This window comes from Paenibacillus sp. EKM206P (genome assembly GCF_011066155.1).
GTDB lineage: Bacteria > Bacillota > Bacilli > Paenibacillales > Paenibacillaceae > Paenibacillus > Paenibacillus polymyxa_D.
In genome coordinates, this window is sequence record NZ_JAAMNQ010000007.1 from 173,015 (window position 1) to 230,465 (window position 57,451).

Below are 57,451 nucleotides of genomic sequence, written 5' to 3' on the forward strand. Positions count from 1 at the left end.
GATACATAATCTGTTGCGCTGCGTTGAGAAAGCTGGCTTGAGGATTAAAGATCTGGTCTTGCTGCCTCTTGGAGCCGGACAATTGTCTCTTTCGAAGGATGAAAAGGTGATGGGTTCAGTTCTGGTGGATATTGGTGCAGGTTCTACGAATGTTGCCATTTTCCAGGAAGGAACGATTGTTGCCACATCAACACTACCGATTGGTGGAGAGTTTGTAACCAATGATATTGCCTACGGACTGAGAACCCTTACCGATCAAGCCGAAAAAGTAAAGCTTAAATACGGCTGCGCATGGTATGATGATGCGGCAGTCGATGTCGTCTTTAAAGTGACACGTATCGGCAGTAATGTGGATAAGGAGTTCAACCAGCAGGATTTGGCTGCTATTATTGAGCCGAGAGTGCAGGAAATTTTTCAACTCATTCAGGCGGAAGTTAAGCGCTTGGGTTACACAGAGCTTCCGGGAGGTTATATACTTACCGGAGGCACCGTCTCCATGCCTGGTGTACTTCAGGTGGCACAAAGCGAACTGGCCGCTTCCGTAAGGATCGCCGTACCTGATTTTATCGGTGTAAGGGATCCGGGCTACACGAGCGGAGTAGGAATCTTGCATAATGCTATTCGTTACTATCGCGGAAGATCGACTAGCGTTAGCAACAGTGGCGGAAGTGCCAAGAAGCCGACTAACCGAACCAAAAGCAGTAGTCCCGTTGCGGAAGGCGAGCAAAAGCAGGGGTTGATTGAACGCTTAAAAAATATGTTCAGTGAATTTATATAACGTTCATTGCTAATTATGCCAATCATGGACGGGCCATCCATGCACATTGAGGGGGAGATGGAATAGTATGTTGGAATTTGATTTTGAAATGGAGAGCTTGGCTCAAATTAAAGTGATCGGCGTCGGAGGCGGCGGCAGCAATGCGGTTAACCGAATGATCGAAAATGGTGTTCAGGGTGTGGAGTTCATTACAGTCAATACAGATGCCCAGGCACTTCATTTAGCGAAGTCTGAGCATAAGCTTCAAATTGGCGATAAGCTGACCCGCGGTCTGGGTGCCGGCGCTAACCCGGATGTGGGTAAAAAAGCGGCTGAAGAGTCGCGTGAGCTCATTATGAATACGCTCAAAGGTGCGGATATGGTATTCGTAACGGCGGGAATGGGTGGCGGTACAGGAACCGGAGCGGCTCCTGTCATTGCTGAAATTGCCAAGGAATGCGGCGCGCTGACTGTAGGCGTGGTAACCCGACCGTTCACGTTTGAAGGGCGTAAGCGCTCCAATCAAGCTGAACTTGGTATTGAGGGATTAAAAGAAAAAGTAGACACTTTGATTGTAATCCCGAATGACCGCTTGCTTGAAATTGTGGACAAGAAAACCCCGATGTTGGAAGCATTCCGTGAAGCGGACAATGTTCTGCGTCAGGCGGTACAAGGTATTTCAGATTTGATCGCTGTACCGGGTCTAATCAATCTTGACTTTGCTGACGTTAAGACGATCATGACGGAGCGTGGCTCCGCTTTGATGGGGATTGGCGAAGCAACTGGTGAAAATCGTGCGGCTGAAGCAGCACGCAAGGCGATCATGAGCCCGTTGTTGGAGACATCCATTGAAGGTGCTCGTGGTGTGATTATGAACATCACTGGCGGCAACAACCTGTCTCTGTATGAGGTTAATGAGGCAGCTGAAATTGTAACATCGGCTTCCGATCCGGAAGTAAACATGATTTTTGGTGCTATCATTGACGAAGAGTTGAAAGAAGAGATCAAGGTTACCGTCATTGCCACTGGCTTTGAAGGCAAGCCAAGTCAACCGGCACCGGGACGTAAACCGGCAGCTAACCCGGCTACTTCCGAATCGGCGGAAAAAGGCTCTCCTAACTTGCGTCCATTTGGTAACACTCAAAGCAGTGATCAATTAGACATTCCTACATTTTTACGTAACCGTTCGCGCAATAATAATAACGATAACTAGTTTCAATTCAGACTGCCCGCATTCTCCCTGGAGATGCGGGCTTCTTTCTGTTTTATGTATCCTGCAGTTCAGGTGCTTCTCCTCTTTCCGACAAAATTAGTCGGTCACCGTCCCCACCGTTAGACAGACTTTGAACAGCATGACTACTATACTTAAGCCTATCCTGCAAACGCTGGGCGGGTGAAGCCTTGGTTGTTTATATCGACTTGATTTTTTTGGCCAATTTGTTCATTGATGCTGTGCTGCTGATGGTCACCGCTTGGATGAGAAAAATCCGTCCGGTGTGGTGGAGGTTGATGGCTTCAGCTGGAATCGGCGCAATGTACGTGGTCATGATGTTTGTGCCGGAACTGTCCTTTTTATTTACGTTCCTGATCAAACTGGCATTATCGGTCATAATGCTGCTGGTGGCTTTTGGATTTTGCAGCATGCAAAAGTATCTTCGTACAATGGGTGCCTTTTACATGATTAATTTTGTAGCTGCAGGTGGCATTTTGGGGATGCATTATTTTCTCCAAAATACAGGGGAACTGTTTAATGGCATCTGGTACACCGCTTCAGGAGGAATGTCTTTTGAACTGAAAATTGCATTCTGGTTTATTTTATGCGCATTTGGCGGAGTGATGCTTTTCTTTCGAATTGTGCAGTCCTCAAAGCAGCGCACAGAAAGGATGAGTGGGTTTCTGGGACAAGTGCAGGTGTGGATTGGGCAGGATCATATTGAGTGTACAGGCTTGTTGGATACAGGTAACCAGCTCCATGATCCTTTGACCCGAACCCCGGTGATGGTCATGGAGGCAGCATTGTGGGAGTCGTATTTGCCCGCTTCCTGGCTCCAAAAATGTTCTGAGGGTAATGCTGACCAACTGGTGATGGAACTGGGAGACGAATCGTTTAGCTGGCAGGATCGTGTTCGTCTCGTCCCCTATCGTGGAATTAACCGCAGTCATTCCTTTATGCTTGCCCTTAAACCAGACCGGGTAGAGGTGGTGATGAATGGGGTTCATTTTGTACATCATCGAGTGTTGATTGGCTTGGACGGGGGAACATTGTCAGCAGAGGGTAAGTATCGCGCCATCATCCACCCGGATGTGACGGCACAAGAAGGGGGCAGTGCTGATACCAACCAGAAACGAGATGCACATTTGAGTGAACATTTTACAGAATCAGGATGATGGAGCATAACACAAAATGATGTTTGAAGGCAATGAGAAACATCCATTGGTGAAATGGACGGAGCACAGATGGAATTGCACATTTTTAAAAGGGGGAGAATGATATGCGGGAACAGATGAAATTGAAGATGAAAATTAGGCTAGCGTTGCAACTGCAATATTATCGTATTTTATTTTTATTTGGGCTGAAAAGTGAAGAAATTTATTATATTGGCGGCAGCGAGGCGCTCCCCCCACCGCTGACGAGAGACGAAGAAGAATATTTGCTGGGAAAACTTTCTTCTGGAGATGCGGCAGTACGGTCGATGCTAATCGAAAGAAATTTGCGGTTAGTCGTATATATTGCCCGCAAATTTGAGAATACGGGCATCAACATTGAAGATCTCGTATCCATCGGTGCTATTGGACTAATCAAAGCGGTTAACACTTTTGATCCGGAAAAGAAAATCAAACTTGCCACCTATGCGTCCCGATGCATTGAGAATGAGATTTTGATGTATTTGCGTCGCAATAGTAAAACAAGAACGGAAGTTTCTTTTGATGAGCCTCTGAATATTGATTGGGACGGTAACGAGTTGTTGCTTTCCGATGTGATGGGGACGGAAAATGATACCATTTACCGTAATATTGAAGAGCAGGTAGACCGTAAATTATTGCATAAAGCACTGGATAAGTTGACGGATCGAGAGCGTTTGATTATGGAGCTGCGCTTCGGCTTACAAGACGGAGAAGAGAAGACACAGAAGGATGTTGCTGACCTGTTGGGTATCTCGCAATCGTATATTTCGCGTCTGGAAAAACGAATAATAAAGCGCTTACGAAAAGAATTTAATAAAATGGTATAATGCATGGGTATATCCGGAAGCGATGGAAACGGCGAATAAAAAAATGCCCTCAGGAGATAATGTACATTAATGTTGCTCCTTGGGAGGTAAGACACGATGACCCGAAACAAAGTGGAAATTTGCGGTGTGGATACCGCCAAACTGCCGGTATTAACCAATGCAGAAATGCGCGAGTTGTTCACATCACTTCAGCAAAATAATGAACGATCAGCCAGAGAAAAATTGGTCAACGGCAATCTCCGACTCGTCCTGAGTGTGATTCAACGATTTAACAATCGGGGAGAGTTTGTGGACGATTTGTTTCAGGTAGGATGTATCGGCCTAATGAAGGCGATTGATAATTTTGACCTTTCGCAAAACGTAAAGTTCTCCACTTATGCGGTGCCGATGATTATCGGAGAGATCCGCCGTTATTTGCGGGATAACAATCCGATCCGTGTATCCCGTTCGTTACGGGATATTGCATATAAGGCGCTTCAGGTGCGGGACAGTCTGACGAATCTGAACTCGCGGGAACCAACGATTTTTGAAATTTCAGAGGCACTGAATGTGCCTAAAGAAGATGTTGTGTTCGCGTTGGATGCAATTCAGGATCCGGTTTCGCTGTTCGAGCCGATATATCACGACGGGGGCGACCCAATCTATGTGATGGATCAGATCAGTGATGACAGAAATAAAGACGTCTCATGGATTGAGGAAATCGCTCTGCGAGAAGCGATGCATCGCCTGGGCCAGCGTGAAAAGATGATATTGTCTATGCGTTTTTATGAAGGAAAGACGCAAATGGAGGTTGCCGACGAAATCGGTATCTCTCAAGCCCAGGTTTCAAGATTAGAGAAGTCGGCTATTCAGCAAATGCAAAAACATGTAAAGTCCTAATGAAATGAATGCTTGAATGATTCAGCGATAAAAACGATCCTATCCGGATCGTTTTTGCGTTTACAGGACATTTTTTGGGCTCTTTCGCTCATATAGTGAATTAAAGGATGTGATGCGTGTGAGTGCACCGGAAACGTCAGTAAGAGCCATGAAAATTTCCGAGTTTCAAACCAAGGATGTCATTAACATTGTAGATGGGCGACGTCTGGGACAAATCAGTGATCTGGAGATTGACGTGCGGCAGGGGAAAATTGAAGCCATTGTGGTTCCAGGCAGTAGCCGTTTTATGGGTTGGTTTGGAGGGGGAAGCGAATTGGTTATTCCGTGGCGCAACATTGTGAAAATTGGTTCGGATGTTGTGCTTGTTCGATTGGAGGGATTGCATGAGCCACCGGATGAAAGGGAGGAAAAGCCGTATATCGAACGTCAGGAGCGGAATGACCGACGGGTCTTTTGAACAAGAGGGACACGTAATTTAGTATGTTGTGAAGACACAGCGGCGGCTTTTTGGTACACTGGGCAGTAGAGGTGAGAATGAATGGAACCATTTGTAGTGAATACCGAGGCTACGGGAGCTATGCCAATGCAAGATGGCGGACGTCCCGTACCGGAGTTGTTATATATTCAATCTTGGGAGCGGCAGGTTCAGGGATTAACAGCGGGTTTTACAGGTCGTCATGGTGGTGTCAGTGAGGTACCCTACGCTAGTCTAAACTGTGCGTTTCATGTAGGGGATGACCCCGAGAAAGTCATTCGTAACCGGCGGCTCATTGCAGAGCAACTTGGTTTTGCTGCTGAAGCATGGACGTGCGGTGAGCAGGTTCATGGTCATCATGTTGCTGTGGTCAAGGCTACTGACCGCGGGCGGGGCTTTATAGATCGTGCATCCGCTTTTCAGGACACAGATGGACTGTTGACGAATGTACCTGGCATTTTGCTGACGTCTTTTTATGCAGACTGTGTACCCTTATATTTTTGTGATCCAGTGCGCCGTGTGATTGGGTTGGCGCATGCAGGCTGGAAGGGAACCGTTGCGGAAATCGCATTGAAAATGGTACAGACCATGCAAAACGAATATGGATCTCAGCCGTCTGATATACTAGCAGCTATTGGTCCTTCCATTGGTTCTGAATCCTATGAGGTGGATGAGCACGTGATGAACCAAATTCGGGTTTTGGAGCATGATTGCCCGGGTAATGATAAATGGGAAGGTTGTGTTTACTTCCCCTTAGCCGACGGTAAAACACTACTTGACTTGAAACAATGCAATCGACACATTATGATGAAAGCAGGAATATTGCCGAGCCATATCGAATGTACTACCTTATGCACGAGTAGCCGTAGCGATTTGTTTTTTTCATATCGCAAAGAAGGCGGCGTCACAGGAAGAATGGCGAGTTGGATTGGTCTGGAAGAGAGGTGAGTCCTCCCGTGTCTTTGGAGGAACGAATTAAAGAGGTGAATGCCCGTGTAGAAGCGGCATGTGCCCGAAGCGGACGTTCGCGTGATGAAGTAAATGTGATCGCTGTCACGAAATATGTTTCGGCGGCGACAATGACATCGGTATTGGATAGCGACTTAGAGCATGTGGGCGAAAATCGCTGGCAGGATGCTGCGGATAAATGGAGTAAGCTGGGTGACCGGGGAACGTGGCATTTTATTGGTCATCTCCAAACGAATAAGGTTAAAGATGTAATTGGAAAATTTAAATTTATACATTCGCTTGACCGCTTATCACTCGCTCAGGAATTGGATAAGAAGGCAGCTGCTCTGGGACTGCGAGTTAAAGCTTTTGTGCAAGTCAATATTTCTGGGGAAATGTCCAAATATGGCTTGTCCTCTGAGGCGGTTGTCCCCTTTTTGGAACAAATTCGCGAGCTGGAACATGTGGACGTGATTGGCTTGATGACAATGGCTCCTCATGAGGAAGACCCGGAAAAAACTCGGCCTGTATTTCGGGGATTGCGTGAATTACGGGATAGGTTAAATGGACAAGCCTTGACCAGAGAACCCATCGTTCACTTGTCTATGGGGATGTCCAATGATTTTGAAGTGGCGGTTGAAGAAGGAGCGACCTGGTTACGGCTTGGTTCCGTACTGGTCGGACGAGAGGAGGATTTCCATTGGGCGTAATGAATAAGTTCATGAACTTTCTGGGGCTTCAGGAAGAAGAGGAAGTTATAGAGCGAGAGGTTATGAATACGCCGGAAGATCAAGAAATTGAAACCCCAAGCTTTGATAAACGTAAGAACCAGAAGGGCACTAATGTTGTCAGCATCCATTCACAGAAAAATGTGAAAGTTGTCCTGTATGAGCCGCGTTCTTATGATGAAGCACAGGAAATTGCCGACCATATCCGTTCCCATCGCACCGTCGTTGTCAATTTGCAACGAATTCGCAAGGATCAGGCGCTACGCATTATTGATTTTTTGAGTGGTACTGTGTATGCATTGGGTGGTGGTATTTCCAAGGTCGGGAATAATATTTTTCTGTGTACACCAGATACGGTTGAGATTCAAGGCTCTATTACGGAAATACTGGCTGACACTGAACAAGAACTTAACAGAATGAGGTGAACTTTTCTTGATCGAGGTAATTTACTGGCTATTTCAGATTTATTCGTACATGATCATTGCATATGTTCTACTGTCATGGCTTCCTAATGCCAGAGAGAGTGTGATTGGTGATTTACTAGCCAAGTTTGTGGAGCCGTATTTGTCTCCTTTTCGCAGGTTTATACCGCCAATCTTCGGGATGATTGATATTTCACCTATCGTTGCGCTGATTGCTCTGCGTTTTGCGTCGTACGGTTTGATTTCTTTAATTGGTAAGCTCGTCTAGGAGGAGTTATGCGAACTGAGATTTATGAGCATTTTCACCCGGATGAACGGGATTATGTGGATCGTGCTTCCGAATGGATCAGTCATGCGGGGGCTTATCATGAGCAGAAGCTGACTGATTTTTTGGACCCGCGCCAACAGTACATATTGGAGACACTTGCTTCGAAGGAAGACAAGGTCACGATTAGGGTAGATGGCGGATACATGGCTTCGGAACGAAAGCGGGCGCTGATTGCGCCCGATTATTCGTATTTGGACGGTGAGGAGATGGGGATTCAGGTCCTTTCCATCACATCTGACGATCTTAAAATAGGTACCCTTGAGCACGGTGATTATCTAGGTGCCCTACTGGGACTTGGAATCAAACGTGGGAAAATTGGAGATATTCATGTACTGGATGATGGGTGTCATGTATTGGTAGCTTCAGAGATCGGTAATTTTATGATGATGCATTTGCAGCAGGTACACCGTGTTCATGTATGGACAGAACTATTGCCTGTAGCTAGTCTGCGAACGAAGGAAGTTGCATTAGAGACGCTAGACCTGACGGTCGCTTCTTTGCGTCTGGACGGTATTGCTAGCGATGTGTACAAGCTAAGCCGCAGTAAAATATTAACACCGATTCGGGCGGGACGGTGCAGGGTAAATTGGAAGGTGGAGGAGAATCCATCCACTCCACTTAAAGCTGGAGACGTTATTTCCATGCAGGGTTTTGGGCGTTTCAAAGTGCTTGAAACAGGCGGGATGACAAAAAAGGGAAGATTCCGTGTCAAAATTGGTAAGTTTGTATAGCTGTAGGCAGGAATCACGAGCTTTCTGTCGAAAGAATTAAGCTATAGCGAAGAACTGGAACGATTTTGCTCTGTACAGTATTCACAAAACGGGGTATGATGACCGATAGATGATAGTGAGCGTCGTGACGCGGAAAATGTATTTTTTGTCAATCTTATAGGAGGTGGACGGCATGCCATTAACGCCATTGGATATACATAACAAGGAATTTGCCCGCCGGCTTCGCGGTTATGATGAGGATCAGGTTAATGAATTTTTGGATCAGGTGATCAAAGATTACGAGGGCGTTATTCGTGAAAATAAAGAACTGAGCACCGAGTTGTTGAACGTACAGGAGAAGCTCGATCATTTCGCGACCATTGAGGATACGCTGAGTAAGACGATTATCGTAGCGCAGGAAGCCGCAGATGAAGTTCGTAACAACGCCAAGAAAGAATCTCAATTGATCGTGAAGGAAGCGGAAAAAAATGCGGACCGTATTGTGAACGAAGCATTGTCCAAATCCCGCAAGATCGCGTTGGAGGTTGAAGAGCTGAAGAAGCAGGCATCGATTTACCGAGCACGGTTTCGTACACTGGTGGAAGCACAGCTTGACTTGTTAAGCCAAGACGGCTGGGAAGCTCTTGAAAACCGGGAACGCGAAGTACTGGAACGCGAGCGTGAGATGAAAGAAATTTACTAATTTCATTTCTGACAAGCTTTTATTAGACGTTGTTAGGGTTGACTTTTCACTTTAAACAGGCTATAACTGTAAATACTATACTGAATTCAATGATTATCCGTCCGTCGGCTGATGGTTGTTATTCAAGGTAACGATGTTGCTGTAATATTCGATGAATTTAACATGTTTAATTCGTTGATGGGAACGAGTACGTCATGATTTGTCCCTCAGAGAGTTGGCCTTCCGGTGCAAGCCAACGTTCAGAACATGACCGAAGATCCTCCCGGAGAAGTGAGCTGAAGCGCTTAAGATGTATGGCGTGTGTAAGCAATCACCGTTTGCCATGCGTTATAATGGCGCCCTGCTGTAGTTGAGTGGGGCTCAGAGAGCCGTGATGAGACTGTATTTTTAGAATGGTCTATTTTTACGGAATCAGGGTGGTAACGCGAGCACAGTCTCGTCCCTTTACAGGGATGGGGCTTTTTTTGTTGCTTTTTTTAGGAAATGCTAGGGAAATGAATGATGAGCAGAGAGGGAGTATGACAGTATGAACAGAGTGGATGTTAAAGAAAAAGCACGGTCCCGTGACCTGCGCATCCTGAGCAAATGGAAGCAGGAGGACACATTCCGTAAATCCATTACAAATCGTGAAGGAAAGCCAAATTTTGTGTTCTATGAGGGCCCACCAACAGCTAACGGTAAACCGCATATCGGTCACGTGCTGGGCCGTGTAATTAAGGATTTTGTGGGCCGCTATCAGACAATGAAGGGATACCGCGTCGTACGTAAGGCAGGCTGGGACACGCATGGCTTGCCGGTAGAATTAGGTGTACAGAAGCAACTGGGGATCTCCCATAAACCTGAAATTGAAGAATACGGCGTTGAAAAGTTTATAAAAAAATGTAAGGCGAGCGTGTTTGAGTACGAGCAACAATGGCGTGATCTAACCGAAGCGATCGGATACTGGACAGACCTCGATAACCCGTACATTACATTGGATAATAACTATATCGAGAGCGTATGGAACATTTTGGCGACCATTCATGAAAAAGATCTGCTGTATCGTGGTCATCGTGTGAGTCCGTATTGTCCGGATTGTCAGACAACGCTAAGTTCTCATGAAGTAGCGCAGGGCTACAAAGATGTAAAGGATCTGAGTGCCACGGCCAAGTTCAAGTTGCATAGTAGTGGTGAATATGTACTGGCTTGGACGACAACACCTTGGACCTTGCCGAGTCACGTGGCGCTCGCCGTCAACCCTGAACTGGAATATGCACGTGTGAAGCAGGAAGACGGTGTATACATCGTTGCTAAAAATCTGGTTGAAGACGTAATTAAAGGCGAGCATGAAGTGATTGGCACGCTATCTGGTTCAGAACTGGTTGGCCAAACCTATACCCCGCCATTTACGTATTTTCAGGTTGAGAAGGGTAATCAGATTCTGGGTGCGAAGTTCGTAACAGATTCCAGCGGTACAGGTATCGTTCATATGGCTCCAGCGCATGGTGAAGATGATTACCGGGTATGTCGTGAAAATGGTGTTGAGTTCATCAACGTGGTGGATCTTCAAGGTAACTATGTAGAGGAAATCACTGATTTTGCAGGTCGTTTTGTGAAAGACTGTGATGTAGATATTGTAAAAATGCTGTCCGAAAAAGGCCTGCTGTACAGCAAGGAAAAATACGAGCATAGCTATCCGTTCTGCTGGCGTTGCGATACTCCATTATTGTACTATGCTATGGACAGTTGGTTTATCAAAACAACTGCGATCAAGGATCAACTGATTGCCAACAACAGCGAAGTCGAATGGTATCCGGGTCATGTACGTGAAGGACGTTTTGGCAAGTTTTTGGAGGAACTGGTGGATTGGAACATCAGTCGTGATCGCTATTGGGGTACACCGCTAAACATCTGGGTTTGTGAGGAAACTGGAGAACAGTTTGCTCCGCATAGTATTGCTGAATTGAGGGAACGTGCGATTGGCGACGTACCAGCGGACATCGAGCTGCACAAACCATATGTAGATGATATTAAGGTTCGTAGCCAATGCGGTAAATACGAAATGACTCGTACACCGGAAGTGATCGACGTATGGTTTGATAGCGGCTCCATGCCGTTTGCACAGCATCATTATCCTTTTGAAAATAATGAAACGTTCGAGCAACAATTTCCGGCAGATATGATCTGTGAAGGGATTGACCAGACTCGTGGCTGGTTCTATAGCTTGCTTGCGGTTTCGACTATGCTGACTGGCAAAGCTCCTTATAAAGCTGTCATGGCGACAGGCCATGTACTGGATGAGCAAGGGCAGAAAATGTCCAAATCAAAGGGTAATGTTATTGATCCGTGGGAAGTGATTGACGAGTATGGTACAGATGCTTTCCGCTGGGCATTGTTGTCCGATAGTGCACCATGGAATAGCAAACGTTTTTCCAAAGGAATCGTAGGTGAGGCTAAATCGAAGCTGGTAGATACGCTTGTGAATACACATGCTTTTCTGACCTTATATGCGGATATCGACGGATTTGATCCGGCACAGCACCCGTTCAAACCATCGGCTCATAAGTTGGATCGCTGGATTTTGTCCCGTCTGAACAGCCTGATTTTGGTAGTGGACAAAGCGCTGGCTGTAAATGACTTCCTGAACTCATCCAAAGCAATTGAGTCGTTTGTGGATGAGCTGAGCAACTGGTATATCCGTCGTTCACGCGACCGATTCTGGGGCAATGGTCTTACAGAAGATAAGCTGGATGCATACCGTACACTGACTGAAGTGCTGTTAACGACTGCCAAACTGCTTGCGCCGTTTACACCACTGCTTGCAGAGGATATTTACCTCAACCTGAGCAACGGGGAAAGTGTTCATCTGGATGATTATCCGACTGCCAATGAATCCTTGATCGATCTGGAATTGGAACGAGATATGGAAACGGCACGTCGTGTCGTTGAATTGGCGCGTAACGTCCGCAACGAAACGGGTTTGAAAACGCGTCAACCGTTGTCCGAGTTGATTCTATCCATGGATCAAGATTTTGAACTGAGTGGCTATGAGGAGATCATCAAAGATGAGATTAACGTGAAGCATATTCATGTTGAGACGGACGATAGCGGCTTTGTAGATTTTACACTGAAACTGAATTTGAAAGTAGCAGGCAAGAAATACGGCAAAAATGTCGGTTTCCTACAAAACTTTTTCAAAGGAATGTCTGCTGAGGATACCCGTACTGTTGTAGAACAGGGAATGTTAAATGTCGCTTCTCCAGAAGGTGAAGAGCTGCAAGTTACAGCTGAAGAATTGCTGGTAGAGAAAAAAGCGAAAGAAGGCTTCGCTTCTGCTTCCGGTTATGGCTTAACGGTAGCGTTGAACACGGACATTACACCGGAGCTGGAGCAAGAGGGCTGGGTACGTGAAGTGGTTCGTGCGGTACAGGATTACCGTAAAAAACTGGATCTGCCGATTGAAAAGTATGTGGCATTGACGTTGGATGTAGATAACGAGCTGCGCCAGGCCATCGCAAGCTTCGACACTGTGTTGCGTGAGAACGTATTGGTTACGACTGTGACATTTGGTCAAGCCGAACCGGCAGAACATGTGGAAGTGAACGGTAAAACCATCGGCGTTCATATTGGGGAATAATTACAAGCCCCCTGTCCCATAATACAATAACAGGCAGCATATAAAAACGAGCCTAAGCATCGGAAACGGGTTTTCTCCGTTACGTGCTTCGGCTCGTTTGCTGCGTTCAGGGCAGCCATGGGAAAAGGGGGATTGTGCACATGACGGCACGATCAAGGCGTAGACAGAAGAGGAGTCTCCGAGGGATGAACGGAGAAGGAGCTGCCATAGCCACAGATAAAAGCAAAATAGGTAATCAGACAGAGCGATTAAGTCGTGTTGAAAAGCTGATACGTGCTGTGTCAGAGCAGATGGAACGGACACGTATTGCAGATTACGCTTTGCTGTTGAATAAGCCTTGGCGATTGCTCTGGCTAAATCTAATATCAGGCGTTTCCCGGGGAATCGGCATTGCGCTAGGTTTTACTTTTTTTGCCGCTACCATTATTTATGTGCTGCAAGTGCTCGGAGCGTTGAATTTGCCGATTATCGGTGATTATATCGCTGATATTGTACGGATCGTACAACGACAATTGGAGCTTACTACCTATTAGGAAGCGATTTCCACCTTGAAGTTCACGATTCGTCTTCGTGCGTATCCGGCTCCAGTAGACCTTCGCCCTCGCCATCTTCGATATAACGCTGATAAATGGAACTGCGAATAACGGATACATTTTGTCCATAAATGTCAGTAGCAACAAAGCTTTCGTATGGTTCTACGAAGCCCATATTATCATCGCCTGCTTCAATTTCCATATCATCATAACTGTGGATTTCTCCGCTTTCGGCCATGGCTGGGGTGTTAGAGGTACCCCAATTTTCGACGATCTGCCAGGCATCTTCACCGTCAAAGCCGTTTTGATCATCACGCTCATCCAGACTCGTTCTGCCGAACGAGGGAGCGAGAAATTCTTCCTCCACTGGGCGGCGGTTAGACACTTCTGTTTCGGGACTGTACTCTTTGCAGTAAATGGTATAGGGAACAGCCAGTAGCCGTTCATAGGGAATAGGTTTACCGCTGGCGGCGCAAATGCCGTAGGTCCCCTTGTCCATTGCCATCAAGGCTGATTTGATACGTTCCAATTGAAACTCATCATGCTCCAATAAGGAAATATCTTTGGCTCGCTCGTAGGTTTCGGTAGCCAGATCGCCTGGATGGTTATCAATGGGAGAAAGCTCACCGGTTTGATCGCGCTGTGAATCACCGAGTCCGTAATGGTCGTTGTTTTGCAAGCGATGCTCAATTTCCTTTTTGCGTTCCAGCAGTTCGTTACGCAGACCCTGCAATTGTTGCTCCGTCAATGGGGACATGGAATCCTCTCCTTGTTCTAGGTTTCATGCGCATGCGTTGTGTCGAGTATGCTCCTTGTAGTTTGCACCGGGAAGACCTCTTTTACATAGGAAATTCTAATCAAATGCGAAGGAGTTCATTTTATGGATGGTCTGTGCTTGATAGCTTGCGGGTTTCGTGGACGATCTGAGAACGCTTATGCTACAATAAATGGGTTCAACAACGGATATAAGCGGATCGGAGTGACGAAGGACTGTGATTTATTTTGGTATTGCGCTAATAATTTTTTTGATTGATCAGGGAGTCAAATATTTGGTGGCTACACGAATGGAATTGTACGAACAAATACCAGTCATCGGCAATTTCTTTTTAATCACCTCCCATCGTAATCGTGGAGCTGCTTTTGGGATTTTGGAAGGTCAACGTTGGCTTTTTATCGTGATTACAATTGTAGTGGTGATTGGTATCGTCTGGTATCTGCGAAAAACAGTTAAGGCTGGACAAAAGCTACTTCCTGTTGCGCTAAGTTTAGTGCTGGGGGGAGCAGTCGGTAACTTTCTGGATCGGGCTATTTCAGGGGAAGTGGTTGATTTTGCACAATTTAATTTTGGAAGCTATACGTTCCCCATTTTTAATGTGGCAGATTCGGCAATTGTCATCGGTGTAGCATTGATTATTTTGGATACATTGCTGGAATCGCGTCGGGAAAAGGGAAATGGCAATGATAGCATCGAAGGGAAGTCATAGCATGAGCGAAGTGAATGAAAATGGCGAAGCCGCAGGTCTGTCTTATGAGGACGAACTGGAGGGTGAATCTCTGGAATGGACAGCGGCTTCCGGGGATGCCAAAACGCGTATTGACAAATATATCGCCGAAGAAATGAAGGAAGTGTCTCGTTCTCAGATACAGCTGTGGATCGGAAATGGTCGTGTGCTGGTGAACGGTACGACAATTAAGGCGAACTACAAGCTGGCTGAAGGAGACCGGATTGTATTATCAGTACCGGAAGCAGAAACTGTAGATATTGTTCCAGAGAATATTCCGTTGGATGTCGTTTACGAGGACTCGGACGTTATTGTTATTAACAAGCAACGTGGTCTGGTCGTGCATCCTGCACCGGGACACTCTTCGGGAACATTAGTTAACGCACTGATGTACCATTGTCACGATCTTTCGGGCATTAACGGGGAATTACGTCCTGGTATTGTTCACCGTATTGATAAGGATACATCAGGACTGCTAATGGCGGCTAAAAATGATCAGGCTCACGCATCACTTGCAGCACAGCTTAAGGATCATAGTGTGACTCGGAAATATATAGCCTTAGTTCACGGTCATTTGAGCCACGATCAGGGAACGGTAGATGCTCCGATTGGCCGCGATTCGGGTGATCGCAAATTGTTTACAGTGACGGAACGTAACAGCAAGCATGCCGTCACCCATTTTCTCGTCATTGAACGATTGGGGGATTATACCCTCCTTGAACTTCAATTGGAAACAGGACGAACACATCAAATTCGTGTTCACATGAAATTTATTGGACACCCATTGGTTGGTGACCCTATGTATGGGCGCAGCAAAGGGGTTCGTATGGATGGTCAGGCGCTGCATGCGGCGGTACTGGGCTTTAAGCACCCATCCACTGGAGAATACATGGAATTCAGCAGACCGATTCCTCCTGATATGGAGGATGTGTTAGCATCCTTGCGTAGTCGCTAAAACAATGGTGATTTGCATTCCTATTCACAAACCTGAATAAATTATTAAGTTAAACCGCCTAAATGGCGGTTTTTTTATTGTGAGACAAGGTATGGGTAAAAACAACTATGGATAATTATACAATAACCTTGTATAATTATTAAAGTGCTTCCGGTGGTTCCGGTTGAACGGGTGTTGACACACGATTTTCAATCTGTCATACTTCTTGTAGTTGCGATGAACTTTGTCCAAGAGATGGCTAACCATCTCACACTATGAGAAGCAGGACAAAGGAAATCCTGAATAGCACCTTTAAATCAGTCCCGTGAGGCTGGCAAGGTAACGTGAATGGATCACTGATCAGTGCATCCGCTGCGGCGGTATGTCTTCAGTGTGTCCGAGAGATCGGAGAACAGTAGAAGACTGTTCACACGAGACTCCTTGCCAAACTTGGGCAAGGAGTCTTTTTTGTATCCGAACACGGGACCAGGTCTGAAGGGAACATCACCTGAGGAGGCTGGAAGCATGAGTAATGAAACACATGTACTGATGGATGAAATTGCGATTCGTCGGGCATTGACACGGATTGCACATGAAATTTTGGAGAAAAACAAAGGTATTGACGATTGTGTGCTAGTAGGTATTCGAACACGCGGAGTTCATCTGGCGCAACGCCTGGCTGAAAAAATTGCTGAGATTGAAGGCGCACCAATTCCATGGGGAGAGCTAGATGTTACAGCCTACCGGGATGACCGGAACAGCGTAGCCGAAGCTAAAGGAAATGGAAAAGAGCTTTTGATGAATCCTGCTGACGTATCGGTTCATGATAAGAAAGTCATTCTCTTTGACGATGTGCTGTACACAGGCCGCACTATCCGCGCGGCGATGGATGCATTGATGCACTGCGGACGACCGCAAATGATTCAGCTGGCAGTATTAGCGGATCGCGGACACCGTGAGCTTCCGATTCGTCCCGATTACATCGGCAAGAACATCCCGACCTCCAAATCTGAGGAAATCGTAGTAGCCCTTCAAGAGACGGACGGTAAGGACGAAGTGACAATCATTCAGAACCGGGGGGAACAGCTATGATCACCACAGCCAGTCAACTTAAAGAACGTAGCCTACTCGGGTTAAAGGAACTCAGCCGAAATGAAATCGAGTCCATTCTGGATCGCGCTCATTATTGGGAATCTCAACCAGAAAAACTGGTTCCAGTACTGCAATCACGCTTTGCGGCCAACATGTTTTTTGAAAACAGCACTCGTACCCGCTTTTCTTTTGAAATGGCAGAGAAGCGGCTGGGCGCTCAGGTTTTGAACTTTTCCGCTGCGGCTTCCAGTGTGGAAAAAGGGGAGTCCATTTACGATACAGTACGTACGCTCGAATCCATGGGCATTGATGCAGGAGTCATCCGGTTAAAGCCAGCCGGAGTGCTGCAAGAGCTCGCTGAGAAGGTCAGTGTCCCACTGGTTAATGCGGGGGACGGCAACAATGAGCATCCAACGCAGGCTCTGCTGGACCTGTACACCATGCGCAAAACTTTCGGTGAGCTTAAAGACTTGAGAGTGTCCATCATAGGAGATATTCTGCACAGCCGTGTCGCTCGCTCGAATCTGTGGGCCTTGCAAAAATTCGGAGCCAAGGTAAGCTTCTGCGCTCCTGATAATATGCAAGCACCTGATCTTGCGGCCTACGCGCCTTATGTTCCGATGCAAGAGGCACTACAAGCGGACGTGGTCATGATGCTTCGGGTACAGCTGGAACGGCATGCCGAAGGGATGTTGCGCTCAGCGGATGAATACCGAGAGCAGTACGGTTTGACAGAGAAAAGAGCAGCGAACCTGAAGCCCGGAACGATTATCATGCATCCAGCTCCAGTGAATCGGAATGTGGAAATTGATAGTGCAGTTGTGGAAAGCGAACAATCGCGAATTTTTCCTCAAATGGCAAACGGGGTTCCGATCCGCATGGCGGTTATGGAACGGGCAATGAAGCTGTAGAAGCTGTCAGTAGGATCGTAGGGAAAAGTTGCAAAAAACTGAGCGGAGGAATATTTCAGATGAAACAATTAATTATGAATGCAAGCGTATTGAACGAGCAGGGTGAGGCTGAATTGAAATCCATCCTAATCGCCGACGGAAAGATTTTGGCTATCGCAAGTGCGGATGCTGGAATCAGCCTACTTATGGAAGAAGGCGCATCTGGGCAGGAGCGCGAAGTCGAGAAAGTTGACGCCCAGGGGAAGCTGGTCATCCCCGGTTTAATCGACATGCATGTGCATCTGAGAGAACCCGGCTTTGAATATAAAGAAACGATTGAAACGGGTAGCCGCGCGGCGGTGAAAGGCGGATTTACGACGATTGCCTGCATGCCAAATACACGTCCAGTGACGGACAATGTGGACACAGTTCAGCTGGTATTGAAAAAGGGACAGGAAGCGGGGCTTGCCAAGGTTCTTCCTTACGCAGCCATCACGAAAAACGAACTGGGTCGTGAGCTGACAGATTTTGAAGCGCTCAAAGCAGCAGGTGCCATCGGCTTTACTGACGATGGTGTCGGGGTGCAAAGCGCGCAAATGATGAAGGACGCCATGGCGCGGGCCAAAGCACTGGATATGCCGGTTATTGCACACTGTGAGGATAACACACTTGTTGAAGGAGCGGCAGTGACGGACGGCGAATTTGCCAAGCGCCACGGGCTTAAAGGCATTCCGAACGAATCTGAAGCGATTCACGTCGGACGGGACATTTTACTATCCGAGGCAACCGGGGCACACTATCATGTATGCCATGTCAGCACGGAGCAGTCAGTGCGGTTAATCCGCCATGCGAAATCTTTTGGCATCAAGGTAACGGCTGAGGTATGCCCGCACCACTTGGTATTGTCAGATGAGGATATCCCTGGGCTGGATGCGAACTGGAAAATGAATCCTCCGCTACGCTCCCCGCGTGATGTGCAGGCATGCATCGAGGGACTGGAAGACGGTACGATTGACATCGTCGTAACCGACCATGCAGCGCACAGTGAGGAAGAGAAGGCAAGGGGGATGGAGCTGGCGCCATTCGGGATCGTTGGATTTGAGACGGCCTTCCCGCTGTTGTACACGAAATTCGTAGCTACCGGACAGTGGACGCTGGACTTTCTGGTGCGTCGTATGACTGCTGATCCAGCGCGTGTCTTCCGCCTTGATACGGGACGCCTGGAAGAAGGGGCTCCAGCTGACCTGACCATGATTGATCTGGAGCAGGAGCAGGCAGTTGATCCGCAAACGTTTGCCAGCAAAGGACGCAACACTCCTTTTACAGGCTGGAAGCTCAAAGGCTGGCCTGTGAAAACTTGGGTAGATGGCAAACTGGTATGGTCTGCTGACGAAGCAAAATAAATAGAAACCACTAAAAAAATAGAACCTTATAGCAGGAAACAATATAGAGGAGTGAGACGGGATGCAGGCAAGATTGTTACTTCAGGACGGCACGCTGTTTACAGGCACATCATTTGGTGCGGAAGGTGATAAAACAGGCGAGGTCGTTTTCAACACAGGGATTACAGGCTATCAAGAGGTGCTTACTGATCCCTCTTACTGCGGACAAATCGTAACGATGACTTACCCGCTGATTGGCAACTATGGAATTACTCGTGATGACTTTGAATCGGTACGGCCTTATGTCCATGGCTTTGCTGTTAGACATTACGAGCCAGCGCCAAGTAACTGGCGTGCTCAATACAGCGTGGGCGATTTGCTGAAGGAATATGGCATCATTGGCATTAGCGACATCGACACCCGCATGCTTACCCGGATTATTCGCCATCACGGCACGATGAAGGGCATTTTGACGACTGGTTCCCAGCCGCTGGAAGAACTGAAAGAAATGATGTCTGACTTGACCATTGAAGAACTGCGCAATCAGGTTCCTATGACTTCTACACCTCATCCGTACAGCAGTCCTGGCAACGGAGAGCGGATCGTATTGATTGACTACGGTGCAAAAAGCGGCATTTTGCGCGAACTGAATAAACGGGACTGCGATGTAGTTGTCGTTCCACATGATACGACGGCTGAGGAAATTCGTCGCTTGGACCCGGACGGTATTCAGCTGTCTAACGGCCCTGGAGATCCAAAAGACGTACCCCATGCCGTTAGTACGGTAGCAGAACTGTTAGGGGAATATCCGATTTTCGGAATTTGCTTGGGACACCAGTTGTTCGCTTTAGCTTCGGGAGCGGATACGGAAAAGCTGAAATTCGGACATCGCGGTGGTAACCATCCGGTGAAAGAACTGGAGAGCGGACGCTGCTTTATCACATCACAAAATCACGGCTACACGGTGAATGAGGATTCGATCCAAGGTACTGAGCTTGAAGTGACGCATATTAATAACAACGATAAAACGATTGAAGGTCTTAAACATACCAAGTATCCCGCGTTTTCGGTGCAATATCATCCAGAGGCTGCACCAGGACCTTACGATAATGGTTACCTGTTTGACCGCTTTCTGGACATGATCCGTGAGCACAAAAGAAATTATCCAAAGCAACCGCGTCAGGCTGCTATCGCCGCCGCAGTGAGAGGAGAGCGCTAATATGCCGAAAAATACAGAACTTAAAAAAATACTCGTGATCGGTTCCGGTCCTATCGTCATTGGTCAGGCAGCAGAATTTGATTATGCTGGTACACAAGCTTGTCAAGCGCTCAAAGAAGAAGGCGTCGAGGTAGTACTGATCAACAGTAATCCGGCAACCATCATGACAGACACCAACATGGCAGACAAAGTATACATCGAGCCGATTACACTTGATTTTGTAACACAGATTATCCGTCAAGAGCGTCCAGATGGTCTGCTTCCTACGCTGGGAGGACAGACAGGTCTGAATATGGCAGTGGAACTGGCTCGCGCCGGAGTGCTGGAGCGTGAAAACGTCAAGTTGCTGGGAACTCAACTGAATTCGATAGAAAAAGCCGAAGATCGTGATCTGTTCCGTGATTTGATGCGCGAGTTGGAACAACCTGTACCAGAGAGTGTCATTGTAACAACCTTGGAAGAATCTTTAGAATTTGCTAACGAAATCGGTTATCCAATTATCGTTCGCCCGGCTTATACGCTAGGGGGAACAGGCGGTGGTATCTGCTCCACAGAAGAAGAACTGCGTGAAACCGTCAGCTCTGGCTTGAGATACAGTCCAATCGGACAATGTTTGGTGGAAAAAAGTATTGCAGGCATGAAGGAAGTCGAGTATGAGGTCATGCGTGATGGCAATGATAACTGCATCGTTGTCTGTAATATGGAGAACTTTGATCCAGTCGGCGTGCATACTGGCGACAGTATCGTCGTAGCTCCGAGTCAGACGCTGTCAGATCGCGAATACCAGATGCTGCGCTCTGCTTCTCTGAAAATTATCCGCGCCCTCAATATCGAAGGCGGTTGTAATGTACAGTTTGCGCTTGATCCGCACAGCTATCAATACTATGTCATTGAAGTAAACCCGCGCGTAAGCCGCTCCTCGGCGCTCGCTTCCAAGGCAACCGGATATCCGATTGCTAAAATGGCTGCCAAAATTGCACTGGGTTACACGTTGGATGAAATTGTGAATCCGGTAACGGGACAGACGTATGCTTGCTTTGAGCCAACACTGGATTACATCGTGAGCAAAATACCACGCTGGCCATTTGACAAATTCATTTCTGCCAACCGCAAGCTGGGCACGCAAATGAAAGCAACGGGTGAAGTCATGGCCATCGGACGCACATTCGAAGAGTCCATCCAGAAAGCGGTACGGTCTTTGGAAATCGGTGTACACCGTCTGCATCTTAAGGGAGCCGATCAGCTGTCTGATGACGTGCTCAAGGATCGCTTGATTAAAGCAGATGATGAGCGTTTGTTCTTGGTAGCCGAGGCGTTCCGTCGCGGCTGGCAGCAGCAGGAGATTCAAGATTTGACGAAAATTGACTGGTGGTTCCTCGATAAGGTAGAGGGAATCATCAAGTTCGAAGCCATCATCGCTGGAGAAGCTGAGCTGACCTACGAAACACTCTATCAGGCCAAACGTAAAGGTTTTACCGACCGCTCGATCGCCGAGATTCGCAGTATGGGCCAAAACGACAGTATGACAACCGAGCGTGAGGTACGTGAATTCCGTCTAGCTCAAAACCTGCGTCCGGTCTACAAAATGGTAGATACGTGCGCAGCCGAGTTTGAAGCCACAACTCCGTACTACTACTCCTCTTACGAGGTGGAAAATGAAGTGATTCCATCTAGCAAAGAGAAAGTTATCGTACTCGGTTCCGGACCGATTCGGATCGGGCAAGGGATTGAATTTGATTACTCCACCGTACATGCGGTATGGGCTATTCAAAAAGCGGGCTACGAAGCAGTGATTATCAATAACAACCCGGAGACGGTATCTACGGACTTTAACACATCCGACCGCCTCTACTTTGAACCGCTCTTCTTCGAAGATGTAATGAATGTTATCGAGCAGGAAAAACCGATTGGGGTTATCGTCCAGTTCGGGGGTCAAACGGCCATTAATCTCGCAGCTCCACTGAGTGCGGCAGGCGTGAATATTTTGGGTACGAGTCTGGAAAGTATCGATGAAGCGGAAGACCGGAAGAAGTTTGAGCAACTTTTGTCTCGTCTGGCTATCGCACAGCCTAAAGGCAACACGGTCACATCAGTTGATGAAGCAGTAGGAACCGCACAGGCGCTGGGCTATCCAGTTCTGGTACGTCCATCCTACGTTCTGGGCGGACGCGCTATGGAAATCGTGTACTCAGATACGGAATTGCTGCGGTACATGGAAGAAGCGGTTAAAATCAATCCAGAGCATCCGGTGCTCATCGACCGTTATATGCTGGGTAAAGAAGTAGAGGTCGATGCCATCTGCGACGGCGAGACAGTATTGGTACCAGGCATTATGGAGCATGTGGAACGGGCCGGGGTTCACTCAGGTGACTCTATCGCGGTGTATCCACCACAGCACTTATCTGTCGAGTTGAAACAAAAAATTGTGGAAATTACAATCAGCATCGCTAAGGAATTGAAAACGATCGGTCTGGTAAATATCCAGTTTGTTATTCATCAAGACGAGGTGTACGTAATTGAGGTTAACCCTCGCTCCTCGCGGACGGTTCCTTTCTTGAGTAAAGTAACAAATATTCCGATGGCAAATCTGGCGACACAGGCTATTTTGGGCGGTAAGCTTAAAGATGCAGGTTATTCAGAAGGTCTATGGCCTGAAAGTAATTATGTCTCGGTTAAGGTTCCGGTATTCTCCTTTGCCAAACTGCGCCGTGTAGAGCCGACGCTGGGCCCGGAAATGAAATCGACAGGTGAAGTTATGGGACGCGATATTCAGTATGCCAAAGCACTGTACAAAGGACTTGTGGGAGCTGGTATGAAAATTCCATCCACTGGGGCGATCATCATTACAGTGGCAGATAAGGATAAAGAAGAAGCTGTCGAGTTGATGCAGGGCTTTTACAGACTGGGCTATAAAATTATTGCAACAGGTGGAACGGCGGCTGCTATGAAGCAGGCCAATATTCCAGTGAACACGATCAACAAACTGAGCGAAGGTAATCCGAACATCCTGGATATGATTCGCACGGGTGAAGCCAACTTTGTCTTCAATACGTTGACCAAAGGCAAAACGCCAGAGCGTGATGGATTCCGTATCCGCCGCGAAGCAGTTGAGAATGGCATTGTCTGCATGACCTCACTGGATACAGTACGCGCTTTGCTAAGAATGCTGGAAACGATCAATTTCACATCCGAATCCATGCCGGTCCTGAGCAAATAATGCGTTACGAATAGATGTGAGGAAATAAGTAGCACAGGGAAGGACATTCATCAGCTTCGGCTGACGGATGTCCTTTATCACGGGCAAATGCACCCGAATTGACGTAAAAAGGGGATGGAGAACGGTGAATGGAGCATTTCAGCAGATGGCAGGACGGCTGATGGTTGCGTTAGATTATCCCAATGCACAACAGGCTGAGCAGTTAATTCGGCAGCTAGAAGGGATTCCTTGTTATATAAAAGTAGGTATGCAACTGTTTTATAGTGCAGGGCCAGCTTTTGTAGAACAACTAAAGTCCAGAGGATACTCCGTATTTCTGGATTTGAAAATGCATGATATCCCTAACACGGTGCGGGGAGGGGCAGAGAGCATTACCCGCTTAGGTGTAGATATGTTCAACGTACATGCTGCTGGGGGCGTTAATATGATGTCAGCCGCTAAAGCTGGTGCAGAAGCAGCTATTTCCGCAGACAGCTCGCTTTCCATGCCGCTCATTATTGCAGTCACACAGCTGACCAGCACGGATCAGACGACCATGAATAAGGAATTAGGTATTCCTGGTACGGTACAGGATGCAGTGGTTCGTTACGCACAACTGACCCGTGAGGCGGGACTGGATGGTGTGGTAGCTTCACCTTTGGAAGTGCCTGCCATTCGTGCTGTATGTGGATCAGACTTTAAGACGATAACTCCTGGCATACGCCCGGCAGGTAGTGCTACAGGCGATCAGTCGCGTGTGCTTACACCTGGCCAAGCCATTGCACAAGGCAGCAGCTACATTGTCGTTGGACGTCCTATCACCGCAGCAGCAGACCCACGCGCCGCAGCGGAACACATTATTGAGGAGATGATACAAGTATGACCACATTCAATAGTATACCTGAGCAAATTGCATCCCATCTGTTACGTATTCAGGCGGTGGCATTGCGCCCACAACAGCCTTTTACATGGACATCCGGCATTAAATCGCCAATTTACTGTGACAATCGCCTGACCATGTCCTACCCGGAGGTGCGCGAGCTGATCGCAGACTCATTTGCTGCTCTTATTCGTGAGCAATACCCCGAAACTGAAGTCATTGCAGGGACAGCTACAGCAGGGATTCCTCATGCAGCCTGGGTGGCGCAAAAGCTAAATCTGCCAATGGCCTATGTAAGGGACAAAGCCAAAGGACATGGGAAAGAAAACCAAATCGAAGGCCGTATTAGTGCAGGTCAGAAGGTTATGGTTATCGAGGATCTTATTTCTACAGGAGGCAGCTCCATTAAAGCAGCACAGGCCGTAGCACAAGCAGGCGCTCAGCCATTAGCGGTACTGGCCATTTTCAGCTACCAGCTAGACAAAGCGACTCAAGCCTTTGAAGAAGCGGGTGTGGAGCTGCAAAGCTTGTCCAATTATACAGCCCTGATGAACGTTGCCTTGCGTGAAGGAACCATTCAGGAAGAAGAGATGGAACTGCTGCGTTCCTGGCGCCAGGACCCCGCTTCCTTTGGTAAATAAGATGAGCTATAGAGGCCAATAGGTCTAATGATTAGAGCGATTCGTACTCTTTGCTAACCATTGTAGATTGTTATGGCCCAGGCCGTGTAAATCGAATTCGATCCGGTTACACTAACTCCTACCATCATGTGAAAAGAGGGAGCTCGGATGTATTGGATTTACTATGGCAGACTGTACACGACTAAATTTCAGGCAGGATGTCTGGCAAAAAGGTTGGAGCACGACGGCTGGATGTATGGCTACAATGATCCCCGCGCAGTGGAGGTGTACCGCTCGCGCAAAGGTCGTTATGGTGTCCGATTTATTCCGTAAGTCCACAAAAATAATTTTTAAAAAGAAAATTTTCGAAAGACTATTGACGAAACACAAGAAAATGTTGTATATTAATTAACGTTGCTGTTATGAATATGTGACGTGAATATACATGTTTTTTTGAGGGCCCTTAGCTCAGTTGGTTAGAGCGGTCGGCTCATAACCGATTGGTCGGGGGTTCGAGTCCCTCAGGGCCCATTTCCTCAAAAACCCTTGCTAAGCAAGGGTTTTTTTGTTATTTTCATTTTTTTGTACTTAAAGGTCATGGGGAATAGTGGCTTAATACTTATCAAATGGTTACATTTTGGTCATGTTGCTTTCTTTATCGGATTGTTTCATTTCAAATAGATGAATACTCTATATAATTGAAAAACATTTCTTTAATGGAACCAAAACCTTATTTTATAAAGGAAGTTTAAAAAGATCTAGGCGGTAAGCTGTTTCTGGTAGGCAACCTGAAACAGCTTATTTAACTTTCGTTTTAGCTTATGTAGGTTATTAAAATTGTTACCCATCTCCGCGAGAGCTTATTCATCATTAGTATCCAATAAAAAATAAATATTCAAATATGTGGATTATTTTTATAGATCAGCAAGTTTATGTTTAGATAAGTTTTGAGGAATATGTTAACTTAGTATCTGTTCAAAAGATAGATTACTGGGGGAATATATATGAAAAAGAATCTCATTAAGAAAATTTTTATATTGTTCAGCGCATCATTATTTTTACTAACCATATTTTTAAATTTAAGAACGTATGCAGCAACATCAGTTGGGCAAGCATTACCTACTCCAGAGAGTGGATGGCAACGATATGAAGAGCTTGCACCTGGATTTACTTTTGAAGGTAATGGGTGGCAAATCCCAACTGCAGGGAGTTATTCTGGAGGGAGTGAAAAGTTTACACTTAACCCAACGCTACATTCTGTTAAATTTCAATTCTGGGGTACGGATCTAAGATTAATTAGTTATAGAGGGGGAGATAGACAAACATCTATTCAAGTAAATATTGATGGTGTTGATTATAATTACTCTGCTAATGGTCAAGCACAAGTGACTACCCTTTTATTTGAAAAAAGGAATTTAGAAAATAAATTACACTCTGTAGTGGTAAGTGCAAGCAACTCAAGCGTTTATAATCTATTCGAATTTGATGCTTTAGATATCAACGACACTGGATATTTAGTAAATCCTAAAATCAGTGTTCCTTCAAATCTATTTGCAAAGGCAGGAGACGCTAAGATAGATTTGAGCTGGACAGCAAGTTCCGATAAAATAGAATATACTATTAAACGCAGCACTACTTCTGCAGGTCCATATGATACAATTGCTTCCAACGTCAAAACTCCATCATATTCTGATACCTCTGTGGTCAATGGAACAACATACTATTACGTAGTTACAGCAGTAAGTAATAATGGTGAAAGTGAACTTTCTAAAGAAGCATCAGCTACTCCACAAGGAGAAAAGCAAACAGATCCCGATACAGACAATCCATCTCAACCTAATCCTGAACCATCTGAGCCAGCACAACCAACAGGTGATCGTGCAATTCTTGTAGTGACTATGACAAATGGTTTCGAGAAGGAATTTGATCTAAGTATGAAGGAAATTAACAACTTTATAGCGTGGTATGATGCAAAAGATGCCGGTCGTGGTCAATCATTTTATAAAATTGATAAACACGATAACAACAAAGGCCCATTCAGCAGTCGCAAAGATTACGTAATCTTTGACAAGATTCTGACATTTGAAGTAAGTGAATTCTCTAAATAAATTGAAATCCCCTGCTGTAATGGCAGGGGATTTTTTCGACAATGCATCGTATTCTTGCTAATTATTGGCTAAGCGCGCCAAGGCACTTTGCTAGCTAAATATTTAGTTTACCTTGACGGTATACACCATTCTCAATTTACCGTTACCGCCGTAAATTTCTACTCTTGCGCTCGTTGCAGTGGTGGTGGTTACCACGCCGGAAGAGGAGACTGTGACATTTCCGCTCGCCACTTTATAAGTATCCCCTGGGTAATTTGACAGCGCATAGGAATAATTTCGTGGCAATGTAGCCGTTCTGTAATATACTCCGTTAACTTGTACAACTGGCGTAATTACCGGAGAAGGGCCTACTGCCGCGGAAGCGCTAGGGACGATGATACTACCAATTAGCCCCAAAGACATAGCTGTTGATAATAGTATTTTCTTAGTATTCATAAAAAATTCCTCCTGATGTATGATATGAGCTCCTAAAATATACCATGTTAAATTATTGACTTCGTTTTATTCGACAAATGTTGTCAAAATAATACAACAAAACGATTCTAAAGTCCTATAAGATACAAAATAATTAAAATATAACAATTAAAGAAATTCATTTTATTGTACTGCATTTTTGAACTATTCTCTATAGCTGGACCATCTTTACCTAATCTGAACAAAAAACGGACGTCGGAGTGATACGCTCGAGGTCCGTTTTCGTATTTGTATATTTGGCACTTGATATCAGTTGACAAGTTGGTGTGCAAGTCTCTCATCGCTGTCTAGATTCCTTTCTACCATACGCTGTTTTAATGCAGACAGTTCCGCACACTGACGAATGGCTTCCGCTATAAGCTGGGCGACCTGTTTGGCTCCTTCGTCAGAAAAATGGGTATTATCCGTTATACCAGCGGGGTAATTAGGGTGCGCTTTTTCAGGCAAATGCATAAATAGCTGCTGGGACTCTTTTTCACCCATGGAACGATAAAGCCGCTGAGAAGCTTCAAAAATATCGAGCAACGGTGTTTGGGTTTCCAAGGCTACTTGTCTCATGGCAGCGGGATAGGCTCCTACAGCCAGCGGATCAGGTTCACCGTCTGCGGTGAATCGGCGGCGGCTTACAGAGGTCAATAGCACTGGAATTCCACCACGCTCCCTAGCGGACTGAATGTAATGAATTAAGTTTTGACGATACTCTCCATCAGGATCGGTATAGCGAGTGGGGTCTTCTTTTTTCTCATCGTTGTGTCCAAATTGAATAAACAGATAGTCTCCAGCTTGAATATCTTTTTCAATATTAGCTAATCGGCCTTCTGTTATAAAAGATTTGGTGCTTCGCCCATTGACGGCACGATTGTCCACATGAACAGACGGTGCCAAGTAGCTTTGCAAGTGTTCGCCCCAGCCTGTCATCGGTTTTTCGGTAGCCCCTTTTTGAGCTGCAGTGGAGTCCCCGGCGATAAACAGTCGAGTTGTCATCTGTTGTCTCGCCCGAGCATATCCATGTTTTTGAAGCCAAGTTTCCGCCATATTGAGCCATTGACGGCATTCGTGGTTGTCTTCTGACAGTCCCAAGCCGTGTCGTCCTTCCTCAAATACATGCAGTTCAAACGGAATACGTTCCCTGGATAATGAAAAAGCGAACAACAGACTATTTTCTACCGGTACTGCCCCATCATTGGCTGTAGTCCACATCAAAGTTGGAGGTGTCTTTGAAGTCACTTGCCGATCGGATGAAAAGGCTTGAAGCTGTTCCAGCGTCGGCTGTTCCCCTAAAAAATGCGTACGGCTTCCGATATGTGTATAAGGCTCATAAAATGAAATTACAGGGTATCCCAACAACAGAAGATCTGGCTTTACCGTCCCTATAGTGGAGACAATGGAGGCCAAGTGACCGCCTGCTGAAAAACCGATGAGCCCCACATGATCAGGAATGACTAGCCAGTCTTGCGGTGTTTGGCGAATCCATTGCAGAGCATGTTCTACATCCTCCAACAAGGAAGTAATCTCGAAATCACCGACTTGATACTCCAGCACACCCGCATGAATACCTAGATCGTTCAACCACCGAGCTATAGGCTCTCCTTCATGTGAGGCCAAATGCTCGTAACCACCGCCAGGTAATACCAATATAAAAGGACGAGCTTCACCAACTGCTAGGGGATAGAGGGAGAGAAAGGAAGTTTCTGACGGAAATTCTTCTTTTACAATCGGTTCTTTAGGACTAACAACATGTAACATAAGTAATTCCTCCAAATTTCTTTTTAACTGCCGCCAACCAAACAAAATCGACTTAAATTGGAATGATACGGATGTAAAAAATAATGCACACGTGAAAAAAATGATTTAAACCTTGTTATGAAAGCGCTATAATTTTGATGTGATGCAAAGAGCCAGAGGGGGAGCGCAATGAAAAAAGGAAGAATGTTCTACACCATTTTTATTACGATTCTGGTTTTAGGAATAGGATTTGTGGCCAGTTTTGGAAGCTACATCTATTTTACAACAATTAGCTCCGTTGTGGAGAGGGTTTCCAATACCAAGCAAAGCTATATGGCACAGATCAGAAATAGCCTGGAGCAGAAAATTCAAACGATTGAATATGCTTTTAATACGTATAGCACGACCAGTTCCTTTAATGATGTTGTGAAAAATCCCATTACAGAAAAAGATTTTATAGCGTATCGGAATGTGAATACTCAGCTCAATTATATTGCTACAATGGGATTAGAGGGAACGGAATATTCACTCATCAGTCTGGATCAGAATTGGAGAATCTCCAATGGAAGCCTGTCTTATTTGACGAAAGCAGAAAGGGAGAAGCTGGTTAATACCTATATCGACCATCAGAATCAGGGACTATTCTGGGTTAAAACAGATAAAGGGATTCGTTTTGTTAATACCTTGCCTGTATTCTCTAAGAAGAAGCAAGCCATTGCTCTGTCGGATATTTCGCTGCAAACATTAAATCATACGATTCAAACCGAGGATCATATGGCTGTTTTTATCTTGAATAATCAAGGCGATTTAATGTATGAAACCCAGCCTGCCGAACAATTATTGTCCACCCAGCAGCTCCAGCATATTTCAGAAGCCACAGTGAAGCCGAGCAACACAGGTATGCTAACTTTGGAGAAAACGGATCAGCAGCCTGCACGACAAGTCATTTACGCCAAATCTGCCTATAACAATTGGACTTACTTAACAGTATTAGATAAAAAAGAAATTGCGGATGCCTTTCAAACGACCAAATTTGGGATCATCATGATGGGACTTGTATTAACGCTCTTAATGGTGGTAGTGGCGTACTTCATTGCCATTTACTTTACAAAGCCATTTCAGCAAATAAAACGAAGCTTGCCTAAAAATCCTAATTTCGCTTTCAAAAATGAACCTTCTAAAAATGAAATTGAATGGATTATTAATTCCATCGATAACATTGTAACCGAGAAGGAAAGCTTGGAAAGTCTCATTCAGTCCGAAATGCCACAGTTGGAAACCCAATTGATTCTCAACCTGTTCCGCAAACGTATTTCTGCAGAGGAATTGGCACGAAAAATGCCACGCTTGGGTTATCCGCAGATCGAGAATCAAATGTATATTACCTTGTTAGTCCAACTGGATAATCTGGGAGATCGAGAGCCCTCGGATAAAGATGTTTTGCTGCTGGCTATTAACAAAATCGTAGAAGAAACGATTCCAGAGCAGCAGCGAATGCTTCCCATCATTTTGAACGATAACACTCAGGCCACCATATTAATTTTGACAGGGTTGAGCGAACAGGAAATGAGAAAGCAAGTCTTGGATGATGCGACCCTTTTGGTTCGAAACGTAAAAGAGTATTTAAATGTTTCCATCAGCATCGGCATTAGTACGGCGTATGATAACTTATTAGAAAGTAAAGAAGCCTGTGAGATGAGCAAGCAAGCTTTGCATCACCGTTTAAATTTAGGCAAAGAGTCGATTATTTTTTATGAAGATATTTCCATGGTCATTTCAGGTCCGGTGCTGCTCCATTATCCTACGGAATTGGAATCAAAACTATTTAATGCCATCCGAATAGGGGACGAAGAGCAGGTATATCATACCGTGCACTCATTATTGGAGGAAATGATGGTAAAAAACAATCATTCCATGAACTTTGAGGTGCTGTTGGTACGGTTTGTGAATAACCTCATCCAATTAGAGCAACTATTAGGGATTGAAGTGCTGCTGACGCAAGACAATCATGCCTTGTATCATCGTTTGCTGGACATCCGTAATCCGGAAGAGATAGAACGTATGCTGATAGAGCAAGTTATTTTCCCCATGGTAAAAAGCATGAAGGAGAAGACCAACCAGCAATTCCGCTGTCTCTCGGAGAAAATTGCTGCTATTATCCGTGCTGAATATGACCAGGAATTATCATTAGAACTCATTGGAGACCGACTTCATTACAATCCGAATTATTTAAGCAGTATTTTCAAAAAAGAATACGGAACGACGTTTAGTGAATATCTGATGGGCTACCGGCTGCAAATGGGTAAGAAGTGGCTCGTTGAGACAGATATGACGATTAAAGAAATCGCCGAGCGACTGCAATATCATAATTCGCAAAACTTTATCCGCTCTTTTCGGAAAAAGGAACAGGTTACACCGGGAGCTTACCGAAAGATGAAGCAAGCCAATTAACCTTTAACCGCTCCTAACAAAGCTCCTTTGACAAAGTGCTTTTGCACAAATGGATACACGATTAACATCGGAACGGTCGCAATGACAATGACCGCCATCTTAATCGTCTGCGCAGGCGGAATGACATCTACAGCAGTCCCTTCTGCCTGCATACCACTGGAAACGATTACAATTTGACGTAGCAAGACTTGAATCGGCCATTTGGCAGAATCATTGATATAGAGAATGGCGTGCATATACGTATTCCAGTAGGCAACAGCGTAGAATAGAGAGATGGTTGCAATAGAAGGCAGGGCTAATGGCAACATAATTTTAAAGAAGATACCAAAATCGTTGCACCCGTCCATCTTGGCTGATTCCTCCAGATCATCTGGCAGCGCCTGAAAGAAGTTACGCATGATAATCAGGTTAAACGCATTAATGGCGACAGGAAGAATCAAGGACCAATACGAATTGATAAGCCCCATGCTTTTTACAACCAGGAATGTTGGAATCATCCCCCCACTAAACAACATAGAAAACACGACAATGAAGTTAATCGTATTGCGGCCGAGTAGATATCTTCGGGATAATCCATAAGCCATAAAAGCAGTAAATATCATACTTACAACTGTACCGACGATCGTTACGCCGACCGAAACCCCGAGACCTCTAAAAATGGTGGGAGTCGACAGAATATAGCGGTAGGCATCCAAGGAAAAAGTAACTGGGAATAAAATGAACTTCTTGGCTATCACTTCTTCGGTTGAGGCAAAAGAGCTGGCGATGATATTCAAAAAAGGTAAGAGACAAGTGAGGGCAATGAGAATCAATAGTGTACTGTTTACAATGTTGAAGATACGGCTGCCCAGCGATTCTTTTTTTCGTAATTTTTGTTTTCGTAATGGCTGTGTCAATGTGGTTGACCTCCTCGTAATCGTTTACATGGCAACCTTATCAAGAGGAAAGAATTCCGTATATAATCAAATCTTGAGGTGTTCCCTAAGCCTGGAAAAAAGCGAATGATCATTAGGTTGTGTAGTAATCATTAGCTAAGGTGAAAGGTTGAAAAGTAGGCTGCACACCCAATTTTGTAAACGCTATCATTTGGTGATTATATGCGGAATGCTGAAAATCGCATACTCTTGAAAACGTATACAGGAACGTTTGAAGGAGGTCGAACTAATGAAAGTTTCAAGTGTCCCCGCACCAAACATGAAAATGAAAAAGAACAAAAGAACGACGGAAAGCCTTTTACGAATGCAGAAACACAAGCTGCTCTATCTAATGGTTTTACCCGGACTGGTATACTTCATTATTTTTAAGTACTTTCCTATGGGGGGATTGGTGATTGCATTTCAGGATTATCAAGCTTTTCAGGGAATCACAGGCAGTCCATGGGTAGGCATGAAGCATTTTATTCGTTTGTTTACCGAGCCTACGTTTTTTATGCTGCTTCGCAATACGCTGGTTTTGTTTGCATTGAACATTGTAATCTTTTTTCCATTGCCCATCATTTTGGCGCTTATGTTGAACGAAGTCAGGAAGATGTTCTTTAAGAACATTATCCAAACCATTATCTACATCCCGCACTTTATGTCATGGGTTATCATTGTTTCGATTTCTTATGTATTCCTAACCGTAGACGGTGGGGTGCTGAATGAAATGATTGCCGCGCTAGGTGGTGAGAAGATCAGTTTCTTAACTTCTCCGCAATGGCTGCGAACAGTCTACATCGGGCAAGTGATTTGGAAGGAACTGGGCTGGTCTACCATCATTTATCTATCTGCGATTACAGTGGTAGATACGCAATTGTATGAGGCAGCAGAGATGGACGGAGCTGGACGCCTGAGAAAGACATGGCACGTTACCTTGCCTGCGATCCGCCCAGTCATTATTACATTGTTAATTTTGAAGATCGGTAGCACGTTGGATTTGGGCTTTGAGCATATGTATCTGCTATTGAACTCCTTAAACCGCGAAGTTGCCGAAATCTTTGACACTTACATTTATACTGCGGGCTTAAAGAATGGACAATTAAGTTTTAGTACAACGGTAGGGCTTTTTAAAGGTGTGGTAGGTTTAATCCTGATTATGGGCTCCAATCGACTGGCCAAGAAATTTGGTGAAGACGGCGTTTACTAATGACGACGGGAAGGATGCAAAATGGTGCGGTTTGTAGAAAACATGAACAAATGGTGCATGCGCCTGCTACGCCTGGTCTACCTTAATTTGCTTTGGACGGTTGCGACGATTCTGGGCTTGGGTTTTATAGGCGTTGGGCCTGCAACCGTTGCTATGCTTAGTATTTTAAGACAGTGGATTCGGGGCAATGAGGAAGTCGCTATTTTCCCGACGTTTGTACGTTACTTTAGAGAAAGCTTTAAAGAAGCAGCAATCATTGGGGGGCTTTACAGCCTTGTGGGTTACGTGCTCTACGTGGATATCGTCAACGTCTCGTCCTGGTATGTTCGTGTGGTGACGCTTATTGGAGCCTTTTTGTATCTTATCTCTTTGGCCTATATTTTCCCGCTGCTGGCTCACTATGATTGGAGAGGCATCAGACTGAAGGTCAAGATGTCGATCGTGATTGGATTTTCGTATTTACAATACACGCTTGTTCTTTTTGTAGCCATTGTCGTGCTATTTGCATTGATTCTAGGCTTGTACCCAGGAATTCTAACTTTTGCCGGAGCAAGTATTATGGGCTATCTCGTGATGTGGATGACGCATCAGGTATTCAGCAAAATAGAGCGAGAGGTTCTGGTGAAAGAGGAAGATATGGCATGAATATACAAACAGAAAAGGAGCAAACACGATGAAAAAGGGAATCACGACGAAAAAGGGAGTATCAGGCCTTCTTGCTGTACTAATGGTCATGAGTGTTTTTTTAGCAGCTTGTGGTGATAAGGGGGGAGAGGATCAAAGCGGCCAAACCTATGATCCGAAATCCAAACTGGAATTTACCTGGTTAAACGTATTGCATACAGCTTCTCCGCCTACAGAAACGATCAAAAGCAAAATTGAAGAATACACCAATTCTAAAATCACGTTCAACTGGGTGCCGGATGCTTCCAAAGAAGAGAGAATTACCACCGCACTGGCTTCTGGTGAACTGGCTGATATGGTGACGCTGACGATGATGACTAACTCTTCAGTGCGTAGTTCATTGAAATCAGGACTATTCTGGGATGTAGGAAAGTATTTGGATGATTATGAAAATTTGAAGAAGATCCCGCCTGAAGTGCGAGAAGCCGCATCCATTGAAGGGGTACTGTATGGCGTTCCGTTCCAGAAGAATCTGGCTCGGGCAGGTCTGGTCATTCGTCAGGATTGGCTGGATCGCTTAGGATTGAAGGTGCCGACGACACTGGATGAGTTGTATGAAGTTGCGAGAGCGTTTACAGAAGATGATCCGGATGGGAATGGAAAAAAGGATACGACTGGATTTGTTGACAGATCGGATCTACGCTACAGCAGCTTCAAAACTTTAAGTTCCTACTTTGGCACACCTAATGGCTGGAAAGTAGATGAAAGCGGAAAGTTTACGCCGGAATTTGATACTCCCCAATATTTGGAGACCTTAAAGTATTCGAATAAGTTATACAAAAACGGATATCTCTCTAAAGACTTTGCTGTAACCGCTAAAACGGACCAGCAGCAACAATTTGCACAAGGTAAAGCAGGTATTTATACAGGCATGATCGATATCTCTAACCTCAGAACCTTGTCCCAAGGCCTGCAAAAGGGGCTGAAGCTGGTACCAGTTAACAAGATTTCGAATGGAGATGGCAAATACCACGTATGGTCTGAGGGAAGCGGGGTAGGAGGTTTGCTGGCATTTCCGAAATCCGAAGTAAAAACAGAAGCTGAGTTGAAGAGACTGCTGCAATTTGTAGATGATTTAATTGACAAAGATGTATATATGTATATGACCGGTGGTATTGAAGGCACTCATTATAAAATCGAAAAAGATGGAGCCTTCAAAATTACGAATACAGATTTGTGGCAAGCAGATGTTCAGCCATTTTCAAGCTCCAGACCAAGTGAAGTGACTTATAACTTAAAAGATGCCAATCCAGAAAAGGAACTGGCTAATGAATTAGTCCGAGAAAATAATGAATTTGCTGTTCTGGACCCGACCGTGCCACTGGATTCAGTCACCGCTAATGAGCAAGGAACAGAGCTGGAGAAAATCATTACCGACGCCTCCTTCAAATTTATTATGGGTGAGCTTGACGAAGCCGGATTTAAAGCAGCCGTAGAAAACTGGAAAAACTCCGGTGGATCACGGATTACTGCTGAGTATGAGGAAGCGTATAAGAAAACGAAAAAATAAAGATATAGGTTGAGCATGAGTGTACATGAATTGCCACTACGCAGGCGGAAGGTGCTTACCATCGCTGACACTTGTCCAGCACCATTCCGCCTATTCCGTTTTCCAGTGTATTTTCAAGCCCAGTCTATAAATCATTTTCGTATTCACAAAAAAAAGACAGGAGAGAACGAAATGCAATTGTATAACATTGTAGAATATGGAGCAGTTCAGGATGGCACGACGTTGGCTACGGGAGCGATTGCGGCTGCCATTGAAGCGGCCAGCAATGCTGGAGGAGGAACCGTTGTTGTTCCGTCTGGGACGTATCTGACAGGTGCTATCTTTCTGAAAAATAACATTGAACTACATGTAAGTCCTGGCGCAATTCTGTCCTTCAGTACGGATCTGGCTGATTACCCTGTAGTGGAATCCAGATGGGAAGGCGTTCAGCGGGAAGTGCATGCGTCATGCATTTATGGACAGAATCTTGAGAATATTTCAGTTACAGGTAGCGGAACGCTGGATGGAAATGGTCAGCCGTGGTGGGAAAAGCACCGAAATCATCCAGAGGAGTTACAGTATCCGAGACCCAAATTAATCAGCTTTGACCGTTGTCAGCGGGTTACCATTAAAGATGTTATGTTAAAAAATTCCCCCAGTTGGACTGTGAACCCCATCGCTTGCTATAACGTTACGATTGATAATTTGTCCATTCTTAACCCGGCGGACTCCCCCAATACGGATGGCATTAATCCTGAATCCTGTTCCAATGTTCGTATTAGCAACTGCAATATAGATGTGGGCGATGATTGTATTGCGATCAAAGCAGGGACCGAAGATACACAAGAGCGAATTCCATGTGAAAATATTACGATTACCAACTGTACGATGGTGCATGGACATGGCGCAGTTGTACTGGGGAGCGAAATGAGTGGTGATATTCGTAATGTTACGATCAGCAATTGTGTGTTCAAGCAAACAGATCGGGGTATACGTCTGAAATCCAGACGGGGACGTGGCGGAATCATCGAGGATATCCGCGTCAGCAACATTGTGATGGAGGAGGTCATTTGTCCATTTATTCTGAACCTGTATTATTTCTGCGGCCCTCGGGGCAAAGACAAATATGTGTGGGACAAAAATCCCTATCCGATTACCGATGAAACCCCGTGCTTTAGACGAATTCATTTTTCCGATATTACGGCACGACAGGTTCATGCGGCTGCTGGATTCTTATACGGACTAGCAGAACAATATATTGCTGAAATTACATTCTCCAATATTGATATTTCTATGGCTAAAAATGCAATTCCCGGTCGTCCGGCCATGATGACAGGGATCGAAGATATGAATAACCGTGGTTTTTATCTAGGTAACGTGAGGGATATTCGTTTTCAACAGGTGGCGATTGAAAATCATCAAGGTCCTGCCTTTTATATTGAGAATGGGGAAGACGTTGAAATCAATCGTTGCCATTCGAAGAATACAGCTGAGCCCGAAAAGCTGATAGAACAAGTAACGATACAACCTTCTGAACAAAATAGGATGAATTAGGAGGACATGAAAGGAGGTACAACGTGGATAAATTACAAGCATTGTTGGGAGACCTTCCGGCAGATCGCCCTATAACGGCAACTCTGTTGAATGAAGAAGAGCGTGAGGGGTACCGACTGGAGTGTCTCCTGCTGGACTTGAACGGGATCGAATCTGTACCCGCTTATGTAGCTACACCCTTGCAAGGGAACGGTCCGTTTCCAATGGTCGTTTTTAACCATTCGCATGGGGGCAACTATACGAATGGACGTAAGGAACTGCTCCATAGCAGCTCTTACTTGCAGCAGCCCTCGTTTGCTACAACCCTGACAGACATGGGGTACTGCGTATGCTGCATTGACATGTGGGGCTTCAATGAACGTGGGGGCAAAACCGAAAGCGAGCTGGTAAAGGAAATGCTCTGGCAGGGCCAAGTGCTGTGGGGCATGATGCTGTATGATAACCGTCGCTTGGTGGATTATATGTGCCAGCGTGAAGACATTGATGCTTCCCGTATCGCAACAATCGGTATGTCGATGGGCGGACTCATGGCATGGTGGATGGCTGCGTTAGATGAACGGATACAGGTTACGGTTGATATTTGTGGACAGGTAGATGCCCATACGCTAATCGCTAAACGGGGATTGGACCATCATGGCTTTTATTCCTATGTCCCCGGCTTGCTGAAGCATTTTACCACCCTTGATATTCAAAAGCGGATCGTACCTCGTCCACGGATGAGTATAACAGGTCAAAATGACCGGATGTGTCCTATTGAAGGAGTCGAGCATTTGGCAAAAGGGTTGCTGGAAGCTTACCAGCAGGCAGGTCACCCAGAGCATTGGCAGCCTGTGATTGCAGGCGGTGGACATATGGAGACGCTGCAAATGCGCACGGCGTGGCAGACATTTTTAGCCAAGCACCTGTAAATCAAATGAAAGGATCGGGGTAATCATGCTAGTTGGAAAAGAATCCTTTTGTGATTTCCATACGATTCAGGAGGCAATTGCTGTATTGGAGCAGTCGGCTTCCAATGAAATGGAAACGTTAACTATTTTATCAGGTATTTATGAGGAAGAGGTGCGAATTTACCGTTCGTATCTTCATATTATAGGCATCGGGCAGGTAGAGATTCGAATGAATCGGTATGCCAAGGAGCGGAATGAAGCGGGTGAGGAAATAGGGACCTTTGCGACACCCACTTTATTTTTAGGCGGTAGCCATCTGATCTTGGAAAATCTCACGATTTCCAACACGGCAGGACAGGGAGAAGCCATTGGGCAGGCCGTTGCGGTATACGCTCATTGCGATGAAACGGTCTTTAGAAACTGTACCTTTAAAGGGCACCAGGATACTTTATTTACAGGCCCTCTACCTCCTGCACCGAAAGAACGACTCCAGTTTGGTGGAATCCATTTGAAGGAGCACCATAGACACTATCGGCAGCTCTATCAGCATTGTTATATAGAGGGTACGGTGGACTTTATTTTTGGTGGGGCTACCGCTTATTTTGAAGATTGCGAAATTCGCAGTTTACGCCATCATGAGAACCAAACGAGCTACGTCACAGCCGCCTCTACGCCGCAAGGACAAGCGTATGGCTATGTATTCAACCAATGCTACCTAACTGCAGAGCCTGATATTACCCCGGTTTTTTTGGGCCGTCCGTGGCGGGAATATGCCAAAACCGTATTTGTCGATTGTAAAATGGGCGATCATATTGACCCACGTGGCTGGGACAATTGGAACAATGTTGCGAACGAGAAAACCGTCTGTTATCAGGAATATAACGGACCCGATGAAGTTGCTACGTTACGTAAGCAGCGTGTTCCGTGGGCGGATTGTTTTGAGGCGGGAACAGAAGCATGGAGCAAGGAACAGGTTTTTGCTGAAGTCACATTTTGGAAGTAAGGAGAAGTGAGGTCTCATGATGATCCAAAATCCCATATTAAAAGGCTTTAATCCCGATCCGTGTATTACACGAGCCCTGGATACTTACTATATTGTGGTGTCATCGTTTGAGTGGCTGCCTGGAGTACGGGTGTACCAGTCCAAAGATTTGGCCCATTGGGAGCACTGCACAGATATTTTGACCGATCAGGTTGACTTAAGAGGTAATCCTAAAAATTGCAGTATTTGGGCACCACAGCTTAGTTATGCGGATAACCTTTTTTATCTGCTCTATACGGATGTGAAAAGCACCAAACGTCCGTTCAAGGATGTTCATAATTTTGTGATGACGGCGCCTACGATCCAAGGACCGTGGTCGGAACCCGTTTATCTGAATAGTAGCGGATTTGATCCGTCTTTATTTCATGATGATGACGGACGCAAATGGCTGTTGAACGCATTGTGGGATTATCGCATGTTGGAAAGCAATAAATCTTCCGGTATCGTCATGCAGGAGTATGATAGCAAGCAACAACAGCTCATTGGGGAGCCTGTTAAAATCTTTGATTGTACTCCTTTGAAGAAAACAGAAGCGCCTCATATCTACAAGCAAAACGGATATTATTATCTTGTTACAGCGGAAGGCGGAACGGGTACGGGGCATGCCGTTACCGTAGCACGCTCGAAGCAAATAACCGGACCATATGAAGTAGACCCGCACAACCCGATGCTTACATCACGTGATCGACTGGATTCCCCGTTACAATGTGCAGGACATGGCAGTCTTGTACAAACACCGGACGGCGAATGGTACATGGCTCATTTATGCACACGCCCGGTAGAGGGGAAATATGCCATTTTGGGACGGGAAACAGCCTTGCAGCAAGTGTACTGGAATGATGAAGGCTGGCTGCGATTAACCGCGGGGGGCCATACGCCTCAATTGGAGGTGCCTGCACCTCAAGGGACAATTTCGGTTAAGCAAGAGCAAAAGAGTAATATTTTCGAGGATTTTTTCGAGGGAGCCCTATTAGATAAAACGTGGAACACATTGCGTATCCTAGCGAACGAGAGCTGGTGTTCATTAAGTCAGCGCCCGGGCTATCTTCGAATCCATGCTGGGGAATCCATACAAAGTCTGTTCCAGCATCACGTGCTTGCCATTCGGCAAACGGATCATCATTTCCGGGTAGAAACAGCACTGGAGTACCAGCCAACAAGCTATTTGCAGATGGCGGGGCTACTACTGTACCTTAATGAAGAAGATTATTTGTACGCCTATATTAGCTATGAGGAAGGACAAGGGAAGGTACTGCGCTTGATGCGATGTGAAGCCAATACATTTACTTTAGTTCCCCAAGCGATTACGCTTCAGGACGATCTTCCTATACATTTAGCAGTGGAAGTCCATGCATCCCACGGGCAATTTTATTATGGAGTCGGAGATAAACCTGCTTGGAAGCGACTTTTTGAAATGCAGGATATCAGCTTTTTATCCGGTGGTTTTACAGGGAATTTTGTAGGTATTGCTGCTCATGATATGCAACAATTCCAAGGAAGCTACGCTGATTTTTCTCATTTCCTATATCATGGTATGGATCATCTTTCCTCATAAAAAATATTATAATGATTAATGTTGAAAGCACCTTTATGGGTGCTTTTTTGTTTATGCACGTTATCTTTTCACATTATAACTTCGCAAAATCTCCAAAAAAGCGGTGCATGCTTTCGTCTCAAATACCGCAGAAGGGGTCAGAAAAGAAAATTTCCGAATGAACGGGAGATTGAGAATATCCAATACTTCTAATGTTCCCAAAGCAAGTTCCTTCTGAATGACCCATTGGGACAGCAAAGAAATCCCCAAGCCTGCTTCTACAGACTCTTTGATGATCTGTGTACTGCCAAAATTCATCATATGAGAAGGATAAAATCGAAGCTGTGCAAACATCTTTTCAGCCGCCTCCCGGGTTCCAGAGCCTTCTTCCCGCAGAATCCAGATCTCCTCATGCAGCTCATTTATATCCACTTGAGATTTACCAGCCAAACGATGATTTTGCGGAACGACGATATACATTCGATCATCAGCAAATGATTCAATGTGTAGATGGTCATGCTGAAATTCTCCTTCGATAATCCCCACATCCAGTTGATTATGGATCACGAGCTTTTCAATTTCCAATGTATTGCCGATGGTAATGGAGGGCTGAATGAGTGGATACTGGATTCTCATTTGCGCAATCACATGCGGCAGCACATATTCGCCATACGTGTAGCTTGCACCAATAGACAGGTTACCCTTTGCCGTATGCATTAGCTCATCCACCAAGTACTGCATACGTGTATGGAGTCGGATAATCTCCTGGGCATGATGATACACAATTTCACCTGCTTTGGTTAAGCGCACATATTTATTACTACGCTCCAGGAGACGGGTTCCTACGCTACGTTCCAGCATTTGAATATACTGACTTACCGCAGGTTGGGTCATGTGTAATACCTCGGCAGCTCGTGTGAAGTTTTGTTTCTCTGCGACCCTAACAAATACGATTAAAGATTGGTCCAAAGCCCATTCCTCCAAATTTATTATATCTATTTACTTATTATCATAATTATAATGATTTATTTTTCTTATGACAAAAAACATATTAAGCTGGATGTATGTAGAATTGGAGGGGTTCACCATGAATAGTCATACACAACATACCAAATTATTTTCGAACAGAGGGCGATTATTCCAGCGTATATTTGGCATTATCCTAACGATGTTATTTGCTTTGGCAGGCTACGGTCTGAACGAATTGCCAGGCTTTCATTATGTAGGTCCATTGGCTTGTGCCATGTTTCTCGCTATTCTGTACCGACAGTTGTGGGGATACCCTGAAGCTGTGCGCTCAGGGGTTGAGTTTTCAGCAAAGAAAATACTACGCGGAGCGATTGTGTTATTTGGGCTGAAGCTGAATATGGATGTTGTCATTCATCATGGACTGGGTTTACTTTTGCGTGATGTGGGCACCGTTGTATTTTCCATCTTTTTTACGGTTTGGCTGGCAAAACGTTTCAAGGCAGATGCTTCGCTTTCGCTTCTTCTTGGTATTGGAACAGGAGTTTGCGGTGCAGCAGCGATTGCAGCGGTTTCTCCCTTGTTAAAATCCAAAGATGAGGATACAGCCATAGGAGTAGGACTCATTGCCTTGGTTGGTACGATATTTGCCATTTTGTTTACCGTGCTTCGACCCTGGCTTCCTTTGACGGATATGCAATATGGGATCTGGTCGGGCGTCAGTTTACATGAAATTGCACATGTGGCCTTAGCTGCAGCGCCTGCCGGACAGGATGCTCTTGCAATGGGCTTATTAGCCAAACTGGGGCGTGTTTTCTTGCTCATACCGCTCAGCTTTGTTTTAATGGTTTGGATGAAACGAACCGGAAAAATTCGTACAGATGCTAAAGTGGAGTTTCCCTGGTTCCTCATCGGCTTTATGGCTACAAGTGTTGTGGGCAGCTATGTTTTTGGAAAATATATTGTAGTTCCATCTAGTCTGACAAACGGAATTTCTCAAGTTACCACCTTTATGTTAACGATGGCTATGGTAGGTATGGGGCTGAATGTGAGCTTTAAGGCTTTGCGAGAGAAAGCAATGCTTCCCTTACTGGTACTGTCTGTTACCTCGATTATTCTTATAGGTTTAACATTTTTAACAGTATGAACATGAAGTATTCGTTTGTGATAAGATTGCTAGTAAACCAGATTAATAAAACTGGAAAAAGCTCTGCTTGCTATATAGCTGGTAGAGTTTTTTAGTACTTTTGTATGATAAAACTGAAATATGTACTGAATCAATCGTAACTTTTTACATATGATTCGCGTCTATCAAAATGGAGGTCCTGAGAATCATAGAGTGCAAGAATTTCATAAGCGAAAATATAGAGAATGGTAGGGTACATAATGAAGAAAATTTGTTTATTTGCTTTTTTGTTTCTGTTTCTACTAGCATTTCCAAGAGAGAGTCACGCTGCCTCTTCGAGTTCACATCTTCAGTTAGACGGTAAAGATATAAGTGTTGGCAAAGGTGTTCAGATTCAAGAAGTAAAGGGGAATATACTGGTTCCACTCCGTCTCATTGTAGAGGAATTGGGTTATAGCGTGAATTGGGAGTCCAAGACAGGGACCATAACTATACATAAGCAAAATCTTAACCTCAGTCTTCAGGTCAACAATCCCATGGCCTCTGTTAATGATCATCAAATGGGATTGGCTGTAGCGCCTTTGCTTAGAGAGGGGACGACTTATGTTCCGCTTCGCTTTGTATCCGAACAGACAGGGGTTGATGTGGTCTGGAACAACGAGCTTAAAACCGTGTTCCTGACGACTCCACCTGCTTCAAGCGGGAATAGCGAGTCCACTCATGATCATTCTGCTACTCCAGCTGTAAGTAATCCTAAAGAGAGTGCGCGCACGGCTATAAACCAAATTAGCTTCGCTAATCACCAATTGACTATAGCTGTTAATGGAAAAGTAACCCCCAAAGTAACTACGTTGACTCATGCAGACCGTATTGTTGTAGACATACCGGATACAAAGTTTGCTGAGGAATTTCTAGCATCGCAATCATTTGACAATAGTGGACAAGGAAGTTTTCCAGTCACAGAAGATCCAGATGTTTCCCAAGTAAGATATTCCATGTTTAGTACAACTCCCGCATCGGTACGTATTGTGGTTGATCTTAATAACAGCACACCTTTTCATATACTCAATGCAGATGATGGTAAGGTTGTTATAGCATTGGATCAGGAAACGGAGGAGCCATCAACTACCGAGAACGTTTTACCTACCATACCTGTTGCACCTGTGATTTCTTCCGATGGACACGCGCAAGGGATTGACGTCTCACACTATAATGGCAATATTGATTGGCAGCAAGTGGCAGCGGCAGGTAAAACATTTGCTTTTATTAAAGCTACAGAGGGCACAAAATATCAAGATAATCAATTTTTGATAAATGTACAGGGTGCCAGAGAGGCTAACATCTTGGTTGGCGCTTACCACTTTTTGAACGCAACTACCGCGGATGGAGCTCGTCAGGAAGCTGCTAACTTTGCTAGGGCTCTAGATTCAGCAGGAGGCAGGCTGGATCTGCCCCCTGTGATGGACTATGAAAATAACCCCAAAGGTCTTACTCCTGCACAAATTAATGAAGTGGCTCATGCCTTTTTGGATGAAATGGAGAGGCTTACCGGACGTCAGCCGATCGTATACACGGGTAATGTCTTTGCTTCCAAGTTTGATCCTACATTTTCTATGTATAAACTGTGGGTAGCCCGATACAGCACTACGCAAAAGCCGACCGCGGTTCCAGCTTGGAATAACTGGTGGGCTTGGCAGTACAGTAGCACAGGCAGTGTTCCGGGTATTCGAGGCCAAGTGGATTTGGATGAATACAACGGAACGATAGATGAACTCCGGGCTTCACTTGGAGGAGAGCTCGATTAGCATAATCATATCATGATCAATCCTCGCGAATCCGGAATAGGATCTGCGAGGATTTTTAATGTCTGTTTTGTTTAGTTGGGCATGATCCATACGATTTCGCTGATTCGAACAAAGAATTTTTTCCCATATACATCTAAAATGACATGGTCGGGCTTACAATCAACTACGCATCCATCAATTCTGCCACGAGTGGTCTCAAGTACAACGTACTTGCCGATCACCGATTTTAATGTTTCTACGACGTATGGATCTACAGGGTGCACCACGACGTGGTGAGAGGTAGGATGGTGAGGAAAAGGTTGATTAACGTTGTAATTGAGCATTTGATTTGAATTCAATTGCTTCACTCCTTCAAGATTAGTTGTGTTATCCTATGCTCCTGCCTAGGAAAGGTGTAGGCTAATGCCCATCAGCGAAAACATTCATAACATTGCCAAAAAGCCCGGTCCATAGGAAAGCTCAATACATAAGCTATGTTGTACCTTGAATTGAAGGAGGCAATGACCATGAGTGAATGTGAAAGAGGTTGTGGCGGCGGTTCAGTAGGAGGCTACCCAGGAGTTTGGACATCGACAGGAGCTATTCTGGTACTGTTCATTCTGCTCGTTATCATTACGAAGTCTTTATGGGTTTAATTTAAAATGAGTAGCTTAACCCCCCATCGGTATATAACTGATGGGGGGTTAAGTGTTTTAGAGGATGGAATTAATGATAAAACACCTCACATAACAGCGTACAAGCCCTACACAAATGGTGCCGGGCTGGACAGCTGTCATTTGAGGTACATTGGCATCTATAGACAGGAACGGACAATGGGTCAGGGATTAAATTAACGCAATCGCCAGCAGGGTGAACAGGCTCAATGTTAAGATTTGATTCCCATACCCGTAGCCAGGGTAAAAGGCAGACGTTTGTACACGTCCGTTCCGTTCTGTTTTTAAGTACACATTATTACGATCCACATCCATAATGGTTCCTTCGTACTGTTTTCCGTCCATGGTGAGAATACGCACCTTTTTATTCATGCAGTTCAAACAGTTGTAGTAAGCATCCATTCCATCACCCCCTCTTATACATTGGCATTTTATGAGAGGGACGGTCTTATGGTAACGGCGAACATACAGGGAAAAGGTATTCCCTCGAACTTAGGACCTGACTAGAGTTAGCCTATTCTTGATAGGGATTAAAAGAGAAGCCAGGATATCCGTTAGTATAGGCGTAATCTCTTTGGGGGACGGCTTGATAGTGTGGTGAAGTATCAGCAAGCCTCACATGTATCCCAGGTTTTCGGGGGGGCTGCTGCTTGCAGTCATTGGGAGGACCGATGATGACAGGCTTTTTAATAGGGACGAGCGCTTCCTGAACCTTATTCTCATCCAGGCAGTAAGTATGAGCCATAATGTTATTTGGCGTTAGGCGCAAAATGTCAGATCCCAGTATAAATTCAGGGGTCGGGGCATCAAAAATCGTCAACAAATGAGTGTTATCCATCGTGGCGACCAGATAATGCCACCATCCTTGAGGGACGTTAGCCACTTGGCCAGGTGTGATCGGAAAATGTCGTAACTCGCGGGTAAAGGGGTTAATCAGTGACACGGTTACGGCTCCAGAGATGCAGTAGACCAGTTCTGTGGCATTTTGATGATAGTGAGGCTCCACAACATTAGCAGTGCTGAGGCGAATATCCAGCAGCGATACATTTGCCAATGTATTCAGCTGCTGGATCGACAGCTCGTTGATCGAATTTTGAGCATCCTTCTGAAACAAAACATTGTCTCTTAAATCATAGGTGAATTGTACAGTAGGAGAGGTGTAATCCATATATGAATTCACGCGTCGTTTCCAGCCTTTCTGTTATTCGAAATTTGAGGATCGTACGCTACTCTATGCATACGCCCATATATGTGTGCGCGGAAATGTGATTTGAATTCATAGAAATCAGGCTTCGATCCCGGGTAAGTTAAAGCGAAAAATAGCGAAAAAAGTCACGTATTCAAGTGTGTCCAGAACATGCTCCATTGCTTTTTAATACACGTCATTCCTTTAGGGATGGCGTTTTATTTGCTTGGGTAGTCTTAGGACCAGAGCCGGATGATACGTAAATGCGGCTTGTGGTATACTGCAACGGACGTGTGAAAGCATGATTGTCCCATACCGTATGTAGCCACGCGTCATTTCTGCAGCTAGGCATAAGTTATGTCATAAGAAACATCATCGGATAAACGTCCCTGAGTTGTACAGGCCGGAATGGTTGCACCGGACAGAACATGAAAGAGGAGGTTGTCTGGAATATGAAAAAATTATCTATTTTAATCCTGTCCTGCGCATGTATGTTAGGTACTGTATTGTCAGTCGCACCAGGACAAGCACAAGCACAATCGTCAGCTTTGAAGAAAGGGGTTCAAAGCGAACGGGTGCTGGAGCTTCAACAGCAGCTTCATTCGCTCGGTTATTTCAAAGCCGGGTTTACTGGGTACTATGGTTCTCTGACCAGTAAAGCGGTGACTCGTTTTCAACGGGATAACGGTCTGACACCTGATGGAGTAGCCGGAGCGGCTACACAAGCCAAGCTGAAATCCTTCGGTAAGGTGCGCGTAACCGCGCTGGATCAACTGGCTCGTATCATTTATTCTGAGGCGCGCGGAGAATCGTTTGAAGGTCAAGTGGCTGTCGGCGCTGTCGTATTAAACCGTGTTCAGTCCGGCGAGTTTCCAAGCTCGATCCCGGACGTTATTTTGCAGCCTGGCCAATTCACCGCTGTACAGGATGGACAATACCGCCTGAAACCCAACAAGACTGCGTACCGCGCAGCCAGACAGGCACTTAATGGTGCTGATCCGACCAATGGGTCCTTGTTTTATTACAACCCGGCCATTGCCACAGCCAAATGGAGTAAAAGTCGCCCGGCTGTCATCTCACTCGGTCGCCATACGTTTACGAATTAATTTCACATGAGAATACGCAAATTTCTAGCCGTCAGTTGCTTCTTTAGGAGCAGTGACGGTTTTTTATATTCGCAAATTTGTAATATTTTAGTGGTGATTTATCTGATTTAATATTAAAAATTCTACCTATTATTCCGATACTCTTAATAGACAAAAAAATGAAATTAAAGGAGTCTTTCTAAAATGAGTCAACATCCTTACACTATCGAAGTAGATCAAGCCATGAAAACGGTACATATGGCGGTGAATGGAGTGTTTAGCCAGGAGGAGTATGATAGCTTTGTAAAAGATTATGTAGCCAAAACCTCATCCATTCAGGCGTCCAGCTTTACACTCAAGGTAGATTGTACCCAGATGGCACTTTTGGGTCCGGGAGAAGTGGAAAAATTGAAGGGCTCATTTGTACGTTATAAAGAAACCGGATTTGCCAAAGTAATCTTTGGTATCAGCCTTCAACAAACCATTATTAAAATGCAGCTTGGTCGAGTAGCACGCGAAGCAGGATTAAACAACGTAGATATTGTTGTACAATAATGCGCTGACGTATGTGTAAGGGGGAAGCCTGATGAGCCATATCAAAATAAAAGCACTGGGTGTGTACCATCCGTCCCATTCGTTGGATAACGAATACTATGTTCGCCATTTTGACGAGCGGGGCAAGGATATTCGACGCTTCATGGAGCATATGGGCAGAAGACAGCGTTATATCATTGATGACCCGAACGAAAACGGTTTAACCATGGGAATTGCGGCTGCGCAAAAAGCTTTGGAACAGGCTGGTATGACAGGCTGTGACGTGGATATGATCGTGTTCTCCACTCAAGTTCCTGAGTCACTGTTTCCGATGAATGCCTTGTTTGTTCACCATGCGATTGGAGCCAGACATGATGTGGCCGTGATGGATTCCAACGCGAATTGTGCAGGGATGACAGTCGCTGTCGATCAAGCCAGTCGGTCGATGTTATCTAATCCTGACGTGCGGACAGCGCTTATTATCGGTTCGGATTATAATTCACTCATTTCCGGTCCGGAGGATGAGATTACTTATGCGAACTATGGAGATGCTGCATGTGCGGTTATTTTGGAGCGTACAGAAGAAGACACCGGATTTATAGATTCTATGTATTTTACGGACCCAGTCAATATAGATAAAATTTTGTACCCGGCTCAGGGATTAGCGGCAACACTCCAAAGGAATGCCCCCGGAAAATATATTCAGTGGCTTCCGTTCGATGCTAATATGGCCTTGCCTCCTACATTTGATCTGCTTGAACGCATTTTAAAAAAGAATGGGCTATCGCCTCAGGATGTACGGGCTTATTGTCTGTCTCAGTTCTCGTTAGCAAATGTATTAAAGATTCAGGATCACTTGGAGCTAGAGGATGCCCAAATGATTTATGTGGGTGATCGATATGGTTACACAGGAACCAGTAGCCCGTTCATTGCTCTTTATGAAGGTATTGAATCGGGTCGTATCCGGCGTGGTGATTATGTGCTGTTCTGGACGATTGGAGCTGGGTATCAGCTGGTTGCTATGTTGTTTAAATATTAGTTATGCGAAGACCTTGCAGTTGCAAGGTCTTTTTGTGTATCACACAATGACAATTGTAATGATTTGGTTGTGTTATGTTTGATTATTTTGTAAAATTTAAACATTGAATTCATAAGGGAGAGCTTATATTGCGGACATCGGATAGCATGACAATTGTGACAGAAAACATAGCACACATTTCATAATAGGAGCTGAAGGGTCATTAAAATCGAAAATTTATTTTATGGAGAACGAATAAAGCTGGCCGCAGTCAGGGAAGAAGATGCCGAAGTGATGTTCAAATGGGGTGAGGATGCGAAGTATCTGCGAAATGTAGATACAGATTTAGCGCTTCCTTATACGTTGAAACAGATGGAGTCAGAAGGATCTCCCAGATCTAACGAGGTCTATTTTCGATTAAGAACATTGGTAGATGATGTCTTGATCGGATTTGTTGCTATCCACGGGATTGAGTGGAATAATCGCAGCGGACAACTGGCAATAGGTATAGGTAATACGGAGTACCGTGGCAAGGGCTTTGGGGCAGAAGCTGTAGGTCTCATTCTTCGGTATGCGTTTTATGAGCTCAATTTAAATCGGGTCGGCTTGGATGTGATTGAGTACAATACACAAGCGATCCGAACTTATGAGAAGGCGGGGTTCCAGCTTGAGGGTAGAGTTCGTTCCGCTGTTCTTCGTGATGGCAACAGTTATGATCGTATCATGATGGGTATCCTGTATTCTGAATGGAGCTCGACTGTTCAAGTATAATAGATACACAATTTGTTCATAAAATATTCCATAATAAGCCTTTTAATAATGTGAAAAGAGGTTTATAGTTAAGGGGTCACATGCCCAAATGGTTATTAATTTGAGTATGAGTCAAAGCTGAGGAGGAATTTACATGGCAAACGTTGTAAGATCCATCACTTCACCCAAGAAATTTATTTCTGGACAAAATCTGCTCTCGTCGTTAAATGACTATATTAAGGATTATGGCGATAAAGCCTTTGTTATCTGCGATGAGTTCATACTTGAAAGGGCCCAAAAGGAGGCAGGCGCTTCAATTGAAGCAGCTGGTAACCAAGTGGTCTTCGAGAAATTCCAATATGAATGTACAAAAGAAGAGATTGATCGTAACCGCGAATTGGTGCGTAAACATGGTTCGAACATTATCATAGGCATTGGCGGGGGAAAAACATTGGATACCGCTAAGGCAACGGCTTATTATGAAAAGCTGCCTGTTGTTATTTTCCCAACGATTGCTTCTACAGATGCTCCTTGTACCGCGCTTGCGGTTATATACAAAAAAGATGGCTCTTTCGATGAATATCTGTTCCTGCCTACTAATCCAGACGTTGTACTGGCGGATACAGGCATTCTGGCAGCAGCGCCTGCACGTTTCTTTGCAGCTGGAATCGGTGATGCACTGGCCACTTATTTTGAAGCTCGTGCTTGCTATCAGGCCAACGGGGATAACCTGGTTCTGAACAAGCCTTCCACTACAGGGCTGGGACTTGCTCGTCTTTGTTATGATACGTTGCTGGAAAATGCTGTGAAGGCCAAACGTGCTGTGGATCGTAAAGTATATACTCGTGCGGTGGAGGATACGATTGAAGCTACCATTTATCTGAGCGGTGTTGGTGCAGAATCAGGTGGATTGGCAGCAGCACACGCCATTCATAATGGTATGACGGCTGTTCCTTCGCTTCATAAAGCACAGCATGGTGAGAAAGTCACATTCGGTTTGTTAACCCAGCTAGTGCTGGAAAATGCACCGAAAGAAGAACTGGAAACCGTGATTAAACTGGTTAAGGATGTAGGCCTTCCATTGACACTTCGTGACTTGGGTGTAGAGGAATTTGTTGAGGCTGAATGGCGCCAAGTGGCTGAAGCTGCTTGTGCATCGAATGATACAATGGTCAACATGCCGTTCCCGGTTAGTCCTGCTGACGTGTACAATGCAATCATTGCAGCGAATGCAATAGCAGAATCCTATCAAGAATAGTTTCTTCCTAAATCACGAAAATGGGTTTGCAAAAACGGGTCTGTCACATCACTGGCAGACCCGTTTCGTGTACGTGCACTACATGTGAAACGAAAGAAGGATACCAGGGACTTATATCCTATCTTGTTCTGACCGATATACATGTAACAGGGAAATTAGGTTGGTTACACAGCAGGAGGAGATTTGATGTTGGTGCATGGTAAAACACGTAGGGGCAACTTGTACATCCATATGTCCAGCGGTTTTCACAAAATTGGAGATTATCGGGAAGAATACTCTGTAGCACCGGGTGATCGGCTGATGTCTAGACTGTCCAAGCGGATCTACACCATTGTATCCGTACATCTTGGAGAAGAGGCATATGCCGATATTGATCTAGAAGAGGTTATCAGGAATAGTTAGAGAACTTTATTTGGATTTTGGTATAAAAAAGCTTTCACTTTGCTTCTAGAGCGAAGTGAAAGCTTTTTTCTTTCAGTCCAGAGATTCATGAAGAAGGTCTCGTGTAATGATATTATTTTGGTTCATAAAATGTCTGATTGCTGCTTGTGAATTGGTTGCCGACAGTTCCTTACCCCATGTCATGGCATAGGCCCAGGCTGGCTGGTTCTGCAGCACCTTCGCACTCGGCAGAATATTACTTTCTCCGATTCCCATAGGCTTGCCCTGCGCAAGCTTTAGTAATTCGGTGTAGTAAGAGGATTTGTAATCATTGTTATAGATATCAGCTGCAAGAATATCTACCCGGTTAATACCTGGGAAGGAAAGATCATAAGGAGTGCTATATGCGTTTGGGGCATTGGGACTCCACACCCACAACAGGTTATCCAGATGATGGACATGAGTAAATCGATCATACATTAAATTCCACAACTTGGCGTAATTTTGCTTGTCTCCCCACCAAAACCAGTTGCCGTTCATTTCATGATAGGGCCTCCATAAAACAGGTACATCCGCGTCTCGTAAGGTCTTAAGGGACAGAGCCACCTCATCCAGATCGGCGATCAGTTGTTTATATTGCGGGGTACCTGGCGTGATGTAACGATTAAATTCAGCTTGAGTAATTTTTGCTTGTACGTTTTTCCACGTTTTGGGTTTGCCCGGTAGCGCCTGATGGAAGGTAACAGCTACGATTCCGCCGCCCCGACTCCATTGGATAGCACTATTCACAACATGCTGACGTTGCTCTCGTAGGGCCGTAAGAGACTGATTGGCTAATCCTCCAAACTCATAGCCGTGAAGCCCTGCGTATTGTCCGCTGATTTGTTGTAGCTTGTTATTTTGTTCATCCGGTGCCTCTAAGTAATCATGCTGCCCGGAAATTAGCATACCATCCGGTACATTAGATAGGTAGGCAAGTAATTGCTTGGCTTTGGCAGAGGCCTGAACATTAATTGGCGGGGCGGCATCGGCAACAATGAACGATTGCTGAGAGCCGCTGAAGAGTAAAACAAGCATTAGCAGTAGCACCCTCTGTAACCAAAAGCGTGTTGAGTGAGATTTCATGGCGCTCCTCCTTTGATGCATGGTAATGGGATTAGTATTTTTCTTTTTGCTTTCTAAGCTGTATATAGGCACTAATAATAATCACCAGCAGACTAATCATGGCCCATCCATTGAATTCCTGTGAGTGTATCCAGTTGTCCCATACAAGGAAGCCTAAAATTACAACGAGCAAACTCATTGTGAGATACATTTTGGTTTGTGCTGGACGTTGAGTGCGTTTCGAAATCCAATGTATGATGCCGAAAACGATGGCTGCCTGAAATAAAAATATACCCATTATCATTAAACTTGCTAAAAAGATTGGGGACATCGGTATCCTCCTCCTGGGTTTACAAACAGAATATGCAGGTTGTAAACGGAATGTGGATTCTTGGATGTGAATTTAATTGCAAGTTGAGTAAACAATTGAGCACTGGTTACGATCTTGAACAAGTTGACTAAATTATACCATAACTACCGTCCTGCAATGAAAGACGTCTAAATACCCACTCTACCTTGATTCGACATCAGACTTTATATTCAGCGAAATATTGACATAAGGGGGTACACTTCACATATATGAAGATGCAATCAGAAATATGTGGTAAGTATATACATAAAAGCAACGCGAAATCGACGGAAAAGTTTGGTATGATTAAAGTGGATTGAAAAGGAGGTACTCTTATGAATGAAGAAAACAGACCCTTCTCTAGATCAGCAGATGCTGAAGGAGCAAAAGCGAACTTTGATGCCAATCAGCGGAAGCTTCACTCCGAGGGAGTGCCTAGCTTATGGCGTCAGGTCAGCAACCTGCTGATTCTGGTTGGTGTGATTGCATTGATTATCATTTTAGGTCGAGTGCTCTAATGAGATATCCCAAAAAAATCAAAAAAAATTTAAAGAATTAGGGATGTGAAATGGTGCTAAAGGCAGCTTTACTTTTTATATTGGCTGGCATCGCTGAAATTGGAGGAGGATATTTGATTTGGCAGTGGCTGCGGGAAGGGAAGACATGGTATGTCGGACTTTGCGGCGGATTAATTTTAGCTGTGTATGGAATTATTGCTACCTTTCAGGTATTTTCCTCCTTTGGGCGTGTATATGCAGCATATGGTGGTGTCTTTATTGTTCTTTCCATTGCATGGGGCTGGTGGATTGATAAAAAGACACCCGACTTGTACGATTTCATTGGTGGATTGATTTGTTTGGTCGGTATAGCTGTAATCCTGTTTCCGCGATCAGGATGATAGGACGAAAAACCCTTTTTTTATTTTTAAAAACATGACTATAGGTCTACAAAAACAAGCTTCATATTCCGAAATAGAACTTAAGGAGGGGGTTCTATGAACTGGAATCAAATGAAGCTTAGATTGAAATTTGGCAGTACCATGCCAAAGAATGAAGGTAATTTCTCTTTTGGTATCATGTGTGGACTCTTAATCAGCATCGTGCTGTGGATCTCGATCATTGGCTGGATCATGCTGATCTTTAAGTGATTTTACGAAATCGCTGTACATATCAAAACAAATGCATTAAGGGCTACTTTAAACCTATGTCCTATTACCCATGCTTTATTTTGTGAAATCGTTACGTAACTTGTCTATCCCGCGACCTATGGCTTCATCAATCATATCGGTAGCAGCAGGTGTATCTGCATCAGTGTCAGGAATGCGATTAAATCCTGGCTCGCGCTTGTCCAGGGATTGTTTATGTTCAATTTGATCGTCAGTACGATTCTTTTCAGAGTTATTATCTCTCATAGCACATCACAGCTCCTTTTATTAGATAAATTCAGCTTCTATACTTTACATAAACGTTTGTACTCCAGACTAAACGTTGATAAAAATAAAACCGGGGGGGAGTAAATCCCGCCCGGCACTTCCCAAACAACTAGCGATGCTCAATCAGATCAATCGCTCCCAGAACAACATGAGCCAGTCCGAAACCGAGAATGCCTGTAGCTGCAAGTTTATACTTACTGCTCAGCAACACAGCGCCTGAAGCCGATACTACCGTTCCAAGAACAGCTGGAATCATACCTTCACGCATTCGTAACACCCCTTCTGGTAGTTTGGAAAGACGTTTATTAGTGTAATTCAAATGTGCATAAGTTATACAAAAGAAAATTTTATTATTTTTTTTAAAAAACACTTTACAATCCGATGAAATTATCGTATTATATGTTGGTGCCCAATTGAACGACATTTACATGACGAGAACACTTCTGTGTTTCTCAGATACTTGTAAGACAAGTAAGTGTAAAGAGTAGCGTTCCTAAGATTATGCCGGGGTGGCGGAATTGGCAGACGCACAGGACTTAAAATCCTGCGGTAGGTGACTACCGTACCGGTTCGATCCCGGTCCTCGGCACTATTGTTTTTTTGAACCCCTTGATTATCAAGGGGTTTTTTATTTTTTAGTGATTGAAATCCTCGCTTCCATATCACAGGATCACAGGGAGTGAGCGCCTTTTTCGCTCCTGGGGACGGATTGGGGACGAACTTTTGGATCGAAGACATCGAGGTGTGCTTTTGTTTTACGACTAAGCTTCTTGGTGACGTGAGCATAGGTATCTGAAGACACCTGAGATGTGGAATGTCGCAATTGATGTTGAATCTCCTTGATAGATGCTCCCTGGCCAAGCAAATACGTTGCATTTGTATGGCGGAGACCATGAAGTGATACATTACGGAAGCCGTGCCGCTCACATCAGTTTTTCCACTGCTGGGACGGCGTTGTATGGTAATAGGGTTTCCCTGTACCTGAATGAAAAACAAAGTTACGATCCCCGCCTTTCCATGTCCCATTTGCCTTTGCCTCAAACCTTAGTTTACTCATGCCTTTAGCATGAGCGACCAGTTCCTCCATATACCATTGCGGCATATCTACATATCGTTAGATGCTTCATTCTTGGTATCTGTAATGTCCGCCTGGCCATTTTTGGTGCTTGAAATGCTCTCGTCAATCCTCAATTTGTTGTTTTCAAAGTCGCAATCGTCTTCGTCTAAAGCAATTAACTCACCGCGTCGGAATCCAATACGAGGTAGTAAATTAATTGGTAATGAAATCGAGGGAGGCATCATTACTAGGACCTTATTTCGAATAGCGAAAGAAGGTCGCCGTATTGAAAGAAATTCTACTGCTCTTACTGCTTATAACTCGCGCGATGGAGAAGCTATTTCTTTAGGGCAATATAATGATGGTGGAGCCTTACTCTTTATGGATAATGGAAGTCTAAGAGGAAGTCTATACGGAGATTCAAACGGGTTTCATTTAGGGAATATGGCTGGAGTATATATCAAATACACGGATGATATGGTTTATTTTTAAAGTGAAATAGATTTCAGTAATGCGACAGTAAGCGGACTAAAGATCGGTGCCGTTGAAGGCGTTCAGAACAAAGTGACCAGTTTACAAAATGAAATTGGAGAAATTCGTGGTGATCTTTTTAACGGCTTAATCATTAATGCTACTTTTGATCCGGGTACTAGAAAATTAAAACTATACAGTCAAGGAAGAACGGTAGTCACCGTCAATATTCCAGCAGGTGGAAGTTCTAGTAGTTCGACAACATCATGTTTACTGTATCTTCTGCCGATGGGAATATTAGGACAATGTACTATGCAGGAGGTGCGGTTGTTGCTACGGCTGGCAGTGCATTTGCGGATCCAATCAAATCTTTAGTCGGAGAGAAGGTCGCTGGGGAATATGTAGTCAAGGGAAATGGGAATTCACTTTCCGAAAATGCCATAGTCGTTGACGGGAAGGTGCACGTGCCTTTGCGAGCTGTAACCGACTCTTTAGAGTGAACTTAAAAGTGGATGGAAAGACAATTCAAATTGATTCATCGAATAATTCTTCTTCACAACAAGCAAATGCTGAAGTGAAAACTGTCGCAGGTAAATACCAAGGATGGCCTATTTATAATTTGGAAGAGAGGAAAACTGAGCTTGAGAGATTTGTAACAGATACAGAAAGTGACAAGGGAAATATGGTGAAGTCTCTTGAGATTTCTTCTAAGAAGACGGAGTCTACTTCAGATAAGTTTGCGGAAATCAGAGAAAAAAATGTTGAAGAAACAAAGAAAAATATACAAGAAGCTGAAACTAATATAGCTAAATATACATCATCGATTTTAATCTTAGAGACTTTAGATTGATCGAGGAAGGATACAGTTTCTTGGAGATACTTGATTCATAGATAAAGGAGTTGTTAACGACAACAAATTATACTAAATATCTTGAACTAAAACATCCAGCATTAGAAGAGGAACCAGAAAAGCAAACTCAGATATGAATAATACTGCAACTTACGAGATAATTCCTTCACAGCAAAGATGATAATGATACATTGATATAAACAAAAGCCCTCTTAAACGGAGGGCTTTTACTTTTATAACAGAGAATAGTATTAGACTACCTTCATTAATAGAAACAACTTATATCTCTCAATACGTCTATTGAATA

61 protein-coding genes, 2 tRNA genes, 1 pseudogene and 1 other annotated feature (2 of these 65 cut by a window edge) are annotated in these 57,451 nt (G+C 44.8%); of the genes and pseudogenes, 50 read left to right on the forward strand and 14 right to left on the reverse strand.

Going from position 1 to position 57,451, the window contains the following annotated elements:
- The 14 genes from ftsA to G9G53_RS16495 all read left to right on the forward strand — a co-directional run.
- Positions 1 to 778, forward strand: the 3' portion of a protein-coding gene (ftsA, locus tag G9G53_RS16430) for a cell division protein FtsA (protein WP_039272246.1). The gene continues 494 nt to the left of window position 1, outside the view; only the last 778 of its 1,272 coding nucleotides appear in the window; the start codon falls outside the window, past its left edge; the stop codon is at positions 776 to 778.
- A 67-nt stretch (positions 779 to 845) separates the two neighbouring features.
- Positions 846 to 1,970, forward strand: coding sequence for a cell division protein FtsZ (gene ftsZ, locus G9G53_RS16435; protein ID WP_013311084.1), 1,125 nt, complete (start codon positions 846 to 848; stop codon positions 1,968 to 1,970).
- 188 nt (positions 1,971 to 2,158) lie between these two features.
- A complete protein-coding gene (spoIIGA, locus tag G9G53_RS16440; RefSeq protein ID WP_165149098.1) occupies positions 2,159 to 3,145 on the forward strand; it encodes a sigma-E processing peptidase SpoIIGA in 987 nt (328 codons plus the stop codon).
- Positions 3,146 to 3,249: 104 nt separating this feature from the next.
- Positions 3,250 to 3,990, forward strand: a complete 741-nt coding sequence (sigE, locus tag G9G53_RS16445) for an RNA polymerase sporulation sigma factor SigE (RefSeq protein ID WP_013311082.1) — start codon at positions 3,250 to 3,252, stop codon at positions 3,988 to 3,990.
- A gap of 96 nt (positions 3,991 to 4,086) precedes the next feature.
- Positions 4,087 to 4,869, forward strand: coding sequence for an RNA polymerase sporulation sigma factor SigG (gene sigG / locus G9G53_RS16450; RefSeq protein WP_007431182.1), 783 nt, complete (start codon positions 4,087 to 4,089; stop codon positions 4,867 to 4,869).
- Between the two features lie 112 nt (positions 4,870 to 4,981).
- Complete coding sequence (locus G9G53_RS16455) at positions 4,982 to 5,326, forward strand: YlmC/YmxH family sporulation protein (RefSeq protein WP_185156367.1); 345 nt, start codon at positions 4,982 to 4,984, stop codon at positions 5,324 to 5,326.
- Between the two features lie 81 nt (positions 5,327 to 5,407).
- The gene (gene pgeF, locus G9G53_RS16460) at positions 5,408 to 6,292 is read left to right on the forward strand and encodes a peptidoglycan editing factor PgeF (protein ID WP_165149101.1); all 885 of its coding nucleotides are present in this window, start codon (positions 5,408 to 5,410) and stop codon (positions 6,290 to 6,292) included.
- Between the two features lie 8 nt (positions 6,293 to 6,300).
- Positions 6,301 to 7,002: a YggS family pyridoxal phosphate-dependent enzyme gene (locus G9G53_RS16465; RefSeq protein WP_029517744.1), complete on the forward strand. Its 702-nt coding sequence runs from the start codon at positions 6,301 to 6,303 to the stop codon at positions 7,000 to 7,002.
- Positions 6,993 to 7,445, forward strand: coding sequence for a cell division protein SepF (locus G9G53_RS16470; protein ID WP_013311078.1), 453 nt, complete (start codon positions 6,993 to 6,995; stop codon positions 7,443 to 7,445). The genes G9G53_RS16465 and G9G53_RS16470 overlap by 10 nt, the downstream gene beginning before the upstream one ends.
- A gap of 7 nt (positions 7,446 to 7,452) precedes the next feature.
- Positions 7,453 to 7,710 (forward strand): YggT family protein, encoded by a 258-nt coding sequence (locus tag G9G53_RS16475; protein WP_029517743.1) that lies wholly within the window; start codon positions 7,453 to 7,455, stop codon positions 7,708 to 7,710.
- 8 nt (positions 7,711 to 7,718) lie between these two features.
- Entirely contained in the window at positions 7,719 to 8,501 is a 783-nt protein-coding gene (locus G9G53_RS16480) for a YlmH family RNA-binding protein (RefSeq protein WP_165149104.1), read from the forward strand.
- 172 nt (positions 8,502 to 8,673) lie between these two features.
- Entirely contained in the window at positions 8,674 to 9,183 is a 510-nt protein-coding gene (locus G9G53_RS16485; protein WP_023989434.1) for a DivIVA domain-containing protein, read from the forward strand.
- A gap of 165 nt (positions 9,184 to 9,348) precedes the next feature.
- Positions 9,349 to 9,630, forward strand: a binding site (T-box leader).
- Between the two features lie 79 nt (positions 9,631 to 9,709).
- Positions 9,710 to 12,799, forward strand: a complete 3,090-nt coding sequence (ileS, locus tag G9G53_RS16490) for an isoleucine--tRNA ligase (protein ID WP_165149107.1) — start codon at positions 9,710 to 9,712, stop codon at positions 12,797 to 12,799.
- 185 nt (positions 12,800 to 12,984) lie between these two features.
- Complete coding sequence (locus G9G53_RS16495) at positions 12,985 to 13,332, forward strand: DUF5665 domain-containing protein (RefSeq protein ID WP_029517740.1); 348 nt, start codon at positions 12,985 to 12,987, stop codon at positions 13,330 to 13,332.
- Between the two features lie 22 nt (positions 13,333 to 13,354).
- Here the strand turns inward: G9G53_RS16495 and G9G53_RS16500 are convergent, their stop codons facing one another.
- Positions 13,355 to 14,089, reverse strand: coding sequence for a TraR/DksA C4-type zinc finger protein (locus G9G53_RS16500; RefSeq protein WP_069010288.1), 735 nt, complete (start codon positions 14,087 to 14,089; stop codon positions 13,355 to 13,357).
- A 235-nt stretch (positions 14,090 to 14,324) separates the two neighbouring features.
- On the opposite strand from G9G53_RS16500, the gene lspA reads away from it, so the two are divergent.
- The 12 genes from lspA to G9G53_RS16560 all read left to right on the forward strand — a co-directional run bounded on the left by lspA (position 14,325) and on the right by G9G53_RS16560 (position 27,155).
- Positions 14,325 to 14,816, forward strand: a complete 492-nt coding sequence (gene lspA, locus G9G53_RS16505) for a signal peptidase II (protein ID WP_023989430.1) — start codon at positions 14,325 to 14,327, stop codon at positions 14,814 to 14,816.
- Position 14,817: 1 nt separating this feature from the next.
- Positions 14,818 to 15,789 carry an RluA family pseudouridine synthase gene (locus tag G9G53_RS16510; RefSeq protein WP_165149110.1) on the forward strand — a complete coding sequence of 324 codons (972 nt, stop codon included), beginning with the start codon at positions 14,818 to 14,820 and terminating at the stop codon, positions 15,787 to 15,789.
- 504 nt (positions 15,790 to 16,293) lie between these two features.
- Positions 16,294 to 16,860 carry a bifunctional pyr operon transcriptional regulator/uracil phosphoribosyltransferase PyrR gene (pyrR, locus tag G9G53_RS16515; RefSeq protein WP_029517736.1) on the forward strand — a complete coding sequence of 189 codons (567 nt, stop codon included), beginning with the start codon at positions 16,294 to 16,296 and terminating at the stop codon, positions 16,858 to 16,860.
- Positions 16,857 to 17,771, forward strand: coding sequence for an aspartate carbamoyltransferase catalytic subunit (locus G9G53_RS16520; protein ID WP_165149113.1), 915 nt, complete (start codon positions 16,857 to 16,859; stop codon positions 17,769 to 17,771). Before pyrR ends, G9G53_RS16520 begins: the two co-directional genes overlap by 4 nt.
- Before the next feature lie 59 nt (positions 17,772 to 17,830).
- Positions 17,831 to 19,153, forward strand: a complete 1,323-nt coding sequence (locus G9G53_RS16525; RefSeq protein ID WP_165149116.1) for a dihydroorotase — start codon at positions 17,831 to 17,833, stop codon at positions 19,151 to 19,153.
- A 61-nt stretch (positions 19,154 to 19,214) separates the two neighbouring features.
- Complete coding sequence (carA, locus tag G9G53_RS16530) at positions 19,215 to 20,351, forward strand: glutamine-hydrolyzing carbamoyl-phosphate synthase small subunit (protein WP_029517734.1); 1,137 nt, start codon at positions 19,215 to 19,217, stop codon at positions 20,349 to 20,351.
- A gap of 1 nt (position 20,352) precedes the next feature.
- On the forward strand, positions 20,353 to 23,568 hold the full coding sequence (carB, locus tag G9G53_RS16535) for a carbamoyl-phosphate synthase large subunit (protein ID WP_029517733.1): 3,216 nt from the start codon (positions 20,353 to 20,355) through the stop codon (positions 23,566 to 23,568).
- A 67-nt stretch (positions 23,569 to 23,635) separates the two neighbouring features.
- Positions 23,636 to 24,430, forward strand: a complete 795-nt coding sequence (pyrF, locus tag G9G53_RS16540; RefSeq protein ID WP_080658631.1) for an orotidine-5'-phosphate decarboxylase — start codon at positions 23,636 to 23,638, stop codon at positions 24,428 to 24,430.
- Entirely contained in the window at positions 24,427 to 25,068 is a 642-nt protein-coding gene (pyrE, locus tag G9G53_RS16545) for an orotate phosphoribosyltransferase (RefSeq protein ID WP_013311063.1), read from the forward strand. Before pyrF ends, pyrE begins: the two co-directional genes overlap by 4 nt.
- A gap of 147 nt (positions 25,069 to 25,215) precedes the next feature.
- The gene (locus G9G53_RS16550) at positions 25,216 to 25,380 is read left to right on the forward strand and encodes a hypothetical protein (RefSeq protein ID WP_014282411.1); all 165 of its coding nucleotides are present in this window, start codon (positions 25,216 to 25,218) and stop codon (positions 25,378 to 25,380) included.
- A gap of 124 nt (positions 25,381 to 25,504) precedes the next feature.
- Positions 25,505 to 25,578 (forward strand) — tRNA-Ile (locus G9G53_RS16555).
- A gap of 473 nt (positions 25,579 to 26,051) precedes the next feature.
- The gene (locus G9G53_RS16560; protein ID WP_165149119.1) at positions 26,052 to 27,155 is read left to right on the forward strand and encodes a fibronectin type III domain-containing protein; all 1,104 of its coding nucleotides are present in this window, start codon (positions 26,052 to 26,054) and stop codon (positions 27,153 to 27,155) included.
- A gap of 102 nt (positions 27,156 to 27,257) precedes the next feature.
- On the opposite strand, the gene G9G53_RS16565 is transcribed toward G9G53_RS16560, so the two are convergent.
- Positions 27,258 to 27,590: a hypothetical protein gene (locus tag G9G53_RS16565; RefSeq protein ID WP_165149122.1), complete on the reverse strand. Its 333-nt coding sequence runs from the start codon at positions 27,588 to 27,590 to the stop codon at positions 27,258 to 27,260.
- Positions 27,591 to 27,878: 288 nt separating this feature from the next.
- Entirely contained in the window at positions 27,879 to 29,375 is a 1,497-nt protein-coding gene (locus G9G53_RS16570; protein WP_165149125.1) for a GDSL-type esterase/lipase family protein, read from the reverse strand.
- 168 nt (positions 29,376 to 29,543) lie between these two features.
- Between G9G53_RS16570 and G9G53_RS16575 the strand changes: the two genes are divergently transcribed.
- Entirely contained in the window at positions 29,544 to 31,805 is a 2,262-nt protein-coding gene (locus G9G53_RS16575) for a helix-turn-helix domain-containing protein (protein WP_165149128.1), read from the forward strand.
- Here the strand turns inward: G9G53_RS16575 and G9G53_RS16580 are convergent.
- Complete coding sequence (locus G9G53_RS16580; RefSeq protein ID WP_013311057.1) at positions 31,802 to 32,701, reverse strand: carbohydrate ABC transporter permease; 900 nt, start codon at positions 32,699 to 32,701, stop codon at positions 31,802 to 31,804. The genes G9G53_RS16575 and G9G53_RS16580 overlap by 4 nt on opposite strands.
- A 268-nt stretch (positions 32,702 to 32,969) precedes the next feature.
- On the opposite strand from G9G53_RS16580, the gene G9G53_RS16585 reads away from it, so the two are divergent.
- The 7 genes from G9G53_RS16585 (at position 32,970) to G9G53_RS16615 (ending at position 41,140) form a co-directional block, all read left to right on the forward strand.
- Positions 32,970 to 33,929 (forward strand): ABC transporter permease, encoded by a 960-nt coding sequence (locus G9G53_RS16585; RefSeq protein ID WP_023989418.1) that lies wholly within the window; start codon positions 32,970 to 32,972, stop codon positions 33,927 to 33,929.
- Between the two features lie 21 nt (positions 33,930 to 33,950).
- Positions 33,951 to 34,574: a YesL family protein gene (locus G9G53_RS16590; RefSeq protein WP_165149131.1), complete on the forward strand. Its 624-nt coding sequence runs from the start codon at positions 33,951 to 33,953 to the stop codon at positions 34,572 to 34,574.
- 28 nt (positions 34,575 to 34,602) lie between these two features.
- Complete coding sequence (locus G9G53_RS16595) at positions 34,603 to 36,123, forward strand: extracellular solute-binding protein (protein ID WP_029517726.1); 1,521 nt, start codon at positions 34,603 to 34,605, stop codon at positions 36,121 to 36,123.
- A gap of 171 nt (positions 36,124 to 36,294) precedes the next feature.
- Complete coding sequence (locus G9G53_RS16600) at positions 36,295 to 37,656, forward strand: glycoside hydrolase family 28 protein (protein WP_165149133.1); 1,362 nt, start codon at positions 36,295 to 36,297, stop codon at positions 37,654 to 37,656.
- Between the two features lie 23 nt (positions 37,657 to 37,679).
- Complete coding sequence (locus G9G53_RS16605; protein WP_029517724.1) at positions 37,680 to 38,564, forward strand: dienelactone hydrolase family protein; 885 nt, start codon at positions 37,680 to 37,682, stop codon at positions 38,562 to 38,564.
- Positions 38,565 to 38,589: 25 nt separating this feature from the next.
- Complete coding sequence (locus G9G53_RS16610) at positions 38,590 to 39,546, forward strand: pectinesterase family protein (RefSeq protein WP_029517723.1); 957 nt, start codon at positions 38,590 to 38,592, stop codon at positions 39,544 to 39,546.
- Between the two features lie 16 nt (positions 39,547 to 39,562).
- The gene (locus G9G53_RS16615; protein WP_165149135.1) at positions 39,563 to 41,140 is read left to right on the forward strand and encodes a glycoside hydrolase family 43 protein; all 1,578 of its coding nucleotides are present in this window, start codon (positions 39,563 to 39,565) and stop codon (positions 41,138 to 41,140) included.
- A 60-nt stretch (positions 41,141 to 41,200) separates the two neighbouring features.
- Here G9G53_RS16615 and G9G53_RS16620 read toward each other — a convergent pair whose 3' ends face one another.
- Positions 41,201 to 42,088 carry a LysR family transcriptional regulator gene (locus G9G53_RS16620; protein WP_165149137.1) on the reverse strand — a complete coding sequence of 296 codons (888 nt, stop codon included), beginning with the start codon at positions 42,086 to 42,088 and terminating at the stop codon, positions 41,201 to 41,203.
- Positions 42,089 to 42,206: 118 nt separating this feature from the next.
- On the opposite strand from G9G53_RS16620, the gene G9G53_RS16625 reads away from it, so the two are divergent.
- Together G9G53_RS16625 and G9G53_RS16630 are read left to right on the forward strand one after the other, a co-directional pair.
- Positions 42,207 to 43,232, forward strand: coding sequence for a YeiH family protein (locus tag G9G53_RS16625; protein ID WP_069010298.1), 1,026 nt, complete (start codon positions 42,207 to 42,209; stop codon positions 43,230 to 43,232).
- A 239-nt stretch (positions 43,233 to 43,471) separates the two neighbouring features.
- On the forward strand, positions 43,472 to 45,016 hold the full coding sequence (locus G9G53_RS16630) for a GH25 family lysozyme (RefSeq protein ID WP_029517719.1): 1,545 nt from the start codon (positions 43,472 to 43,474) through the stop codon (positions 45,014 to 45,016).
- 71 nt (positions 45,017 to 45,087) lie between these two features.
- Here G9G53_RS16630 and G9G53_RS16635 read toward each other — a convergent pair whose 3' ends face one another.
- Entirely contained in the window at positions 45,088 to 45,354 is a 267-nt protein-coding gene (locus G9G53_RS16635) for a DUF2642 domain-containing protein (RefSeq protein WP_025719729.1), read from the reverse strand.
- A gap of 168 nt (positions 45,355 to 45,522) precedes the next feature.
- Between G9G53_RS16635 and G9G53_RS26730 the strand changes: the two genes are divergently transcribed.
- Positions 45,523 to 45,651 (forward strand): hypothetical protein, encoded by a 129-nt coding sequence (locus G9G53_RS26730; protein ID WP_013371969.1) that lies wholly within the window; start codon positions 45,523 to 45,525, stop codon positions 45,649 to 45,651.
- Positions 45,652 to 45,840: 189 nt separating this feature from the next.
- Here the strand turns inward: G9G53_RS26730 and G9G53_RS16640 are convergent, their stop codons facing one another.
- Positions 45,841 to 46,071: a hypothetical protein gene (locus G9G53_RS16640; protein ID WP_029517718.1), complete on the reverse strand. Its 231-nt coding sequence runs from the start codon at positions 46,069 to 46,071 to the stop codon at positions 45,841 to 45,843.
- A gap of 112 nt (positions 46,072 to 46,183) precedes the next feature.
- The gene (locus tag G9G53_RS16645) at positions 46,184 to 46,849 is read right to left on the reverse strand and encodes a cupin domain-containing protein (protein ID WP_165149139.1); all 666 of its coding nucleotides are present in this window, start codon (positions 46,847 to 46,849) and stop codon (positions 46,184 to 46,186) included.
- Between the two features lie 458 nt (positions 46,850 to 47,307).
- Between G9G53_RS16645 and G9G53_RS16650 the strand changes: the two genes are divergently transcribed.
- The 6 genes from G9G53_RS16650 (at position 47,308) to G9G53_RS16675 (ending at position 51,902) form a co-directional block, all read left to right on the forward strand.
- The gene (locus tag G9G53_RS16650) at positions 47,308 to 47,961 is read left to right on the forward strand and encodes a cell wall hydrolase (RefSeq protein ID WP_039272217.1); all 654 of its coding nucleotides are present in this window, start codon (positions 47,308 to 47,310) and stop codon (positions 47,959 to 47,961) included.
- 183 nt (positions 47,962 to 48,144) lie between these two features.
- The gene (locus G9G53_RS16655) at positions 48,145 to 48,495 is read left to right on the forward strand and encodes a hypothetical protein (protein ID WP_029517714.1); all 351 of its coding nucleotides are present in this window, start codon (positions 48,145 to 48,147) and stop codon (positions 48,493 to 48,495) included.
- A 31-nt stretch (positions 48,496 to 48,526) separates the two neighbouring features.
- Positions 48,527 to 49,513, forward strand: coding sequence for a ketoacyl-ACP synthase III (locus tag G9G53_RS16660; RefSeq protein ID WP_165149141.1), 987 nt, complete (start codon positions 48,527 to 48,529; stop codon positions 49,511 to 49,513).
- 201 nt (positions 49,514 to 49,714) lie between these two features.
- Positions 49,715 to 50,263: a GNAT family N-acetyltransferase gene (locus tag G9G53_RS16665; RefSeq protein ID WP_165149155.1), complete on the forward strand. Its 549-nt coding sequence runs from the start codon at positions 49,715 to 49,717 to the stop codon at positions 50,261 to 50,263.
- A 133-nt stretch (positions 50,264 to 50,396) separates the two neighbouring features.
- The gene (locus G9G53_RS16670) at positions 50,397 to 51,500 is read left to right on the forward strand and encodes a glycerol dehydrogenase (RefSeq protein WP_029517711.1); all 1,104 of its coding nucleotides are present in this window, start codon (positions 50,397 to 50,399) and stop codon (positions 51,498 to 51,500) included.
- Between the two features lie 186 nt (positions 51,501 to 51,686).
- Positions 51,687 to 51,902: a hypothetical protein gene (locus G9G53_RS16675; RefSeq protein ID WP_013311038.1), complete on the forward strand. Its 216-nt coding sequence runs from the start codon at positions 51,687 to 51,689 to the stop codon at positions 51,900 to 51,902.
- Between the two features lie 72 nt (positions 51,903 to 51,974).
- On the opposite strand, the gene G9G53_RS16680 is transcribed toward G9G53_RS16675, so the two are convergent.
- Both G9G53_RS16680 and G9G53_RS16685 read right to left on the reverse strand, forming a co-directional pair.
- On the reverse strand, positions 51,975 to 53,006 hold the full coding sequence (locus tag G9G53_RS16680) for a glycosyl hydrolase (protein WP_029517710.1): 1,032 nt from the start codon (positions 53,004 to 53,006) through the stop codon (positions 51,975 to 51,977).
- Positions 53,007 to 53,037: 31 nt separating this feature from the next.
- A complete protein-coding gene (locus tag G9G53_RS16685) occupies positions 53,038 to 53,316 on the reverse strand; it encodes a hypothetical protein (protein WP_029517709.1) in 279 nt (92 codons plus the stop codon).
- A gap of 353 nt (positions 53,317 to 53,669) precedes the next feature.
- Between G9G53_RS16685 and G9G53_RS16690 the strand changes: the two genes are divergently transcribed.
- From G9G53_RS16690 to G9G53_RS16700, 3 genes are all read left to right on the forward strand, one after another.
- Positions 53,670 to 53,852, forward strand: coding sequence for a hypothetical protein (locus tag G9G53_RS16690; RefSeq protein ID WP_029517708.1), 183 nt, complete (start codon positions 53,670 to 53,672; stop codon positions 53,850 to 53,852).
- Positions 53,853 to 53,905: 53 nt separating this feature from the next.
- Positions 53,906 to 54,232: a YnfA family protein gene (locus G9G53_RS16695; RefSeq protein WP_029517707.1), complete on the forward strand. Its 327-nt coding sequence runs from the start codon at positions 53,906 to 53,908 to the stop codon at positions 54,230 to 54,232.
- A 96-nt stretch (positions 54,233 to 54,328) separates the two neighbouring features.
- The gene (locus G9G53_RS16700) at positions 54,329 to 54,481 is read left to right on the forward strand and encodes a hypothetical protein (RefSeq protein ID WP_165149143.1); all 153 of its coding nucleotides are present in this window, start codon (positions 54,329 to 54,331) and stop codon (positions 54,479 to 54,481) included.
- A gap of 75 nt (positions 54,482 to 54,556) precedes the next feature.
- Here G9G53_RS16700 and G9G53_RS16705 read toward each other — a convergent pair whose 3' ends face one another.
- On the reverse strand, positions 54,557 to 54,745 hold the full coding sequence (locus G9G53_RS16705; protein WP_023989396.1) for a hypothetical protein: 189 nt from the start codon (positions 54,743 to 54,745) through the stop codon (positions 54,557 to 54,559).
- A gap of 130 nt (positions 54,746 to 54,875) precedes the next feature.
- Positions 54,876 to 55,034: a hypothetical protein gene (locus tag G9G53_RS16710; RefSeq protein ID WP_013311032.1), complete on the reverse strand. Its 159-nt coding sequence runs from the start codon at positions 55,032 to 55,034 to the stop codon at positions 54,876 to 54,878.
- Between the two features lie 235 nt (positions 55,035 to 55,269).
- On the opposite strand from G9G53_RS16710, the gene G9G53_RS16715 reads away from it, so the two are divergent.
- Positions 55,270 to 55,355 (forward strand) — tRNA-Leu (locus tag G9G53_RS16715).
- Positions 55,356 to 55,436: 81 nt separating this feature from the next.
- Here the strand turns inward: G9G53_RS16715 and G9G53_RS26920 are convergent.
- A pseudogene (locus tag G9G53_RS26920) lies at positions 55,437 to 55,661 on the reverse strand (hypothetical protein); the annotation flags it as partial.
- 234 nt (positions 55,662 to 55,895) lie between these two features.
- Between G9G53_RS26920 and G9G53_RS16725 the strand changes: the two are divergent.
- The 3 genes from G9G53_RS16725 (at position 55,896) to G9G53_RS26530 (ending at position 57,144) form a co-directional block, all read left to right on the forward strand.
- The gene (locus tag G9G53_RS16725) at positions 55,896 to 56,315 is read left to right on the forward strand and encodes a hypothetical protein (protein ID WP_165148885.1); all 420 of its coding nucleotides are present in this window, start codon (positions 55,896 to 55,898) and stop codon (positions 56,313 to 56,315) included.
- A 284-nt stretch (positions 56,316 to 56,599) separates the two neighbouring features.
- Positions 56,600 to 56,794 carry a hypothetical protein gene (locus G9G53_RS26525; RefSeq protein WP_238437939.1) on the forward strand — a complete coding sequence of 65 codons (195 nt, stop codon included), beginning with the start codon at positions 56,600 to 56,602 and terminating at the stop codon, positions 56,792 to 56,794.
- An 8-nt stretch (positions 56,795 to 56,802) separates the two neighbouring features.
- Complete coding sequence (locus G9G53_RS26530) at positions 56,803 to 57,144, forward strand: hypothetical protein (RefSeq protein WP_238437940.1); 342 nt, start codon at positions 56,803 to 56,805, stop codon at positions 57,142 to 57,144.
- A gap of 297 nt (positions 57,145 to 57,441) precedes the next feature.
- Here G9G53_RS26530 and G9G53_RS16735 read toward each other — a convergent pair whose 3' ends face one another.
- A protein-coding gene (locus G9G53_RS16735; RefSeq protein WP_165149145.1) for an AraC family transcriptional regulator crosses the window boundary here: on the reverse strand, positions 57,442 to 57,451 show its final stretch. The gene runs 446 nt beyond the window's last position; the window shows 10 of its 456 coding nt (coding positions 447-456); its start codon lies off the right edge, out of view; its stop codon occupies positions 57,442 to 57,444.

Excerpts from the sequence above, each read along its gene's own strand:
- ftsZ (WP_013311084.1), top strand. The coding sequence starts at position 846 with ATGTTGGAATTTGATTTTGAAATGGAGAGCTTGGCTCAAATTAAAGTG.
- sigE (WP_013311082.1), top strand. The coding sequence starts at position 3,250 with ATGCGGGAACAGATGAAATTGAAGATGAAAATTAGGCTAGCGTTGCAA.
- sigG (WP_007431182.1), top strand. The coding sequence starts at position 4,087 with ATGACCCGAAACAAAGTGGAAATTTGCGGTGTGGATACCGCCAAACTG.
- G9G53_RS16455 (WP_185156367.1), top strand. The coding sequence starts at position 4,982 with ATGCGTGTGAGTGCACCGGAAACGTCAGTAAGAGCCATGAAAATTTCC.
- pgeF (WP_165149101.1), top strand. The coding sequence starts at position 5,408 with ATGGAACCATTTGTAGTGAATACCGAGGCTACGGGAGCTATGCCAATG.
- G9G53_RS16480 (WP_165149104.1), top strand. The coding sequence starts at position 7,719 with ATGCGAACTGAGATTTATGAGCATTTTCACCCGGATGAACGGGATTAT.
- G9G53_RS16485 (WP_023989434.1), top strand. The coding sequence starts at position 8,674 with ATGCCATTAACGCCATTGGATATACATAACAAGGAATTTGCCCGCCGG.
- ileS (WP_165149107.1), top strand. The coding sequence starts at position 9,710 with ATGAACAGAGTGGATGTTAAAGAAAAAGCACGGTCCCGTGACCTGCGC.
- G9G53_RS16495 (WP_029517740.1), top strand. The coding sequence starts at position 12,985 with ATGAACGGAGAAGGAGCTGCCATAGCCACAGATAAAAGCAAAATAGGT.
- G9G53_RS16500 (WP_069010288.1), bottom strand. The coding sequence starts at position 14,089 with ATGTCCCCATTGACGGAGCAACAATTGCAGGGTCTGCGTAACGAACTG.
- G9G53_RS16510 (WP_165149110.1), top strand. The coding sequence starts at position 14,818 with ATGAGCGAAGTGAATGAAAATGGCGAAGCCGCAGGTCTGTCTTATGAG.
- pyrR (WP_029517736.1), top strand. The coding sequence starts at position 16,294 with ATGAGTAATGAAACACATGTACTGATGGATGAAATTGCGATTCGTCGG.
- G9G53_RS16520 (WP_165149113.1), top strand. The coding sequence starts at position 16,857 with ATGATCACCACAGCCAGTCAACTTAAAGAACGTAGCCTACTCGGGTTA.
- G9G53_RS16525 (WP_165149116.1), top strand. The coding sequence starts at position 17,831 with ATGAAACAATTAATTATGAATGCAAGCGTATTGAACGAGCAGGGTGAG.
- carA (WP_029517734.1), top strand. The coding sequence starts at position 19,215 with ATGCAGGCAAGATTGTTACTTCAGGACGGCACGCTGTTTACAGGCACA.
- carB (WP_029517733.1), top strand. The coding sequence starts at position 20,353 with ATGCCGAAAAATACAGAACTTAAAAAAATACTCGTGATCGGTTCCGGT.
- pyrF (WP_080658631.1), top strand. The coding sequence starts at position 23,636 with ATGTCCTTTATCACGGGCAAATGCACCCGAATTGACGTAAAAAGGGGA.
- pyrE (WP_013311063.1), top strand. The coding sequence starts at position 24,427 with ATGACCACATTCAATAGTATACCTGAGCAAATTGCATCCCATCTGTTA.
- G9G53_RS16550 (WP_014282411.1), top strand. The coding sequence starts at position 25,216 with ATGTATTGGATTTACTATGGCAGACTGTACACGACTAAATTTCAGGCA.
- G9G53_RS16560 (WP_165149119.1), top strand. The coding sequence starts at position 26,052 with ATGAAAAAGAATCTCATTAAGAAAATTTTTATATTGTTCAGCGCATCA.
- G9G53_RS16565 (WP_165149122.1), bottom strand. The coding sequence starts at position 27,590 with ATGAATACTAAGAAAATACTATTATCAACAGCTATGTCTTTGGGGCTA.
- G9G53_RS16570 (WP_165149125.1), bottom strand. The coding sequence starts at position 29,375 with ATGTTACATGTTGTTAGTCCTAAAGAACCGATTGTAAAAGAAGAATTT.
- G9G53_RS16575 (WP_165149128.1), top strand. The coding sequence starts at position 29,544 with ATGAAAAAAGGAAGAATGTTCTACACCATTTTTATTACGATTCTGGTT.
- G9G53_RS16585 (WP_023989418.1), top strand. The coding sequence starts at position 32,970 with ATGAAAGTTTCAAGTGTCCCCGCACCAAACATGAAAATGAAAAAGAAC.
- G9G53_RS16590 (WP_165149131.1), top strand. The coding sequence starts at position 33,951 with ATGGTGCGGTTTGTAGAAAACATGAACAAATGGTGCATGCGCCTGCTA.
- G9G53_RS16595 (WP_029517726.1), top strand. The coding sequence starts at position 34,603 with ATGAAAAAGGGAATCACGACGAAAAAGGGAGTATCAGGCCTTCTTGCT.
- G9G53_RS16600 (WP_165149133.1), top strand. The coding sequence starts at position 36,295 with ATGCAATTGTATAACATTGTAGAATATGGAGCAGTTCAGGATGGCACG.
- G9G53_RS16610 (WP_029517723.1), top strand. The coding sequence starts at position 38,590 with ATGCTAGTTGGAAAAGAATCCTTTTGTGATTTCCATACGATTCAGGAG.
- G9G53_RS16615 (WP_165149135.1), top strand. The coding sequence starts at position 39,563 with ATGATGATCCAAAATCCCATATTAAAAGGCTTTAATCCCGATCCGTGT.
- G9G53_RS16625 (WP_069010298.1), top strand. The coding sequence starts at position 42,207 with ATGAATAGTCATACACAACATACCAAATTATTTTCGAACAGAGGGCGA.
- G9G53_RS16630 (WP_029517719.1), top strand. The coding sequence starts at position 43,472 with ATGAAGAAAATTTGTTTATTTGCTTTTTTGTTTCTGTTTCTACTAGCA.
- G9G53_RS26730 (WP_013371969.1), top strand. The coding sequence starts at position 45,523 with ATGAGTGAATGTGAAAGAGGTTGTGGCGGCGGTTCAGTAGGAGGCTAC.
- G9G53_RS16640 (WP_029517718.1), bottom strand. The coding sequence starts at position 46,071 with ATGGATGCTTACTACAACTGTTTGAACTGCATGAATAAAAAGGTGCGT.
- G9G53_RS16650 (WP_039272217.1), top strand. The coding sequence starts at position 47,308 with ATGAAAAAATTATCTATTTTAATCCTGTCCTGCGCATGTATGTTAGGT.
- G9G53_RS16655 (WP_029517714.1), top strand. The coding sequence starts at position 48,145 with ATGAGTCAACATCCTTACACTATCGAAGTAGATCAAGCCATGAAAACG.
- G9G53_RS16660 (WP_165149141.1), top strand. The coding sequence starts at position 48,527 with ATGAGCCATATCAAAATAAAAGCACTGGGTGTGTACCATCCGTCCCAT.
- G9G53_RS16670 (WP_029517711.1), top strand. The coding sequence starts at position 50,397 with ATGGCAAACGTTGTAAGATCCATCACTTCACCCAAGAAATTTATTTCT.
- G9G53_RS16675 (WP_013311038.1), top strand. The coding sequence starts at position 51,687 with ATGTTGGTGCATGGTAAAACACGTAGGGGCAACTTGTACATCCATATG.
- G9G53_RS16680 (WP_029517710.1), bottom strand. The coding sequence starts at position 53,006 with ATGAAATCTCACTCAACACGCTTTTGGTTACAGAGGGTGCTACTGCTA.
- G9G53_RS16685 (WP_029517709.1), bottom strand. The coding sequence starts at position 53,316 with ATGTCCCCAATCTTTTTAGCAAGTTTAATGATAATGGGTATATTTTTA.
- G9G53_RS16690 (WP_029517708.1), top strand. The coding sequence starts at position 53,670 with ATGAATGAAGAAAACAGACCCTTCTCTAGATCAGCAGATGCTGAAGGA.
- G9G53_RS16700 (WP_165149143.1), top strand. The coding sequence starts at position 54,329 with ATGAACTGGAATCAAATGAAGCTTAGATTGAAATTTGGCAGTACCATG.
- G9G53_RS16705 (WP_023989396.1), bottom strand. The coding sequence starts at position 54,745 with ATGAGAGATAATAACTCTGAAAAGAATCGTACTGACGATCAAATTGAA.
- G9G53_RS16710 (WP_013311032.1), bottom strand. The coding sequence starts at position 55,034 with ATGCGTGAAGGTATGATTCCAGCTGTTCTTGGAACGGTAGTATCGGCT.
- G9G53_RS26525 (WP_238437939.1), top strand. The coding sequence starts at position 56,600 with ATGTACTATGCAGGAGGTGCGGTTGTTGCTACGGCTGGCAGTGCATTT.